Source organism: Geobacter metallireducens GS-15 (assembly GCF_000012925.1).
Taxonomy (GTDB): Bacteria; Desulfobacterota; Desulfuromonadia; order Geobacterales; family Geobacteraceae; genus Geobacter; species Geobacter metallireducens.
The window spans coordinates 856772-914115 of sequence record NC_007517.1 but is presented as its reverse complement, the minus strand read 5'-3'; the positions used below and the strand labels follow the sequence as shown (position 1 = coordinate 914115).

General features: G+C 60.9%; 52 protein-coding genes (2 of these 52 running past the window's edge). 22 read left to right on the top strand and 30 right to left on the bottom strand.

Going from position 1 to position 57344, the window contains the following annotated elements; translation table 11 throughout:
* From GMET_RS04150 to GMET_RS04130, 5 genes are all read right to left on the bottom strand, one after another.
* Positions 1–450 carry the 5' portion of a DUF4388 domain-containing protein gene (locus tag GMET_RS04150; protein WP_011365729.1) on the bottom strand. 264 nt of this gene lie to the left of the window's left edge, so only the first 450 of its 714 coding nucleotides appear in the window; the start codon lies at positions 448–450; its stop codon lies beyond the left edge, outside the window.
* A 62-nt stretch (positions 451–512) separates the two neighbouring features.
* Entirely contained in the window at positions 513–1268 is a 756-nt protein-coding gene (locus tag GMET_RS18125) for a hypothetical protein (protein ID WP_049756788.1), read from the bottom strand.
* 5 nt (positions 1269–1273) lie between these two features.
* Positions 1274–1744 (bottom strand): hypothetical protein, encoded by a 471-nt coding sequence (locus GMET_RS04140; protein ID WP_004514414.1) that lies wholly within the window; start codon positions 1742–1744, stop codon positions 1274–1276.
* A gap of 24 nt (positions 1745–1768) precedes the next feature.
* Positions 1769–3052 carry a hypothetical protein gene (locus GMET_RS04135; protein WP_004514413.1) on the bottom strand — a complete coding sequence of 428 codons (1284 nt, stop codon included), beginning with the start codon at positions 3050–3052 and terminating at the stop codon, positions 1769–1771.
* Positions 3053–3139: 87 nt separating this feature from the next.
* Positions 3140–4057 (bottom strand): cytochrome c3 family protein, encoded by a 918-nt coding sequence (locus GMET_RS04130; RefSeq protein ID WP_004514412.1) that lies wholly within the window; start codon positions 4055–4057, stop codon positions 3140–3142.
* A 278-nt stretch (positions 4058–4335) separates the two neighbouring features.
* Between GMET_RS04130 and GMET_RS04125 the strand changes: the two genes are divergently transcribed.
* Positions 4336–4659, top strand: coding sequence for a hypothetical protein (locus GMET_RS04125; RefSeq protein WP_004514411.1), 324 nt, complete (start codon positions 4336–4338; stop codon positions 4657–4659).
* Between the two features lie 24 nt (positions 4660–4683).
* Here GMET_RS04125 and GMET_RS04120 read toward each other — a convergent pair whose 3' ends face one another.
* Positions 4684–5556 (bottom strand): SDR family oxidoreductase, encoded by an 873-nt coding sequence (locus GMET_RS04120; protein WP_004514410.1) that lies wholly within the window; start codon positions 5554–5556, stop codon positions 4684–4686.
* Positions 5557–5688: 132 nt separating this feature from the next.
* Positions 5689–6237 carry a CDP-diacylglycerol--glycerol-3-phosphate 3-phosphatidyltransferase gene (gene pgsA, locus GMET_RS04115; protein WP_004514409.1) on the bottom strand — a complete coding sequence of 183 codons (549 nt, stop codon included), beginning with the start codon at positions 6235–6237 and terminating at the stop codon, positions 5689–5691.
* Positions 6238–6528: 291 nt separating this feature from the next.
* Between pgsA and GMET_RS04110 the strand changes: the two genes are divergently transcribed.
* The 3 genes from GMET_RS04110 to GMET_RS04100 all read left to right on the top strand — a co-directional run bounded on the left by GMET_RS04110 (position 6529) and on the right by GMET_RS04100 (position 9845).
* Positions 6529–8166: a HAMP domain-containing methyl-accepting chemotaxis protein gene (locus GMET_RS04110; protein WP_004514408.1), complete on the top strand. Its 1638-nt coding sequence runs from the start codon at positions 6529–6531 to the stop codon at positions 8164–8166.
* Between the two features lie 62 nt (positions 8167–8228).
* The gene (locus GMET_RS04105; protein WP_004514407.1) at positions 8229–8492 is read left to right on the top strand and encodes a hypothetical protein; all 264 of its coding nucleotides are present in this window, start codon (positions 8229–8231) and stop codon (positions 8490–8492) included.
* Between the two features lie 69 nt (positions 8493–8561).
* Positions 8562–9845, top strand: coding sequence for an O-acetylhomoserine aminocarboxypropyltransferase/cysteine synthase family protein (locus tag GMET_RS04100; protein ID WP_004514406.1), 1284 nt, complete (start codon positions 8562–8564; stop codon positions 9843–9845).
* A gap of 80 nt (positions 9846–9925) precedes the next feature.
* On the opposite strand, the gene GMET_RS04095 is transcribed toward GMET_RS04100, so the two are convergent.
* The 3 genes from GMET_RS04095 to GMET_RS04085 all read right to left on the bottom strand — a co-directional run bounded on the left by GMET_RS04095 (position 9926) and on the right by GMET_RS04085 (position 14854).
* A complete protein-coding gene (locus GMET_RS04095) occupies positions 9926–10774 on the bottom strand; it encodes a SagB/ThcOx family dehydrogenase (RefSeq protein WP_004514405.1) in 849 nt (282 codons plus the stop codon).
* Between the two features lie 89 nt (positions 10775–10863).
* On the bottom strand, positions 10864–11250 hold the full coding sequence (locus GMET_RS04090) for a hypothetical protein (RefSeq protein WP_004514404.1): 387 nt from the start codon (positions 11248–11250) through the stop codon (positions 10864–10866).
* A 157-nt stretch (positions 11251–11407) separates the two neighbouring features.
* Positions 11408–14854 (bottom strand): pyruvate carboxylase, encoded by a 3447-nt coding sequence (locus GMET_RS04085; protein ID WP_004514403.1) that lies wholly within the window; start codon positions 14852–14854, stop codon positions 11408–11410.
* Positions 14855–15124: 270 nt separating this feature from the next.
* Here GMET_RS04085 and GMET_RS04080 point away from each other — a divergent pair, with 270 nt between their 5' ends.
* On the top strand, positions 15125–16144 hold the full coding sequence (locus GMET_RS04080; RefSeq protein ID WP_004514402.1) for a peptidylprolyl isomerase: 1020 nt from the start codon (positions 15125–15127) through the stop codon (positions 16142–16144).
* A gap of 78 nt (positions 16145–16222) precedes the next feature.
* On the opposite strand, the gene GMET_RS04075 is transcribed toward GMET_RS04080, so the two are convergent.
* Positions 16223–16996, bottom strand: a complete 774-nt coding sequence (locus GMET_RS04075; RefSeq protein WP_004514401.1) for a slipin family protein — start codon at positions 16994–16996, stop codon at positions 16223–16225.
* Positions 16997–17069: 73 nt separating this feature from the next.
* Entirely contained in the window at positions 17070–18410 is a 1341-nt protein-coding gene (locus tag GMET_RS04070; RefSeq protein ID WP_004514400.1) for an NfeD family protein, read from the bottom strand.
* Positions 18411–18514: 104 nt separating this feature from the next.
* Here GMET_RS04070 and GMET_RS04065 point away from each other — a divergent pair, with 104 nt between their 5' ends.
* Positions 18515–19876: a sigma-54-dependent transcriptional regulator gene (locus GMET_RS04065; protein WP_004514399.1), complete on the top strand. Its 1362-nt coding sequence runs from the start codon at positions 18515–18517 to the stop codon at positions 19874–19876.
* Between the two features lie 171 nt (positions 19877–20047).
* On the opposite strand, the gene adeC is transcribed toward GMET_RS04065, so the two are convergent.
* The 11 genes from adeC to GMET_RS04010 form a co-directional block, all read right to left on the bottom strand.
* Complete coding sequence (gene adeC, locus GMET_RS04060) at positions 20048–21439, bottom strand: AdeC/AdeK/OprM family multidrug efflux complex outer membrane factor (protein WP_187148463.1); 1392 nt, start codon at positions 21437–21439, stop codon at positions 20048–20050.
* A 163-nt stretch (positions 21440–21602) separates the two neighbouring features.
* A complete protein-coding gene (locus GMET_RS04055; protein WP_004514397.1) occupies positions 21603–24764 on the bottom strand; it encodes an efflux RND transporter permease subunit in 3162 nt (1053 codons plus the stop codon).
* A 140-nt stretch (positions 24765–24904) separates the two neighbouring features.
* Entirely contained in the window at positions 24905–26092 is a 1188-nt protein-coding gene (locus tag GMET_RS04050; protein ID WP_004514396.1) for an efflux RND transporter periplasmic adaptor subunit, read from the bottom strand.
* 54 nt (positions 26093–26146) lie between these two features.
* Positions 26147–26722 carry a TetR/AcrR family transcriptional regulator gene (locus tag GMET_RS04045; RefSeq protein ID WP_004514395.1) on the bottom strand — a complete coding sequence of 192 codons (576 nt, stop codon included), beginning with the start codon at positions 26720–26722 and terminating at the stop codon, positions 26147–26149.
* A gap of 81 nt (positions 26723–26803) precedes the next feature.
* On the bottom strand, positions 26804–27616 hold the full coding sequence (locus tag GMET_RS04040; RefSeq protein WP_004514394.1) for an epoxyqueuosine reductase: 813 nt from the start codon (positions 27614–27616) through the stop codon (positions 26804–26806).
* Between the two features lie 11 nt (positions 27617–27627).
* A complete protein-coding gene (locus tag GMET_RS04035) occupies positions 27628–28818 on the bottom strand; it encodes an MFS transporter (RefSeq protein WP_004514393.1) in 1191 nt (396 codons plus the stop codon).
* A gap of 32 nt (positions 28819–28850) precedes the next feature.
* Positions 28851–29417, bottom strand: a complete 567-nt coding sequence (locus GMET_RS04030) for a flavin reductase family protein (protein ID WP_004514392.1) — start codon at positions 29415–29417, stop codon at positions 28851–28853.
* A gap of 27 nt (positions 29418–29444) precedes the next feature.
* The gene (locus tag GMET_RS04025) at positions 29445–30449 is read right to left on the bottom strand and encodes a YhdH/YhfP family quinone oxidoreductase (RefSeq protein WP_004514391.1); all 1005 of its coding nucleotides are present in this window, start codon (positions 30447–30449) and stop codon (positions 29445–29447) included.
* 53 nt (positions 30450–30502) lie between these two features.
* On the bottom strand, positions 30503–31093 hold the full coding sequence (locus GMET_RS04020; protein WP_011365726.1) for a TetR/AcrR family transcriptional regulator: 591 nt from the start codon (positions 31091–31093) through the stop codon (positions 30503–30505).
* Positions 31094–31215: 122 nt separating this feature from the next.
* Entirely contained in the window at positions 31216–31875 is a 660-nt protein-coding gene (locus tag GMET_RS04015) for an outer membrane protein (protein ID WP_004514389.1), read from the bottom strand.
* A gap of 98 nt (positions 31876–31973) precedes the next feature.
* Complete coding sequence (locus GMET_RS04010) at positions 31974–32315, bottom strand: zinc ribbon domain-containing protein YjdM (protein ID WP_004514388.1); 342 nt, start codon at positions 32313–32315, stop codon at positions 31974–31976.
* 300 nt (positions 32316–32615) lie between these two features.
* On the opposite strand from GMET_RS04010, the gene GMET_RS04005 reads away from it, so the two are divergent.
* From GMET_RS04005 to GMET_RS03995, 3 genes are all read left to right on the top strand, one after another.
* The gene (locus GMET_RS04005; RefSeq protein ID WP_011365668.1) at positions 32616–33839 is read left to right on the top strand and encodes an ISL3-like element ISGme5 family transposase; all 1224 of its coding nucleotides are present in this window, start codon (positions 32616–32618) and stop codon (positions 33837–33839) included.
* Positions 33840–33848: 9 nt separating this feature from the next.
* The gene (locus GMET_RS04000; protein ID WP_011365725.1) at positions 33849–35015 is read left to right on the top strand and encodes a methyl-accepting chemotaxis protein; all 1167 of its coding nucleotides are present in this window, start codon (positions 33849–33851) and stop codon (positions 35013–35015) included.
* 237 nt (positions 35016–35252) lie between these two features.
* Entirely contained in the window at positions 35253–35873 is a 621-nt protein-coding gene (locus GMET_RS03995; protein ID WP_004513543.1) for a LysE family translocator, read from the top strand.
* A gap of 41 nt (positions 35874–35914) precedes the next feature.
* On the opposite strand, the gene GMET_RS18730 is transcribed toward GMET_RS03995, so the two are convergent.
* The gene (locus GMET_RS18730) at positions 35915–36124 is read right to left on the bottom strand and encodes a hypothetical protein (protein WP_138983416.1); all 210 of its coding nucleotides are present in this window, start codon (positions 36122–36124) and stop codon (positions 35915–35917) included.
* A 46-nt stretch (positions 36125–36170) separates the two neighbouring features.
* On the opposite strand from GMET_RS18730, the gene GMET_RS03990 reads away from it, so the two are divergent.
* Genes GMET_RS03990 through GMET_RS03980 form a run of 3 tightly spaced genes read left to right on the top strand, consistent with a single transcriptional unit; the run spans position 36171 to position 38363 of the window.
* On the top strand, positions 36171–36968 hold the full coding sequence (locus GMET_RS03990; protein ID WP_138983415.1) for a PEP-CTERM sorting domain-containing protein: 798 nt from the start codon (positions 36171–36173) through the stop codon (positions 36966–36968).
* A complete protein-coding gene (locus GMET_RS03985) occupies positions 36965–37603 on the top strand; it encodes a CAP domain-containing protein (RefSeq protein WP_004513541.1) in 639 nt (212 codons plus the stop codon). Before GMET_RS03990 ends, GMET_RS03985 begins: the two co-directional genes overlap by 4 nt.
* A 7-nt stretch (positions 37604–37610) precedes the next feature.
* Positions 37611–38363: a class I SAM-dependent methyltransferase gene (locus tag GMET_RS03980; protein WP_004513540.1), complete on the top strand. Its 753-nt coding sequence runs from the start codon at positions 37611–37613 to the stop codon at positions 38361–38363.
* 7 nt (positions 38364–38370) lie between these two features.
* On the opposite strand, the gene rsgA is transcribed toward GMET_RS03980, so the two are convergent.
* Entirely contained in the window at positions 38371–39447 is a 1077-nt protein-coding gene (gene rsgA / locus GMET_RS03975) for a ribosome small subunit-dependent GTPase A (protein WP_004513539.1), read from the bottom strand.
* Positions 39448–39589: 142 nt separating this feature from the next.
* The gene (locus GMET_RS03970; RefSeq protein ID WP_004513538.1) at positions 39590–40345 is read right to left on the bottom strand and encodes a DUF5131 family protein; all 756 of its coding nucleotides are present in this window, start codon (positions 40343–40345) and stop codon (positions 39590–39592) included.
* Positions 40346–40616: 271 nt separating this feature from the next.
* Here GMET_RS03970 and GMET_RS03965 point away from each other — a divergent pair, with 271 nt between their 5' ends.
* Positions 40617–41120 carry a YqiA/YcfP family alpha/beta fold hydrolase gene (locus GMET_RS03965; protein WP_004513537.1) on the top strand — a complete coding sequence of 168 codons (504 nt, stop codon included), beginning with the start codon at positions 40617–40619 and terminating at the stop codon, positions 41118–41120.
* Here GMET_RS03965 and GMET_RS03960 read toward each other — a convergent pair.
* A complete protein-coding gene (locus GMET_RS03960) occupies positions 41117–41635 on the bottom strand; it encodes a protease complex subunit PrcB family protein (protein WP_004513536.1) in 519 nt (172 codons plus the stop codon). The genes GMET_RS03965 and GMET_RS03960 overlap by 4 nt on opposite strands.
* Positions 41636–41686: 51 nt before the next feature.
* Positions 41687–42496 carry a dienelactone hydrolase family protein gene (locus GMET_RS03955; protein ID WP_004513535.1) on the bottom strand — a complete coding sequence of 270 codons (810 nt, stop codon included), beginning with the start codon at positions 42494–42496 and terminating at the stop codon, positions 41687–41689.
* A gap of 168 nt (positions 42497–42664) precedes the next feature.
* Between GMET_RS03955 and GMET_RS03950 the strand changes: the two genes are divergently transcribed.
* The 7 genes from GMET_RS03950 to GMET_RS03920 all read left to right on the top strand — a co-directional run bounded on the left by GMET_RS03950 (position 42665) and on the right by GMET_RS03920 (position 49865).
* Positions 42665–44290 (top strand): NADP-dependent glyceraldehyde-3-phosphate dehydrogenase, encoded by a 1626-nt coding sequence (locus tag GMET_RS03950; protein ID WP_004513534.1) that lies wholly within the window; start codon positions 42665–42667, stop codon positions 44288–44290.
* 70 nt (positions 44291–44360) lie between these two features.
* Positions 44361–45134, top strand: coding sequence for an MlaE family ABC transporter permease (locus GMET_RS03945; protein WP_004513533.1), 774 nt, complete (start codon positions 44361–44363; stop codon positions 45132–45134).
* Between the two features lie 3 nt (positions 45135–45137).
* Entirely contained in the window at positions 45138–45884 is a 747-nt protein-coding gene (locus GMET_RS03940) for an ABC transporter ATP-binding protein (RefSeq protein ID WP_004513532.1), read from the top strand.
* A gap of 18 nt (positions 45885–45902) precedes the next feature.
* Positions 45903–46355, top strand: coding sequence for an outer membrane lipid asymmetry maintenance protein MlaD (gene mlaD, locus GMET_RS03935; RefSeq protein ID WP_004513531.1), 453 nt, complete (start codon positions 45903–45905; stop codon positions 46353–46355).
* Positions 46356–46382: 27 nt separating this feature from the next.
* The gene (locus GMET_RS03930; protein ID WP_004513530.1) at positions 46383–47744 is read left to right on the top strand and encodes a TolC family protein; all 1362 of its coding nucleotides are present in this window, start codon (positions 46383–46385) and stop codon (positions 47742–47744) included.
* Between the two features lie 18 nt (positions 47745–47762).
* Positions 47763–48365 (top strand): MlaC/ttg2D family ABC transporter substrate-binding protein, encoded by a 603-nt coding sequence (locus GMET_RS03925; RefSeq protein ID WP_004513529.1) that lies wholly within the window; start codon positions 47763–47765, stop codon positions 48363–48365.
* 624 nt (positions 48366–48989) lie between these two features.
* Positions 48990–49865, top strand: coding sequence for a PEP-CTERM sorting domain-containing protein (locus GMET_RS03920; RefSeq protein WP_238378972.1), 876 nt, complete (start codon positions 48990–48992; stop codon positions 49863–49865).
* A 123-nt stretch (positions 49866–49988) separates the two neighbouring features.
* On the opposite strand, the gene GMET_RS03915 is transcribed toward GMET_RS03920, so the two are convergent.
* Both GMET_RS03915 and GMET_RS03910 read right to left on the bottom strand, forming a co-directional pair.
* The gene (locus tag GMET_RS03915; protein WP_004513527.1) at positions 49989–52199 is read right to left on the bottom strand and encodes a putative bifunctional diguanylate cyclase/phosphodiesterase; all 2211 of its coding nucleotides are present in this window, start codon (positions 52197–52199) and stop codon (positions 49989–49991) included.
* Between the two features lie 9 nt (positions 52200–52208).
* On the bottom strand, positions 52209–53054 hold the full coding sequence (locus tag GMET_RS03910; RefSeq protein WP_004513526.1) for a PstS family phosphate ABC transporter substrate-binding protein: 846 nt from the start codon (positions 53052–53054) through the stop codon (positions 52209–52211).
* A 321-nt stretch (positions 53055–53375) separates the two neighbouring features.
* Between GMET_RS03910 and GMET_RS03905 the strand changes: the two genes are divergently transcribed.
* Both GMET_RS03905 and GMET_RS03900 read left to right on the top strand, forming a co-directional pair.
* Complete coding sequence (locus tag GMET_RS03905) at positions 53376–56039, top strand: chemotaxis protein CheB (protein WP_011365723.1); 2664 nt, start codon at positions 53376–53378, stop codon at positions 56037–56039.
* Positions 55999–57344, top strand: partial view of a PAS domain-containing sensor histidine kinase gene (locus GMET_RS03900; RefSeq protein WP_238378971.1) — the 5' portion only. The gene runs 58 nt beyond the window's last position; the window shows 1346 of its 1404 coding nt (coding positions 1–1346); its start codon is at positions 55999–56001; its stop codon lies off the right edge, out of view. Before GMET_RS03905 ends, GMET_RS03900 begins: the two co-directional genes overlap by 41 nt.

Sequence of the window (57344 nt, the reverse complement as noted above, 5' to 3'; positions counted from 1 at the left end):
GAAAAGCACCGCATACCCAACTCCGGCGATTTGGAGCAGCCGTTCCGCGATAACGCTCATCCTCCGCTGGGCAGCCCCTGCTCCCTCTCCCTTCGGCCGCAGCCCCGCATTTTCCTCATCAATAATGCGGTGGGCCTCAAGGAGAAGATACGCGATGCTCTGCTGGATGGATCGCCCCGTAGTGGTCACCTTCGGCTGAACGGCAAAGCGCCCGCCGGGCCAGCGGAGGATCTCGTACAGGGCCTGCTCGCCTACCACGCCCTCCTGCTCCGCGTGGATGATCTCGCCGTCGCGGAAAAAAATCATCCCCTGCCGCTGCCGGTACTCCACCGAAATGGCGCCGGTAAAGCGGTTATGGCCCTTGAGCTGGATGACGTCGGTCAGCGGAAGACCGGCGATCGATCCTTCAAAGCCGCTCTGTTTTTCCGGTCGTGATGATTCGGCCATCATGGCGCTATCCTCATCGGTGGAATATTACCACCTTTCGACAAGCACATTTTATGCCTCGACATTCAAATGGGCTGCACATGACATACCTTGCAGTCCCGTATGATTACAAACTGTAATTCGCCCCCAATAAATCTGAAATGACAGAAGCCACAGGAAAAGCGGTTCGTGATTGCCTCTGAGTGATGGATATTGGCGTTCGCTTCCTGATTATGGCAATATACACAGGTATCCTGCGGATTCGCGTCGGCAAAGACGTAGCCCAGGGCATTGTGATTCCGGGGAAGGGTGGGGCTCAACCGGTTATGGATCGAGCCGGACTTGACCCGGTCGATGAAAGCCTGGCGCGCCGCCGAGTACTGGGAAAACTGCGGTGTCGTTGAGTACCGGGCGTAGAATTTCTCATAGGGACCGGACGACACTTGATCTGGAAACCGGGAATCGACAATAACCCCCCCGTGGCATGAATAACATCCAGCAGGATATCTGACCGGGTCTGCTATGTGGCAGTCGAGGCACGCCGGCCCCGCAGCCCCCCCGCCGGCCCCGAGAAAGCTGCTTCCGTGGCAGACGCGGCACTGGATCAGTTCGTCTTCGCCGTAGGTGGCGTTGAAGGTGGCTTGCGTAGCCGACGAAATTACCCGAAAGGTTACCATCTCTATGATCTTCTTGGGGTGCGTCGTGACCCACGTGCATTCGTGGGCGTTGACCGACGACGGTGCGTCCGGGTTCGACGCATTGAGCCCGCCGCCACATCCCGCCAGTACCATGGCACAGAGGAAAATCCCGGCCGTTAGCTTCAGCTTGGCTTGCATACTCATACCCTCTAACCGTGGCATGGCCGACACGTCTGGGACGACTGGGGATTGCCGTGGCAACGGTAGCACGAGGTGGGGTCGAGACGACCGTCGATCCGGTGGCGGGAGAGGTACTCGCCCCGGTGCTGCATCCGCCGGTAGTTCTCCGTCTGGTTCTTGACCGACGGTTTCAGTTCCGTGTGGGTCACGTGACAGTCGTTGCAGAAGCTCTGCTCGTGGCAGAGGGCGCAGATTCGCTGGTCCTGGTAGGCCACAAGGCGATGGGACTCGGTGAAAAGCGGGGTATGGTTGTACCGTTCGAAATCCACCGGGGTCTTCTTGTAGCCGTGGCACTTGGTGCAGAACTCGCGGCGGTCGCCCAGCTCATAGATGTTGGGGTGTTTGGCCGGCAGCCGATAGGCCGGGGTCGAGGCGCACGCCGCCAGGAGCGCGAGTATCAGCCCTGTCGCCAAGAGGGTTAGAATCATTCCTTTTTTCATGGGTAGGTGCTCCATCTATGGCCGTCACTTGCCAAAGGCATAGGAGGCGGCCAGCGTGCCACGGTAATCCTTGTCGAAGTAGGGGTCCTGACTGTAGTCGAGGGAGAGCTTCACGGTAAGGGCCTTGCCGAGGAACTTGCTTCCCCCGCCGACCGAGGCGAAGAAGGCGCTGTCCTTGCGGTACATGCTCCAGACATTGCCGTCGTCGTAGTTCACATAGACCACGTCAGCCGTGACAAAGGCCGGCGCCACATCCCAGTAAACATAGGCCCGCCCGAGATAGTACCGGTTCTGGGCGATATCACCCTCCACCCGGCCGAATTCCACCCCCGCCTCGGAAAAGATCTTGCGCCGGACAGCGGCCAGAACCGTGTACATGTCGGCGGAACCATAACGCTTGCCATACTCGTAATGCTTGTAGCGGGCGCCGAACTCGATATTTTCCGCCGGGTACCAGAAGGCCTCGGTCCCCGCGATGTCCACCTGCTCCCCGAACTGGGATGTGTACAGGAAGGGAGTGGCACCACCCGATTTCCTGTTGAGGAAATCCTCGTACCGGTAGTGCTGGTAGAAGGGGCGAAGCTCGAAGGCCTTGAAGGGAAGCCTCAGCTCGTAGGACTGCTCTCCCAGGCCGCCGGTGACGAGATTCCAGGTGGTATGGCCGAGCAGGGTAATGTTAGCGGGAAGGAGGAGGGTGGCGTCGGCCCCTAGGAGTTGCTCATCGGTAGAGCCGTCATTTCCCGTGTGCTTGTAGGCCAAGGCAACGTCGTAGCGGCCGGGAATCCCCTGGGCGACCCGGGCGCCGTAGATCCAGTCGCCCCCCATCCCCTTGACATCCTGCAGATTTACGGGGAAGCCGGCGTAGGCCGAGGCGGTCACGGTCGGCACCAGGTCGGTCTTGACGTAGACGCCGTCGATGCTCTCCCTCATCACCCCCTCGAAGATGTACTGGCGCCCGAGGCGAACCTGGTAATCACGGTTCTTCGGATCCAGATAATCCAGATAGGCATAGAGGAGTTCACCGTCGGTAGTGCCGTCGGCATTGCCAAAGTCGTCCCGGAGGTTCGCCCGCCCCCACCCGTAGGCGTGGAGCGAGAGCCCCGGCGTTTTGGGAACGGTATAGTCGAAGCGGAGGAACTCGTAGACCGGCAGGAGGGACCGTTGCCGCCCCCCGCTCTCGTTCCGTTCGTAGAGGCGGACGATGGTGTCGGAGGTGATGCCGAGATCGGCGGCCGAACCCGGCGCCGACGCCGCAAGCAGCGCCGCCAGGATCGTCACCCCCAGGGTAAAGCCTTGGTGAAGCTTCACGCATCCCTCCTTAATAAGATCACGACATTAAAGGCAAATCGTTCGAGATCTCCTCCCCCAAGGGAGAGGAGATCTCGGCATCTGCTGTCAGCGCTGGCGCACCGGCGGGTTGTGCGCATCCTGGTGGCAGGTGAGGCACTTCGGGAACCGCTCGTGGAGCTGCTTGCTGTGGGGCAGTCCGTGGCAGTCGGTGCACTGCGGGATGAAGCCGTGCTTGGTGTGGCAGAGGGCGCAGCTGACCTTGCCGTGGCGGCTCGGAGTCTTGGTCCAGGTGGCATAGACACCCTCGTGGCAGGCTCCGCAGGTACGGGTTCCAACGTCCTTCTTGTAGGAAATTTCCTTCGGCTTGTGAACCGGATGGCATTCGCTCGCGCAGGTCTTGAAATCCTGCCCCTCGTAGTGGGGCTTGTGGCACATGTTGCAAGATGGTATGAGGCCGTGACGGGTGTGGCAGTCGGCGCAGGAAAGCTTGGTATGCTTGCTCGGGAACTGCTTCAGGTCCGCCGGCGGTCCGGCATGGCAGGTGGCACAGGAGGCCAGAAGTTTCTGGCTCATGGGCATGACCTTTATCGAGTGGGGATTTGAATGGCACTCGGCACACTGGGTGAAGACCTGCGCATGGGCCACCGTTGCCGGCGAGTGGCAATCGGAACATTTGGGCATGATCTGGTCCCAGTTGTTCTTCCGGGGACTATAGCTGTGGAAGCTCTTGTGGCAGTTCTGACAGGTGAAGGCGTGGCGCCCGCCGTCCTTCTTGATGTCCTGAAACACGCCGGGGTGGCATTGGCCGCACTGGGTAACGGTGAGTGGAGGGGGCTCGACGGCGTAAAGCTCGGGCTGCTTCTGGATCTGGACCGTTGCCACCGGCGACGACGACCGTTTTCCCATCTCAGTCGCGCCGGAGGTCTGCTCGGCGGCAAATGCGAAACCGGCACTGGCCGTGGCCCACCCCAACAACGCCACACTTACCAGCAATCTACCGAACCTGTTCACTCCCTGTTTCATCGGATACAGTCCCTTTCCGAGAGATCAAGAACCCCTCTTGCACCTTTTCAGCATACCAAACACTGTGAATTAGCGCGTATTAATACCCCTTAACTAGCCGTCATGTCAACCGAAAACCGGGAATTCCCCCCGTGGCAAACCGGAGAAAACGACGCAGTATCAACACGCTATCCTCTTTTATGCCCTAAAGAAAAATGACGGACTGCCGAAGAGTATATCAACTACGCATTTGCTCCATGTTTTGCGATTTCAGCCCATATCCTGCGATGGTATACACTATGGCGATCGACACCCTCCATACCCGCATTCTCGGCTATTTTGAAAGCGAGATAGAAGCTCTCCGCAACCATCTGGAAACGGGACAGTTCAAGAGCTTCAAGGATCAGGTCATCGCCGGCCTGAAAATCGCCGAGGCCTTGGATCTCCTTGCTCCCTACGCCCGGCGGAACCACAGGGCGCGTCGACTTGTCAGAAAGGGAAAAACCCTGATCAATGATCTGCTGTCGGTTCGGGAGGTTATCCGCAGGGGCAACAGTTCGCCCCACCTCAGGCAGTTACTCCTCATCTCCAAGGTGATGTCATCGGAACGCTATCTGCAATAACCCCTTTGCTGCCGCACTCCCCGACTATTTGGCAACGCTTGCCTTCAGACCATCCTGGAGGGTCGGGTACAGAAGTTTAACCTCTAGTTTACCCACCATTTTCGCGTTGTCCATCCGCCGCGACTCCGTAACATAGGAAAGCATGAGGGGTGTCATGACTTTCTTCGCCTCCTCCATGGTCACCTGCCGGGGGCGCGGAAAACCGAGGGCATCGGCGCAGGCGTTGAAGTACTCGGTCATGGTGCCCGGGTTGCCGTCACTCACATTGAATATGTCGCCGTCCTCGCCCTTCTCGGCAGCAGCCATGCAGACCCGGGCCAGGTCCTCGGAATGGATCCGATTGGTATAGGAGGCCTCACTCTCGAAGAGAACCGGCTGGCCGCTCGTCAGCTGCTGGAGCGGAAGCCGCCCCGGACCGTAGATGCCCGTGACCCGAAGCACGACGATCGGAACGCCTCGCTCCTTGCCCCAGGCGCGAAAGACCGTTTCGGCGTCGTAGCGGCGCTTGGCCCGTGCCGTCTGGGGATTGGCAGGCGTATCTTCGGTCACGATCATGTCGCCGCAGTCGCCATAGACGCCGCTGGTGCTGAGGTAAACCACCTGTGCCGGCTCGTCGCCCGGCCTGACGGCTGCGCAGAAGGCCCGAACCCTCGGCTCGGTTATCCCTCCACCCGGCGGAGGGGCAAAGTAGAACACGGTCGCCCCCCGGAGGGGGAGGCCCGCAAGGGATTCGGGGTCGTCAAGGTGCCCTTCCACCGTTTCGATGCCAAGTTCATGCAGTTTGGCGGCGCTTTCCTCCGAACGGACAAGGGCTGTCACCGCAACTCCCTTATCCATGGCAAGCCGTGCCACCCGTTTTCCGATATCGCCGCACCCGACGATGAACACCTGCGCCACGTTTGCTTCTCCCATCCCCGGTGTCACGACACCGGCACCCCATAACCGCCGCTCATTAGCGAATCAGCTCTAATACCACCTGAGGAGGAATCATGTCAATACTACTCACGGCTGGCTGTTCTCCCCAATCGCTCAGTTTTTCCTGAAAGCCCGGCGTCCCCACACCACCATGTAGTCTCCCCCCGAAACCAGTGTCATCGCGAGCGCAAGAACAAAGAGGGGCTTCAGCACAACTCCAAGGAATTCCATCCCCGCCCCATGGGCGAGCACCGTCAGGATCAGGGATATCTGCACAAAGGTATTGGCCTTGCTGGCAATGCTGGGATCCATCTCCAGGGTTCCCGTGCGGCCGTAATAGGCGATTGCACCGGCAACGATTACCAGGTCACGGCCGACAATGACCAGAGCGAGCCACCATGGCAGCCGCCCGATGGCCGCAAGAACAAGGGATGAGGTAACCACCAGGAGCTTGTCGGCCAGCGGATCGAGGAACGAACCGAGGCGGCTTTGCTGGTTGAAGCGCCGGGCGATGAAACCGTCGAGGGCATCGCTCACGCCTGCCACGAGGAAAACCGTCAGGGCCGCCCGGAAGTTTCCGTCCAGAAGAAACGTGATGAGAGCGGGAACCAGGACTATCCGGAGCGCCGTCAACGCGTTGGGTATGGTCACAATGCCGTTCACAGTGGCGGCGCCTCGGCCTTCGGATTCATTGACTGATACAGTGCCCATTGATGGTATTTTGTTACACTTTCAGACCTTAAAACGTTGTTCTTATGATACCCAAAGAAACATCATCCGTCTACTCTCGCCACTTCGCGCCCTTATTTATTCCTCTATAACCAGCATTAAATGACTGTAAAATTTTCTCAAGCCCCGCAAACTTTTACCGATAAATACTACTGAAAACTGAACTTTTTCCTCGTAATTCCAAGGAACTAACTGTGCGCAAGAACATCAGCCAAGGAGAATGACATGTTACATCGTATGAAGATCGGAACGCGGCTCGGTCTGGGGTTCGGACTTGTGGTGCTGCTGCTGGTGATTACCGGGGGCGCGGGATTTCTGGGAGTCGAAAAGATCGACAAGGCCAGCAACGAGATTCTCTCCCAGGAGGTCAAGATCGGTGAATACTTTTCCCGGGTGAGGGCCAATATCCTCTACATGAGGATGTATGAAAAGGACGCGTTCATCAACATAAACAATCCCGATAAGATCGCGGAATACGAAAAGAAATGGACCGAGAAAAAGGGGCGTCTCGATGAGTGGCTTGGCAAGTTGGGCAAACTGAAGCTGGACGACAAGGAAAAGGGTCAGTACGCCGCGATACAGGAAAACTACAAACAATACGTTGACGGTTTCGGGCAGCTCATGGGGCAGATCAAATCCGGCGCCATCACCAGCACCCAGCAGGCAAACGAGGCGATGAAACCGGTCAAGGAGGCGGCCCAAGCCATTGAAAAACTGTCCACGGAAGGAAACCGGGCGGCCTACGAGATGAGCGACAAGAAGACCAAGGAAGTCGACGCCATCGGGCAGAGATCGGTTACGACAATAGTCATCTGCCTGTTCGCTGCTCTAGTGCTCGCCGTGGTTATAACCGTGGTCATTACCCGCGGCATCACCAAACCGCTGCGGGCGATGAACGTCATGATGGACGACATTGCCCAGGGGGAAGGCGACCTGACCAGGCGGATCGAAGTCCGCTCCGACGATGAACTGGGGCACCTGGGGCGCTCCTTCAACCTCTTTGTCGAGAAGCTCCAGAAGACCATTGCCATGGTGGCGGATAACACGGCCCAGGTGGCTGCGGCAGCCGGCCAGGTCTATTCCTCTTCCGAGCAGATGGCCACCGGCGCCGAGGAAGTGGCGGCCCAGGCCGGAACGGTTGCCACCGCCAGCGAGGAGATGGCGGCGACATCCAACGAAATCGCCAACAACTGCATGCTGGCGGCGGAAGGATCGCGGGAGGCAAGCGGTTCGGCATCAGGCGGCAGCCAGGTGGTTGAGCAGACCGTAGCAGTGATGAACCGCATTGCCGAGCGGGTGAAAGAGGCAGCCCACACCGTTGAAGGGCTGGGAGCCCGCGGGGATCAGATCGGCGAAATCATCGGCACCATCCAGGACATTGCCGATCAGACCAACCTGCTGGCCCTGAACGCGGCCATCGAGGCAGCCAGGGCCGGGGAGCAGGGGCGAGGGTTTGCCGTGGTTGCCGACGAAGTGCGAGCCCTGGCCGAACGGACCACGAAGGCGACCCGGGAGATCGGCGAGATGATCAAGGGGATCCAGCAGGAAACCGGGCGGGCAGTCTCTTCCATGGAAGAAGGGGTCAAAGAGGTGGCCAGCGGCACCGCTGAAGCGGCCAAGTCGGGCGATGCCCTGCGGGAGATTCTCGACAGGATCACCGGCGTAACCGGCCAGGTGAGCCAAATCGCCACAGCAGCGGAAGAGCAGACCGCCACCACCGCCGAGATCACCAACAACATCCAGCAGATCACGACGGTGGTGGAAGCCACGGCTCGCGGCGCCCAGGAATCCGCCACGGCGGCAAGCAGGCTGACAGACCTGGCAACGGAACTGCAGGGGCTCGTGGGGCAGTTCAAGGTATAAACGACGTATTATGTCGCACCTCTCGGGTTTACTGTCATTATCACACAACCGGGAGGTGCGTCATGATCTATCTCACCACAGACCAGTTCGACCAGGCAGTCTACTTCGATCTCCGCAAAACGGAGCATCCCCGTCGGGCCGGCGGACAGGAGCATATCCTCCACGGCCTCCTGGGGAACGGGGTCAGCGAGGTGCCGGTCACCATTCGGAGCTGGCGCGACTGGACCGACGTGAATTTCGGCAAGGGGGACCTCTTCAGCTTCGTGGACGAGCGGACCATCCGGCGGATGCTGGGCCAGGTGGCGCGGGAGATGGAGCTGCATTAAATCCGGGTTTCCCGTACGGAAATTCTTTGGTATCATCGCGGTCCCATTACTCGTTGAAAGGAGACCGCCATGAGCAGTTCGTGGAAGATCGAGACCCAGGCCATCCAGGGGGGATACACCCCCAAGGCGGGCGACCCCCGCGTCGTCACCATCTGCCAGAGCACCACCTTCAAGTACGACAATGCCGACCACGTGACGAAGCTCTTCGACCTGGAAGAGCCCGGCTTTTTCTATACCCGCCTGGGCAACCCCACCACCGACGCCTTCGAGCAGAAGCTGGCCATGATGGAGGGGGGAGTCGGGGCCCTGGCCACCTCCGCCGGCCAGGCGGCCACAACCCTTTCCATCTTCAACATTTGCCAGGCGGGCCAGCACTTCGTGACCGCCAGCACCCTCTATGGCGGCACCTACAACCTCTTCGCCTGCACCCTCCCCAAGATGGGGATCGAAGTGTCCTTCGTGGACCCGGAGGCCCCGGCCGACGAGATCCTCGCCGCCTTCCGCCCCAACACCAAGGCCCTCTTCGCCGAGACCATCGGCAACCCCGGCCTGAACGTCCTGGACTTCGCCAAATTCAGCGCCATCGCCCAGGAGAAGGGGGTGCCACTCATCATCGACAGCACCTTCGCCACTCCCTACCTCTGCCGCCCCTTCGAGCACGGGGCCAACGTGGTGGTCCACTCGGCCACGAAATACATCGACGGTCTCGCCACCAGCGTCGGCGGCGTCATCGTGGACGGGGGGAACTTCGACTGGGGGAACGGCCGCTTCCCTGAGCTGACCGAGCCCGACTCCTCCTACCATGGCCTCCAGTACGTGAAGACCTTCGGGAACCTGGCTTACATCATCAAGGCCCGGGTCCAGCTCATGCGCGACATCGGCACCACGCCGAGCCCCTTCAACTCATTCCTCTTCACCAACGGCCTCCAGACCCTGCCGCTCCGGATGCAGCGCCACAGCGACAACGCCCTGGCCCTGGCCCAGTTCCTGGAAAGCCACCCATCGGTCAGTTGGGTCAAGTACCCCGGTCTCTCAAGCCACGCCAGCCACGACCGGGCGCAAAAGTACCTGCCGCAAGGATGCAGCGGCGTCCTCACCTTCGGCATCAAGGGGGGCACCGAGGCCGGCAAGAAGTTCATGGAGGCGTGCCGGCTCGTGGCCCTCGTGGTCCACGTGGGGGACGCCCGCAGCTGCGTCCTTCACCCGGCCAGTACCACCCACCGCCAGCTAACCGCCGAGCAGCAGACCGCCTCCGGTGTCACGCCGGACCTGATCCGCCTCTCCGTCGGCATCGAGCACATCGACGACATCATCGCCGACGTGGACCAGGCCCTGGCTGCAAGCCAGAAGTAGCCGACTATTTTCCAATCCAGACGCAGAAAAGCCTGCCAGTTATCCGGCAGGCTTTTTCTATTGATGCAAGCAACTGGAGATCAGTATTCCGTGGGCTTCTCGATCGTCAGCTTCGGCTGACCGAGGGGATTGCGCGGATGCTCGGACGACTTTTTCGGCAACGTCACCGCATCCTCAGGGGCTCCCGATGTGGGAGGGTCTGCGAGCCGGGCAGGAGTCGACCAGATCTGCTCCGGAGGGGTGAGATGCTTCGAGGGTTTCGTAACGCCGGCCTTCACCTTCGGCACCCCCACCGACTGCGCAAGGACGATCCGCTGCTCGTTGCGCAGCCCCATGGCCTTTGCCAGGGCCGGGGAATCAATGGATGCCCGCGCCACGGTGGCAAGCCCCTCGGAGGCGCAGAAGAGATAGACGTTCTGGCTGATGGCGCCGGCATCGGCGGCTGCATAAAAGGCCTTCTCCTCCAGGGAGGCCTCTCCCATCTGACCATAATCGGCCACGTAGATGAGATTTACCGGGGCTTCTGCCACAAAGGGCTGCCGGCCGGTCAGCGCCCTGATATCCCTGGTCCCCTCCTGGATCAGCCGGTGCCCCCGGGCGTCGTAGAGATAGAGGCCATCGGAGGTGGCCACGTAAACGTCGATCTCCTGCCGATTCATGGCAGAGGGGGCGGTGCGCCCACCCTTCTCAGGGCGATTGATACCGAAAGCGGCCCAGAGAAGGTCCGAAAGTTGGCGTGGAGAAAGAGCTTCTCCACTGAACTCCCGCACGCTCTTGCGCTCCCGCAGGGCATCCATGAGGGGCACACCTCCCTCCTTACGGGGGGGCTCCAACTGCGTCACCTTCGCTCCGTCGGCAAAGGTCGCCAGCGGAATCGCCAGGAATAGACAGAGGGCTCCTCCCGCCACCATCCGTGAAACGTTCGTCATCTCGGTTCTCCTTCCGGCAGAGTTTCCCGGCATGCCGGGACAAAAAAGGGGAGGCGGCACAATCACCCCTTCCCCTCATCATTCCAGACTTAGTGCTGCACGCCCTCACCGCCGGGCTGCTGGGCCGCGGCGCGCATGGCTGCCTTGTGCTGCTCCAGGGTCTCCAGCTCCCGGACCTTCTCGCCGAGCCAGTGGTGGAGTTCGCGGGCGGTCTGGTAGTTGAGGACCACGCCGGTGGGAACGAAGCGCACGAGGCTCTGGGCGAAATCCTCGGGCTCCACGCCGGTCTCGGCGCCGATGGTGCCGTTGGGGTTCACCTCGTGGGTGATCTCGTTGGGGAGCGGCGGTCGCTCCAGGTAGAAGTTCACGACCAGGTCGCCCCGGGGAGAGACGCCGCCATGGGCGCCGTTCACGTAGACCGGGTTGTAGTCGTAGGTGAAGATGTACTTGAAGGTCACTTCCGGTTTTTTGGACACGTTCTGTATCTCCTTCCTTGCATGGTAGTGGGATTTGTCCCCGTTATGGTCGTAGAACTAAATTCCCGTTATAGAAAAAGGGGAACCGCCTCATGGGCGGCCCCCCTTTAATACCACGTTACCGCGGCGGTTTCGAGTGTTTTCCGTTAGGAGCGGTTTACCCCATAACGATGAGAAGATCCTCCTTCTCCACCTTGTCGCCTTCCTTGAACTTCACCTCGGCGACGATGCCGTCCTCCTTGGCTTTGATGTTGGTCTCCATCTTCATGGCCTCGGTGACCATGAGGACATCGCCGGCCTTGACCTCGTCGCCCACCTTGACGTTGAGCTTCAGGACCTTCCCCGGCATCGGCGCCCCCACGTGCTTGGCGTTCCCCTTGTCGGCCTTCTCGCGCACCGACTCGTCGGTCTGAACCGACTGGTCGCGTACCACCACGCTCCGGGCATTGCCGTTCAGCTCGAAGAAGATGTGCCGGGTGCCGTCGGGGTGGACCTTGCCGATGGCGTTCAGCTTGATGATGAGGGTCTTGCCCGCCTCGATCTCGATGGAGGTCTCCTGCCCCGGCTCCAGGCCGTAGAAGAAGATGGGGGTCGGGATGACCGAGGTGTCGGAGTACTCATGGCGGTGCTTGTGGAACTCCGGGTAGACGTGGGGGTACATGATGTAGCTCATGAGCGCCTTGTCGTCCACGGCGTGGCCGACCTTCTCCTCCACCTTGTCCCGCTCCTCGTCGAAATTGGCCGGCTCCAGGAGTTCGCCGGGGCGGCAGGTGATGGGCTCATCTCCCTTCAGGATGATCTTCTGGAGTTCCCGGGGCCATCCCTGGTAAGGCTGGCCCAGCATCCCCTTGAACATCCCGATGACCGACTCGGGGAAGGCAAGCTCATCACCCTGTGTAAAGACATCCTGTACATCCAGGTTGTTCTTCACGAGGAACATGGCCATATCCCCCACCACCTTGGAGGACGGCGTGACCTTCACGATGTCGCCGAAGAGGAGGTTCACCTTGTGGTACATCTCCTTGCACTCCTCCCAGCGATCCAGGAGGCCGAGGCCGGCCACCTGGGGCTTGTAGTTGGAGTACTGGCCGCCGGGAATCTCGTGGTGGTAGACCTCGGCGGTGCCGTTCTTGAGCCCTGACTCGAAGGGGGCGTAGTAGTCGCGCACCGTCTCCCAGTAGTTGGCCAGTTTCTGGAGCCCGTCCTCATCCAGCCGGGTGTCCCACTCGGTCCCCTTCAGGGCCGCCACCAAGGCGTTCAGGTTCGGTTGGGCCGTGAGCCCCGACAGGGACGACAGGGCCGCGTCGACGATGTCGACCCCTGCCTGGCAGGCCATGAGGAGCGTGGCGCTCCCATTGGAGGAGGTGTCGTGAGTATGGAGGTGGACCGGGATGCCGATGTTCTCCTTGAGGGCCTTCACCAGTTTGTAGGCGGCGAAGGGCTTCAGGAGGCCAGCCATGTCCTTGATGGCGAGGATGTGGGCCCCCATCTGCTCCAGTTCCTTGGCCATGTTCACGTAGTATTCCAGGGGATACTTGTCCCGGGTCGGATCGGTGATGTCGCCGGTGTAGCAGATGGCCGCCTCGCAGATCTTGCCGCTCTTGCGGACCGCCTCCATGGCTACGGCCATGCCGCGGGTCCAGTTGAGGGAGTCGAAGACCCGGAAGATGTCTATGCCGGAGGAGGCCGCCTCCTCCACGAAGCGCTGCACCACGTTGTCCGGGTAGTTGGTGTACCCCACGGCGTTGGAGCCCCGCAGGAGCATCTGGAAGAGAACGTTGGGGATCGCTTCCGAGAGCTTGTGGAGCCGCTGCCACGGGTCTTCCTTCAGGAAGCGCATGGAGACGTCGAAGGTGGCGCCCCCCCAGCACTCGATGGAGAAAAGCCCGGCACCGAGATAGGAAGTGGGCTCGGCAATCTTCAGGAGATCATAGGTGCGGACCCGGGTGGCTAGGTTCGACTGGTGGGCGTCACGCATGGTGGTGTCGGTGATGAGAAGCTTCTTCTGCTCAAGGATCCACTTGGAGAGCCCTTCGGCCCCGAGCTTCATGAGGAGGTCGCGGCTCCCGGCGGGGCGGGGCTGGGTGAGATCCACCTCCGGCACATGGGCCTCCATGAGCTCCGCCGACTTGAGGGGCTTCGTGATTCCCGGCGAACCGTTGACGATGACGTCACCGAGGAAGCTGAGAACCTTCGTGGCCCGGTCCTTCTTCTCGATAATCTGCAGCAGTTCCGAGTGTTTCTCGATGAAGGAGGTATCACACTTGCCGTCGAGGAAGACCCGGTGGGTGATGACGTTCTCCAGGAAGCCGATGTTGGTCTTGACCCCCCGGACCCGGAATTCCTGGAGCGAGCGGTTCATGATGTGGGCTGCTTCGTCGAAGGTGAGCCCCCAGGAGGTGACCTTCACGAGGAGCGAGTCATAGTGGGGAGTGATCACCGAACCGGTAAAGGCGTTGCCGGCGTCGAGCCGCACTCCAAAACCCGCCGAGGAGCGATAGGTGGTGATGGTGCCGAAGTCCGGGGCGAAGTTGTTGTTCGGGTCCTCGGTGGTGATCCGGCACTGGATGGCGTACCCCCGCATGGCGATGGCTTCCTGGTTGGGGATGTTGATGGGGGCATCGGAGAGTTTTTTCCCCTCGGCCACGAGGATCTGGGCCTGGACCAGGTTGCGGCCGGTGATCATTTCGGTCACCGTGTGCTCCACCTGGATACGGGGGTTCATCTCGATGAAGAAGAAGTTCCCCTCCTGGTCCAGGAGGAACTCGACAGTACCGGCATTGCGGTATCCCACCTGGCCGGCGATCTTGAGGGCCGCGGCGCAGATCGCCTCGCGGGTCTCCTGGCTCAGGCAGAGGGCCGGGGCGAATTCCACCACCTTCTGGTGGCGGCGCTGGATGGAGCAGTCCCGCTCGAAGAAGTGGACCAGGTTGCCGTGCATGTCGCCCAGGACCTGCACCTCGATATGCTTCGGATTCTCAATGTAGCGCTCCAGGAAGACCGCTGGGTTGCCGAAGGCCGCCTTGGCCTCGCTGCGGGCCGCCACGAGCCCTTCGAGGAGCTCCTTCTTGGTCCGGGCCACCCGCATGCCGCGCCCGCCGCCACCGGCCGCCGCCTTGATGATGATGGGGTAGCCGTAGTTCTTGGCGAAGATGAGGGCCTCTTCCTCGTGCTCGATGGGGTCCTCGGTGCCGGGGACGGTGGTGACGCCGGCGGCCATGGCCACCTTGCGGGCCGACACCTTGTCCCCCAGGGCACGCTGCATCTCGGCCGTGGGGCCGATGAAGGCGATCCCCGACGCTTCGCACTTCTCGGCGAACTCGGCGTTCTCCGAGAGGAAGCCGTAGCCGGGATGGATGGCGTCCACGTCATACTTCTTGGCGATGGCGATGATCTCGTCGATACCAAGATAGGCGTCGATGGGATTCTTCCCCTTCCCCACCAGATATGCCTCGTCGGCCTTGTAACGGTGGAGCGACAGCTTATCCTCCTCCGAGTATATGGCAACGGTGCTGATCCCGAGCTCCGTGCAGGCCCGGAAAATACGAATCGCAATCTCGCCGCGGTTGGCGGCCATTACCTTCCTGAACTTTCTCTTCTCCATCCGGTCCTCCCCAGTGTTTTTACGTAAAATAAAACATCTACAAGCAAGATAAAACTTTATTCAAACTAAAATTATTTCGTTATTTTGAATAGTTATGCGCACATTTATAGTTTCTGCATAAAAACAAATCGAACAATTGTTGTCAAGAATAAACTTTTGTTTTACCTGATTGCAAAACCGCCTAAAGACAGTAAAATTTACCCTTAACAACCCCGTCAAGGGGTGGTACGATTTATCGTGCTTTCATTTCAGCCAAGGAGATAACACCGCATGAACGTATTCAAAACAGCCCGCAGACAGATCATCGCCCTCTCGGCGATCGCCCTTCTTGCCGGCACTGCCGGGGCGAACGCTGCCCCCACAGCCAAGGCGGACGCGAAGGCGGGTGAGGCCCCGTCTGCCACGACAGCGGTTGCCCGGGTGAACGGCGTCGACATCACCAGAGCCGAACTGGAGCGGGCGAAGAAGATCATCCTCTCCCGGAACCAGATGGCGAGTGCCGCCATGAACGACGAGATGTCGAAGAAGGTTGAGGAAGCGGCCCTCAACCAGCTCATCGCCAAGGAACTCCTCTTCCAGGCCGGCAAGAAGCAGGAGATCAAGGATCTGGACAAGAAGATCCAGGAAAAGGTGGCCGAGCACAAGGCCCGCTTCAAGTCCCAGGCCGACTACGAGAAGGCCCTGAAGGAGATGGACATGACCGAGAAGGAGGTCGAGACCTTCACCAGGGAAGACATGGTCATCGGCAACCTGATTGAGACGAAGATCGTCGCCAACACCAAGATCACGGACGACGAGGCGAAGAAATTCTACAACGACAACAAGGACAAGTTCCGCCGGGAGGAAGCGGTCCGCGCCAGCCACATCCTCGTGAGCGCGGATCAGAAGGCATCTCCGGAAGAGAAGAAAAAGGCCAAGGAGAAGGCCGAGGCCCTGCTCAAGCAACTGAAGGGTGGCGCCGATTTTGCCGAACTGGCCAAGAAGGAATCCTCCTGCCCCAGTTCCGCCCAGGGTGGTGATCTGGGCTTCTTCGGCAAGGGGCAGATGGTTCCCGAGTTTGAGAAGACCGCCTTCAACCTCAAGCCGGGTGAGGTGAGCGACGTGGTGGAGACCCAGTTCGGCTACCACATCATCAAGCTGGCCGAGAAGAAGGATGCTGAAACCGTCCCCTTCGAGGAGGCCAAGGAGCGGATCGTCCAGTTCCTCACCCAGCAGAAGGTGCAGGCCGGGATTGGCGAGTACGTGGATGAGCTGAGGAAGAAGGGGAAGGTCGAGATCCTCTCCAAGTAACCGCAACTCTTCCCAGAAAACAGAAAAGGCCGCGCCGGACGATCCGGACGCGGCCTTTTCCTTTCCGCCCTCGACAGCTTACCCGTTCCTGTCTCCCATCTTTTCCAGGAACATCTTGATGAGGTCGATCGGTATCGGGAAGATGGTGGTGGAATTCTTTTCCGCCGCGATCTCGGTCAGGGTCTGGAGGTAGCGCAGCTGCAGCGACGTGGGTTCGGCGGCCAGAACCTTCGCCGCTTGGGCCAGCTTCTCCGACGCCTGAAATTCGCCGTCGGCATGGATGACCTTGGCGCGCCGCTCCCGCTCCGCCTCGGCCTGCTTGGCAATGGCCCGGAGCATCTCCTGCGGAAGGTCGATGTTCTTCACCTCCACGGCGGTCACCTTCACCCCCCACGGCCCCGTGTGCCGGTCGAGGATCTCCTGGAGCTCCTTGTTGATCTTCTCCCGGTTGGCCAGCAGCTCGTCCAGCTCCACCTGCCCCAGGACGCTCCGCAGGGTGGTCTGGGCCAGCTGGCTCGTGGCGTAGAGGTAGTTCTCCACCTCCACGATGGCCTTCTGGGGCTCCATGACCCGAAAACAGATGACCGCCGACACCTTCACCGTCACGTTGTCATGGGTGATCACATCCTGGGGGGGGACATCCAGGGCCACGATCCGCAGTGACACCCGAATCAGTTTGTCGATTCCCGGGATGATGAAGAAGAGCCCCGGACCCCGAACGCCCGCCAGGCGCCCGAGCCGAAAGAGAACCCCCCGCTCGTACTCGGGAAGGACTCGGATGGCACTGGCCGCGAACATGATCAGCAGGATGAGGATGAACACCACCGGCACGTAGTTGAAGATGTCGAACATGGAAGCCTCCTGTTGAGGCCGGGACCCGGGACCGGGGACCGGCAAAAATCGAAATCAAGATCAAGGGACGGAATTACGCAATAATGACAGCATCACATGGCAGTCCTTGCCTAAAGGCCTTTCCCGGTCCCCGATCACCGGTCTTTCTGACCTTAACCCGCATCCCCTCAACCGCCACTACCGTCACCCTGTCCCCCTCGGCCAGGGGCTCGTCGCTCCAGGCGTCCCAGTACTCGCCGTGGATGAAGACCCTCCCCTCGGGAGAGATGGCGGAAAGGGCCTTGCCGCTCTCCCCCAGGAGCCCCTCGCCGCCGGTGGTGGGCTTGCGGCGGTGGACCCTGACCGCCATGGTGACGGCAAAGACGGAAAAGGCGGAGATGGCGATCACCGTTATGGCAATGACCTGCCACGACACCCGGAGATAGGGCTCTGGTGATTCGAACAGCAACAGCGACCCGAGTACCATGGCGATGACCCCTCCGACCGTCAGCATTCCGTGGGAAACGATCTTGATCTCGGCGATGAACAGGATGAGCGCGAGCAGGATCAGGAGCACGCCGGCGTAGTTCACCGGCAGGGTCTGAAAGGCAAAGAAGGCGAGGATGAGGGAGATGCCGCCGATCACCCCGGGAAGGATCACCCCAGGATTGGAGAGTTCGAAAAAGATCCCGAGGAACCCGAGCATCATCAGGATGTAGGCCACGTTGGGATTGCCGATGACATCGAGAATCCGCTCCCGCGCCGTCATCGGCTCCTCCCTGACAACGGCGCCGGCAAGCCCGAGGACCACGTCTCCGCCGGGGCGAGCCACCCGACGCCCCTCCAGTTGAGCCAGGAGCGAGGCACGGTCGGCGGCGATCAGATCTACCACCTTCTCTGCAAGAGCCTTCTCAGCGGAGAGCGACAGGCTCTCCCGCACCATCCGCCGCGCCACGGCGGCGTTTCTCCCCCGCCGGTTCGCGAGCCCCTCGGCGTAGGCCTCGGCATCGTTCACCACCTTCTCTTCCATGACCTTGTCCTGCTTCTCGCCGATGGAAACGGGATGGGCCGCGCCGATAGTGGTTCCGGGTGCCATGGCGCAGATGTCGGCCGCTAGGCAGATAATGGCGCCGGCCGATGCGGCCCGCGCCCCCGACGGGGCCACGTGGACCGCCACCGGCACCGGGCTCGCGAGGATATCCTTCACGATCTCCCGCATGGCAGTATCGAGGCCGCCCGGGGTATCCATGTCGATGAGGACGAGGCGATCTCCCCTGCGGGCGGCGTCGACAAGGTTCCGCTTGAGAAACGAAGCAGTGACGGGATTGATGGCCGAGCGAACGCCCAGCACCCGCACCGTCGCCGAATCGGCAGGGAGGGCGACGGCTGGCAGTAGACAGCACAAGAGGATACAGAGCGTAATTATCCGATGCATACGCTCACAGTATACCCGGCGCGGCGCGGCAGTCAACGTGACGGGAGGCTTGCCAAGGGCGACCCATTGGTGCTATGTATCAAACCTGCTCACGGGAGGCACCAATGAAAGAACGGACCCGCATCCTCCTCATCGATGACGAAGAATCGGGGCGCGAAGCTCTCACCCTCATCCTCAGGAATGCCGGCCACCACGTCACGGGGGCGGCATCGGGGCGGGAAGCGGCCCAGCACCTTGCTCGGGACAAGTTCGACATCATCATTACCGACCTCTTCCTTCCCGACACCAACGGCATTGACATCCTCAAGGACGTCAAGAACGATTCCCCCCTCACCGAGGTGATCCTCATCACCGGCCACGCCTCCGCCGAAACCGCCGTGCGGGCCATGAAAGAGGGGGCCTACGACTACATCACCAAGCCCCTCAACATCGACGAACTCAGGATCATCATCGCCAAGGCCGTGGAGAAGCACCAGCTCCTCTCCGAAAACGTCTACCTCAGGAAACAGCTCCGGGACAAATTCGAGTTCGCCAACATCATCGGCGCCTCGCCTGCCATGCAGCAGGTCTTCGCCCTCATGAAGCGGATCGTCAAGACCGACTCCACGGTCCTCATCGCCGGCGAGTCGGGGACCGGTAAGGAAATCGTGGCCAAGGCGATCCATTTCAACGGCTCACGGCGCGAGCGGCCGTTCATCGCCGTCCACTGCGGCGCCATACCGGAGAATCTCCTGGAGTCGGAACTGTTCGGCTACGTGAAGGGGGCTTTCACCGGCGCGGTGAGGGACAAGATCGGCAAGTTCGAGGCGGCCAACGGCGGTACCATCTTCCTGGACGAGATCGGGACCATGCCGCTGCAGCTCCAGACAAAGCTCCTGCGGGTCCTGCAGGAGCAGGAGGTGGAGCGGGTCGGTTCCACCCGTCCCATCAAGATCGACGTGCGGATCATCTCGGCCACCAACCTGGACCTGGCCGAGGAAGTGAAGAAGGGGACCTTCCGCGAAGACCTCTACTACCGGCTCAACGTCATCCCCCTGGGCCTGCCGCCGCTCCGGGACCGGGTCGAGGACATCCTCCCCCTGGCGAAGCACTTTCTCGCCAAGTACTGCAAAGAGATGCAGCGCCGCCGGATGACCCTCGCCACGGAAGCGGTGGAGGCCCTTGAAGGGTATCGATGGGGAGGGAACGTGAGGGAACTGGAGAACGTCATGGAGCGGGTCGTGGCCCTCACCGAGGCGGACACCATCACCCTCCACGACCTCCCCCCCAACATCCGCGAGGAATCCCTCACTCGGGTCACCGAACGGGGTGTCGACCTCGTGAAAGTGATCGCCGAAATCGAGCGGAGCATGATCACCGACGCCCTGGCCCTCACCGACGGTGTCAAGGCCCGGGCCGCGGCGCTCCTGAACCTGAACCGGACCACCCTCGTGGAAAAGATGCGCCGGCTCGGCATGCCGCTGTAACGTTTACGAATCTCCCTTCCCGTCAGAATAAATTCCCACGGTTTTCATCAATCTCTTTCCGCATTCACTGCTCCGCTGGAAACCGTCCGAAACCGAAAAGCCGTGCTGCCGCCCCCGAAGATTCGGAAGCGACAGCACGGCCCTGGCTAACCATACCTTTGAAGCGGAAACTTACTCTTGCCCGGGAGCGCCGCCCCCCAACACTTTGTAGAGGGTCGCCACGTTAAGGAGGCGGACCAGGCGGACGCCGATCAGGTTCTGCTGGGCTCCGTAGAGGGCCCGCTGGGAATCGAGCACCTGGAGGTAGCTGTCGACTCCTTTTTCGTACCGTGCCTGGGAGAGGCGGTAGCTTTCGGAGGTGGCGTCGGTGAGGGACTGCTGGGCCGAGAGTTGATCGTCGATGGTTCCCCGCTGGGCCAGGGCGTCGGCCACTTCCCGGAAGGCGGTCTGGATCGCCTTCTCGTACTGGGCCACGGCGATATCACGGTCCACCTCCGCCACCTTGAGGGTGGCCTGGTTCGCTCCGGCGGTGAAGATCGGCAGTGTTATCCGCGGCGCAAAGTTCCAGGTGAAGGAATTCCCGGAGAAGAGCCCCGTCAACTCGTCGCTCCCGAAACCGACGCTTGAAAGCAGGGTAATGCGGGGGAAGAAGTTGGCCCGGGCCGCGCCGATGTTGGCGTTGGCCCCCTTCAGGAGGTTCTCTGCCTGGAGGATGTCGGGACGGCGCAGTAGCACGTCGGACGGCAGCCCCGGCGCCACATCCTTCATGGCGGAAAGGTTCTCGGTGAGGGCAGCGGGGAGGAGCGCCGTCGACACCGGCGATCCCACCACGAGATTGAGGGCATTTACGTCTTGGGCTATCAGCGTCGTGTAGCGGGCTATGTCCACCCGGGCCGACTCCACGCTGGTCCGCGCCTGGTTGAGATCGAGGAACGAGGAGACACCGGCCTCGAAGCGACTCTTGGTGAGGTTGTAGGAGGACTGCTGGCTCGCCAGCGTATCCTGAGCCAGCTTCAGCCGTTCCCGGTCGGCGGCCAGGGTCAGGTAGTTGGAGGCCACCTCGGCCACCAGGCTGATCTGCACACTGCGGCGGGCCTGTTCCGTGGCCAGGTACTGCTCCAGCGCTTGGTCCTTGAGGCTCCGCACCCGACCGAAGAGATCCAGCTCATAGGAACTGACCCCAAGACCGACGCTGTACTGGTCGACGGTGCGGGCCTGGCCGGTAGCAGAGAGATCCTGGGGGATTCTCTGGACGCTGCCATCGGCGGTGGCGTCCACCTTCGGAAAGAGATCGGAGCGTTGAATCCGATACTGGGCCCGGGAGCGCTCTATGTTGAGGGCGGCCACCCGCAGGTCCCGGTTGTTCTCCAGGGCCAGGGCAATCAGCTTCCGCAGCTTTTCGTCCTCGAAGAACTCCTGCCACGGGATGTCGGCCACCGGCTTTCCGGACCTGACGCCAGTCTCCTTATACGCCGGGCCTTCCGGCCATGCAGCCGAAACGGGTGCGGCGGGACGCTCGTATTTGGGGGCCATGGTGGTGCAGCCGGCCAGGGTCAAAGTCATAATTGAAACACAGAGCAACTGAGCAACAGAGAAAGGCTTCGACGTGGAACCGCTAGGACTCGGCGACCGCTGTTGGGTATTGAGGTAAAATTGTGCCGCGAAATCCGATTTCCCCTCTGTTGCTCTGTTGCTCTGTGTTATTTCGAATTTTTCCATAGTCATATCAATTCACCTCCGACGCTGCTTCAGCGGCCGGCTGAACGGAAGGCTGCTTTTTCTTGGCAAACACCTTCGACACCATCACGAAGAAGAACGGGATGAAGATCAAGTCGATGAAGGTAGCCGAAAGCAGCCCCCCGGTCACGGCGGTGCCGATGGCGTTCTGGGCCGCGGCCCCGGCCCCCTTGGTGAGTGCCAGCGGCAGGGTGCCGAAGAAGAAGGCCAGTGAGGTCATGATGACCGGCCGCAATCGGATCTTCACCGCCGTCAGGGTCGCCTCCACCAGTTCATGCCCCTGGTGCATCTGGTCCTTGATGAACTGGATGATCAGGATGGCGTTCTTCGTCGACAGGCCCACGGTGGTGAGAAGCCCTATCTGGAGATAGACGTCGTTGGGAAGCATCCGCAGCTTCACCGCCGTGACCGCCCCCACCAGGCCGAGGGGAAGCATCAGCAGGTTGACGAAGGGGATGGTCCAGCTTTCGTAGAGGGCCGCCACGGAGAGGAACACCACCAGGAGCGAGATGGCGTAGAGGGCGGGCGCCTGCTTGCCGGCCTGTTTTTCCTCGTAGGAGAGTCCGGTCCACTCGTAACCGATGCCCGGCGGAAGCTGGGCCGCCATCTTCTCCATCTCGACCATGGCCTCGCCGGTGCTCACCCCGGGCGCCGCCTGTCCCATGATCTCCACGGACGGAATGCCGTTGTAACGCTCAAGCCGGGGCGAGCCGTACTTCCAGTGGGCGGTGGCGAAGGCCGAGAAGGGGACCATCTCGCCGTTTCTGTTGTTCACGTACCAGCTGTTGATGTCCTCCGGCAGCATGCGGGACCTGGGTTCAGCCTGGAGATAGACCTTCTTCACCCGACCGTTCTCGATGAAGTCGTTGACGTAGGAGCTTCCCCAGGCCGTGGCCAGTACGCTGTTGACATCGGCCAGGTTGACCCCCAGGGCCCCGGCCCGCACGTCGTCAATGTCGAGCTTGAACTGGGGCGAATCATCCTGCCCGTTGGGGCGCACCGCGATCAGCTTGGGGTTCTTCATGGCCATGCCGAGGAGCTGGTTGCGGGCCTCCATCAGCTTCTCATGGCCAAGGCCGGCACGGTCCTGCAGCTGGAAGTCGAAGCCGTTGGCCTGCCCCAGCTCCACCACCGCCGGCGGTGAAAAGGCAAAGGCGAGGCCGTCGCGGATCTGCGAGAAAGCCTTCATGGCCCGTCCGGCAACGGCCGGCGCCTTCATGTCGGGGGTCGGGCGCAGCTTCCAGTCCTTGAGCCTGACAAAGGCAAGCCCCATGTTCTGGCCCCGGCCGGCAAAGCTGAAGCCGGCAATGGTAATGATCGTCTCCACCGACTTCTTCTCCTTCTCCAGGAAGTGGTGTTCAAGCTGCTCGAGCACTGTGATAGTCCGCTCCTGGGCAGCCCCTGCAGGGAGCTGGACCTGGCAGACGATGAACCCCTGGTCCTCGTCGGGGAGGAATGCGGTGGGAAGGCGCAGGAAGAAGAACGCCATGGCCGCCACGATGACCCCGTAAATCACCAGGTAGCGCACCGGCTTGCCGAATGAACGGCCGACGATCCCTTCGTATCTGCCCCGGCACCAGTTGAAGCATTTGTTGAACCAGCGGAAGAAACCGCAGAACCAGCCAGTCTCGCACGCCTCATGCCCCTTCTCCACCGGCTTGAGCAGGGTGGAGCAGAGGGCCGGCGTCAGAATCTGGGCCGTCATCACCGAGAGAATCATGGCGGAGATGATGGTGATGGAGAACTGGCGGTAGATGACGCCGGTGGAGCCGCCGAAGAAGGCCATGGGGAGGAAGACCGCCGAGAGGACGGTGGCGATCCCCCAGAGGGCACTGGTGATCTGCCCCATGGATTTGACGGTGGCGTCGTGGGGCGAGAGCCCCTCCTCGGACATGATCCGTTCCACGTTCTCCACCACGACGATGGCGTCGTCCACCAGGAGGCCGATGACGATGACCAGGGCGAACATGGTCAGGGTGTTGATGGAGAAGCCGGCGGCCGACAACGCCCCCATGGTGCCGAGCAGGACGACCGGAACGGCGATGGTGGGGATCAGGGTGGCCCGGATATTCTGCAGGAAGAGGAACATGATGATGAAGACGAGGAAGACCGCCTCGATCAGGGTCTGGACCACCTCTTCAATGGAGACCTTGACGAAGGGGGTGGTGTCGTAGGGGTAGACCACCTCCATGCCGGCGGGGAAGTATTTCGACAGTTCCGCCATCTTCGCCTTGACCCGGTCGGCGGTGTCCAGGGCGTTGGCGCCCGCGGCCAGGCGCAGCGCCATCCCCCCCATCGGTTTTCCCTTGTACCGTGCTTCGATATCGTAATTCTCGGTGCCGATCTTACATTCGGCCACATCCTTCAGCCTGACCGTGGAACCGTCGGGGTTGGTCCTCAGGATGATGGCGTTGAACTGCTCCGGTGTCTGGAGGAGGGTGCGGGCCGTGATGGTGGCGTTCAACTGCTGTCCCGGGGGCGCCGGATTCCCGCCGAACTGGCCGGCTGACACCTGGGCGTTCTGGGCCTGCACCGCCGCGATGACGTCGTTGGTGGTGAGGTGGTAGTTGTTGAGCTTGGCCGGGTTGAGCCAGATCCGCATGGCGTTCTGGGAGCCGAAGACCGTTACCTCGCCGACCCCTTCCGTCCTGCTGATGACGTCCTGGACGTTGGCAACCAGATAGTCGGTCAGGGCCGGGCGGTCCATGGAGCCGTCCTCCGACACGACCCCGACGATCAGGAGGAAGTTCTTGGTGGACTTGACCACCTGAATCCCCTGTTTCTGGACGATCTGGGGGAGGAGCGGCGTGGCGAGCTGCAGCTTGTTCTGCACCTGCACCTGGGCGATGTTCGGGTCGGTGCCGGCCTTGAAGGTGAGGTTGATGGCCACGGCGCCGGCCGAATCGCTGGTGGAGGACATGTAGATCAGGTTGTCGATCCCGTTCAGCTTCTGCTCGATCACCTGGGTTACCGTATCCTGCACCGTCTGGGCCGAGGCGCCGGGATACATGGCGTTGATGGTGATCTGGGGTGGTGCGATGGGAGGGTATTGGGAGACCGGCAGGGTCTTGATCGCCAGGAGGCCGGCCAGCATGACCATGATGGCGATTACCCAGGCAAAGATGGGTCTGTTTATGAAAAAGCGGGACATGGAAGAGCTCCTTGGAGTCTAGTGAAAAAAGAAAAACTACTAACGGCGACACGGAGACACAGAGAAAGGCAAAAAACAAACTTCTAATTGCTCAAAAACTGAATTCTCCGTGCTCCGTGCCACCGTGGTGAACTTTCAGGTTATTTTTTCACGACGGCTGGGGCCGGAGCCGTCTCCGGCTTTGCTCCGAACGGCACCGCCTTGACCGGCGTGCCCGGCTTTGCCTTCTGAATCCCTTCCAGGATGACCCGATCACCGGCCTTGAGCCCGTCGCTCACCAGCCAGTTGTCCCCAACGGTCCGGGCGACCTTGATGACCCGTGACTCCACCTTGTTCTCGGCCCCCACCACCAGAGCCGTGGCATCGCCCTTCGGGTTACGGGTGACGCCCCGCTGGGGGACCAGGATCGCTTGTTCGCTGACACCATCCTCAACGATGGCCCGCACGAACATCCCCGGCAGGAGGGTTTGCTTCGGGTTCGGGAAGACCGCCCGCAGGGTGATGGAACCGGTGCTCTGGTCAACGGTGACTTCCGAGAATTTCAGGGTTCCCGACAGCGGATAAGGGCTGCCGTCCTCCAGCAGAAGCTTGACCCGCGCCTGGGCGGCACCGTCGTGTTTCATCAGTCCGCTGGCCAGGTTCTGCTTCAGCTTCAACAGATCGGCGTTGGACTGGGTGACATCCACATACATGGAACTGAGCTGCTGGATGGTGGCCAGGGCCGTGGGCTGGTTGGCCGTCACCAGAGCCCCGTCGGTCACGGTGGAACGGCCGATCCGGCCGGAGATGGGGGCGGTCACCTTCGTGTAGCCCAAGTTGATGCGGGCCGTCTCAACCGCTGCCTTGGCAGAGGCGACGTCGGCCTCGGCCTGCTTGAGGGCGGCGTTGGCGTCGTCGTAGTCCTGCTGGCTCACGGCCTTGATCTTCACCAGATCACGGAAGCGCTCTTCCTTGAGGCGCGCCGGGATGAGATTGGCTTCCGTCCGGGCAAGGGTGGCCTTGGCGCTGGCAAAGGCCGCCTGATAAGTGGAGGGGTCAATCTGGTACAGGACCTGACCCGCCTTCACGTCGGATCCCTCGGTGAACAGGCGCTTCTGGATGATGCCGCTGACCTGGGGACGGACCTCGGCGATCAGGTGAGGCGAGGTGCGGCCCGGCAACTCAGTCGTCAGCTCCACCCGTTGGGGCTGAATCGTAACCACTCCCACTTCGGGAGGACCGCTGGGAGGAGGGGCGCCGTTGGATTTCTTGCCGCACCCTGCCACCATCATCCCGATGGCAAGAAGCCCCGTAACGGTAATCAGTCGTGTTCTGTACATGGCTTGCATAGACACCTCTTCACGGTAATTTGAATGAATGTTCATTCCTAAACTTGATTCAGCCTATCGCCTGACCGCATCCCAGCAGGCCTCGATGGTCCGGACGATAAGGGCGTCATCCAGCACAATGAACCCGAGGATATGGTCCCGGGCCACGGCGAGGAGGGGACCGAAGGTCAGGGCGAAGAATATTGGCAGGGGGACATTTTTCAGGACCTGCTGGGCAATCCCCGTTTCAAACAACTCCCGATAGACGTCGCACCCTTCACGTTCCCCCAGAAGCCGTTCCCGGCGGTATTCCAGGCCGTACGGAGAATTATGGAACTGCTCCAGGTACCGGAAATCGAGGGGGTTTTCGATGAAGTACCGCAGGAGTGCCGAACCGAGATGAATAAACCGTTCCCGAAATGCCTTGACCTCCACGTACCCCTCGGTGATGAACGGATAGATCCTTCCTTCCATATCCCGATAGAGTTCCCTGATCAAGACATCCTTGTTCTCGAAGTAGCGGTAGATCGTCCCGGCCCCAACCCCGGCACGGTCGGCGATCAGCGCCATGGGGGCGCCATGGAAACCGTGCTCGGCGATGACCTCAAGGGCCGCGCGGACTATCTCGTCGCGCTTTTCAACTTTCGACATGGCAGACCTCTTTGTCCACAATAGCGGAATGAACGTTCATTCCATTTTTAAACAATCCACCAAGTCGTGTCCAGCTATATTTTATTTTTTCCCGCGGGGTATCGCCGACTCGCACGGTACGCGGGTCTGGCAGAGCCCGCAACCGGTATGGGTGACACCGTAGCGCTCGCCCACCGCCTCGGGAACGGCGCCGTAGACGTAATCCCGGCACCGGGACTTGTCGTGGCCGTTGAAGGTGATGGCCCCCACGGGGCAGCGGCCGATGCAGACGCCGCAGGTCTCCTCGCGGTACCAGAGGCAGTTGTGGCGATGGTCCGGGGTGGTGCGGGGAGAGGGAGGAAGCACCAGGTCGGTGATGACGCTCCCCACCCGGTGGGCAATTCCGCGAGCAGTGATGAGGCCGTCGGAGAGGCTGAAGGTACCGAGTCCGGCTGCGTAGGCGGCGTGGCGCTCGGACCAGGTGGAGGCAATGCCCACGGGGGTATCGGCGAATTCCTTCCAGGCGGGGGCGTACTGGGGCACCACGGCCCGGTGGCCGATCCCCTCCAGGTGCGCCACCAGATGCCGGCGAAGGGCGCCGTTCAGGGTCTCGCCGTGACTCCGGGTGAAGGCCCACTTGCGGGAGGGCCATTCTGTCTCCAGCCGGTTGCTCATCCGCGTCCCCTCCACAATCGGGAGGATCCAGACAATAACCGTTGCCGCCCCGTCCAGCAGCTCGGCCGGCGTCAGGTGGAAATCGCCGATGATGTGCTTGTAGTCAGTGAAAAGCGGGTCGTCAGCCGCGGCGAAGCCCACGAGGGGGTCGTCGAAGTAGGGTCCGCTGCCATCAGGGAAGCGGTTTTCCGGGCTCTCCGCCACAAAACGTCCGATCTCGGCACGTAGTGCTTCCTCCATCTCGACCTCCTTTATGCTGCTGCCGGCTCGGGCCGACGGTAGAGAGTGACGAAAAGCAGTAACGTCGCCACCCCGACCACGCCATTCAGGAAAAAACCGATCCTGAAGCCTTCCTCCCGGATGAACGCCCCCATGCCGGCCGCGCAGAGCATCATCCCGACATAAACGCAGGTATTGTAGCAGCCCATGGCGAGCCCCCGCTGCTCCCGGGGCACCACATCGGCGATCAGCGCACAGACGGCGGTGAAGGCTACCCCCATGCTTATCCCCATGACCGCCGCGGCCCCCATGAGCGGGACCACGGACCGGCAGAGGCCGAAGGAGGCGAGCGCCAGGGCGAAAATGGCAAGCCCTCCAGTTACCAGGATACTCCGGTCAGCCACCCGGTCGCTCAGTTTCCCCGAGGGGAGGCGTGAAATGGCGTTAGCCAGGGCCTGGGCCGCGAAGACAAACCCCACGTGCCCCGAGTGCATCCCCTGGCTCCGGATATAGAGGGGCATGAAGGTGACGAACATGCCGAAACCGAAGCAGGTGCCGAGGGTTGCCACGAGGCAGGCGACGAGCCGGCGGTTGTGCATGAGCCCTGCCAGGGTCGGCAGGATGGCGGGACGGACTGCGCTGCGGTGCTGGGCCGAGGAAGGCGCGGGGAGAAAGATGAGCGCCACGACGAACATGGCGAGGATCAGCCCCCCCGCCACGAGAAAGACCGGCCGAAGCCCCAGCGCCGTGCCGAGGAAACCGCCGGCAGCGGGGCCGAGGGTCATGCCGCCGTACAGAGCCATGGTGTACCAGCCGTAGGCCTGGCCCAGGACCTCCGGCGGGGTAACGTCGGCCACGTACGACATGAGGGTCGGCGAGAAGGCCGACAGCCCGATGCCGAAGAGGAGATAGACCCCCCCCATTTGCAGGGGAGTGTTGCTCCAGTAGAGGAGAAACGACGAGCCGGCCAGGAGGATCAGCCCTCCCAGGAGCGGTATCCGCCGCCCCAGTCGATCCGAGACGAGTCCCGAGGGGATGGAGAGCGCTCCCGCCATCAGCATGAACGCGCTGTTGATGAGTCCCACCTGCGCCGTGTCGGCCCCCAGCGACGTGGCAAAGAGGGGGACGATCGGTATCCTCATGTAGGAGCCGAAGAAGCAGACAAAGCTGATGACGCAGGCGAGCAGCAGGAGTTTTCCCGCCCGGTGTTCCCGTGATTCCATGGGCACCTACCCCTTCAGCCTCTTGGGCGAATTCATAGCTTTTTCCCCACGGCAAGCGCCTTGCCCAGCAGCGGACCAACACCGTGGTAACCCCGATGGCTGGTGTCGAAAACGAGGGGCTTGAGCTTCAGGATGTCGGGGAGGCCGTCGTCGCCGAGCACTTCGGCGTCTGCCTTAACGTCCACGATTTCGCCGACGAACAGGGTGTGAAGGCCGATTTCCAGGGTGTGAAGCAGCCGGCACTCAAGGGCGAAGGGGAACTCCGCCGCGTAGGGGGCGTCCACAAGTTCACTTTTTACCGGCGTAAGTCCAGTAGCGGCAAACTTATCCGTGTCGCGCCCCGAGACAATGCCGACGTAATCGGCCGCCTTCATGGCGGCTTCCGACGGAGTTCCAATAGTGAAGGCCTTGCGCTCCACGATCGAGGCGTAGGAATAGGTCGCCTTGCGCAAGGATACCGCAACGCACGGGGGCTGGGAACAACAGATTCCGCCCCAAGCGGCATTCATCAGATTTGGCTTCCCCTCGTGGTCATAGGTGCCGACCATCAGGACAGGAGCCGGAAAAAGGAGGGTCTTGGCCCCCAGGGATTGTTTCATGGTATTCTCCTCTCGTGAATCAGATTTTCAGCTCTCCTGCAGGTTAACCACGACACGCCCCGTGATCCCCCCATGGAGAATCGCCTGGGTCATCACCTCCAGCCCCGCCAGGGTGCACTCCGTCACCATCTCGCCAAGCCGGGAGGGCTTCCAAGCGGTCGCAAGCCGCTGCCAGACCTCCTCGCGAAGCCCCCGGGGGCACTGGACCGAATCGATCCCCAGAAGGCTCACCCCCCGCAGGATGAACGGGTAGACGTTCATCGGCAGTTCCGGCGACCCCACGAGACCGCAGCAGGTGACCGTACCGCCGTACTTCGTGCTCTTCAGGACCGCAGCCAGGGTCTGGCCGCCGACCACATCGACCGCGCCGGCCCAGCGCTCGGCCAGGAGTGCCTTCTCCGCGCCGGCCGTCACGTCGTCACGGCCGATCACGGCTGTCGCGCCGAGCCCCTTGAGAAAATCCTCGTCGAACTCCTTGCCGGTGGCTGCCGTCACCCGGTAGCCCGCCCGGGAGAGGATGGAAACCGCGATGCTCCCCACCCCGCCGGTGGCGCCGGTCACGAGGATATCGCCGTCATCGGGCCTCACCCCGGCCCGCTCCAGCTTCAGCACCGACAGGGCCGCCGTGAAACCGGCGGTGCCGAGGGCCATGGCTTCGCGCAGCGTCAACCCCTCGGGCAACCGCACCGCCCACTCCGACGGGATGCGGATGTATTGCCCCCAGCCGCCGTCGGTTTCCATCCCCAGGTCGTGGCCGGTGACAACAACCTTGTCGCCCGGGGCGAAGGCACCGCTTTCGCAGGAGACCACCTCACCCGCCGCGTCGATGCCGGGAGTGTGAGGGAACTGCCGCGTCACCCCGGGGTGCCCCGTGGCCGAGAGGGCATCCTTGTAGTTGAGGGAGGAGTAGTGGACCCGCACCACCAGGTCGCCGGCCGGCAGGTCGTCGATGCTCCGCTCGCGGATCTCCCGCACGAACTGCTTCTCGGGGGTCTTCTCCACCACCAGCGCCTTGAATACCGAGTTTCCCATGCTCCCCTCCCCTTCTCAAATTAGACCAGTCGTCTAGTTGCCGAAAAAAATTTTCACACCTGCTCGCGCAGCACCGTTGCAAAAAGCGTGGCGATGAAATCCCGCAGGGGCTGGGGCGACTTCATCACCTTGGCCCGGAGGACAGCCCCTTCCCAGCCGGAGAGAATGAATCCCGCCACCACGGACGGGTCAAGCTCCGGTGCCAGTTCCCCTGCACGCTGGGCCTCCCGCAGGCAGGCGGCGTAGCGCTTCTTCCACGAGGTAAACACCTCTTCGAGCCTCGCCCGGAAGCGTTCGTTCTGGTCGGCCAGCTCCTGCCCCAGGTTGCCGATGAGGCATCCCTTGGCGCACTGGTTCTGCTCCAGGCGCGCCAGGCCGCTCTCCAGCAGATTACGGAGCCGATTCAGCGGTGTCACCTCATCGTCGTTCAGGAAGGTGTCGAGCCGCTGGTCGTAGCGCTCGGCAAAGTGGTCAATCACCGCCAGGCCGAACTCCTCCTTGCTCCTGAAATAGTAGTAGAATGAGCCCTTGGGTACACCAGCCTCCCTCAGCACCGCATCAATGCCGGTGGCGTTGAACCCCTGACGGCCGATGAGGTCGGTGCCGATGCGGATGATGGTTGCTCTCGTTTCGTTCTTATCCATGGGGATCATTATTAGACCGGTCGTCTACAAAGTCAAGGAGGGAATTTAGAGTGAATGGTTGTTCCTATCACAAACGGAAAAGCCCGCACATGGCGGGCTTTTCCGGGCGCTACCGAATAAATCTAGAACTTGACCCTGAGCCCCATCAGCGCATTGTGGCTCTCGAACCTGAACTTGGTCGCCGTCACCACACCTTCGTCGAAGGTGGCCTTTGAAGTGCCGAAATAGCGATATCCCAGGTCAAGGGACATGATCGGGTTGAGGGCTATCTCCACCCCGGCTCCCGCCTGGTAGGCGAAAACGGTGTCATCCCCCTTCTCATAGAGGGGGTCCAATTCAGTACTGGTGGTATTACCCAGATTGAGCACGGCGAAGCCGACGCCTCCTCCCACGTAGGGGGTAATGGGGCTCTGGTTGTGCATATCGACAAAGGCGTTGGCCATGACCGCCAGGGCACCGAGATCACCATCCACGCCGTGGAAGCGGTACCCGTCCGAAGCAGTGACGGACTTGATCTCAGAATGCCGGTAGGAAAGCTCCCCCTCCAGGCGGAGAAAGCCGTAATCATACCCAGCGGTGCCACCCACGACAATACCGGGATCGAACTCCACCCGGTCGTTGAAGGATGTACCGGAATCGGTGCCGGCAACGTCGGCGTCCCGGGGGATGCTCACCCCGAGGAAACCGGAAAAATACCCCCCGGGCCGGGCAGGCGTTGCCTGGCTCATGGCGGGCATCCCCCAGATGGCGATGGCTGCAGCGGCAATGAGAATTCTTTTCATGGTTATCCTCCTTGAATGGTATGCCAAATGTAATCAGTATAACGCAAAAGGAGGGGTGCAGTTTACATCCCGGGCCTGAATGGAGGCGAACCAGTCATTTACGCCTTCTTTACGAACTCCGATTTCAACTGCATTGCACCGATCCCGTCGATCTTGCAGTCGATGTCATGGTCTCCTTCGACGAGACGGATATTCCTGGCCTTGGTTCCGACCTTGATCACCGACGACGAGCCCTTGATCTTCAAGTCCTTGATCACCGTAACCGTGTCACCGTCACTGAGAACATTGCCATGGGCGTCACGCACCACGCGACTCCCGTCCCCGCTCTCCGCTGCCGTTTCCTTCCCCCATTCATGGGCGCATTCCGGACAGACATACATGGTTCCGTCTTCGTACGTGTATTCTGAACTGCATTGTGGACATTTTGGCATATCGCTCATGGCGCATCCTTTCTGATTTATTATGGGGGCCATATTGGGATCAGCCCACCATAGATGTCAAGCTGCTTCCGCCGCGCCATTCCCACTCAATGCCGCCCCAACCAACACTTTTTACTACAGCGGCGAAGCAACCTGCCGATAAGTACCAATGACAACCATATTGATCAAGAACTATCAGGAGAAAGTCATGGGCTTTTTTTTGGTTCTTCAGGGAATTCCGGGGAAGATTAATAAACAACAACGGCAGCACTGCGGTATCTTGATGGTTCCCCAACCAAAAAAGATCGCAGGAGGCTGCCGTTGTCGTATTCCGATGTTATCGCAATTGCGGGAGGGTGGGAAGGATATCGTGTTGCTGGGACACGCACTATCGTCACAGGTGATGCCAAACGGATCGAGGTAGAACTGATTGCCCTGTCCCAGGATGAGATGGTGTGTGGCTCGTGCGGCGGGCGTTGCACAAGCGTCCATGAAACGACCAAGCGCGTAATTCGAGATTTGCCGATTCTCGATGCTCAGACTTATCTGATCGTTCACCGCCGCAGGCTGCTGTGCCCTCAGTGTGGGCCAACGCTGGAGCGTCTGTCATGGCTGGCGAAATACGCCCGCGTGACGCGCAGGCTTGCAGAGAGCGTAGCGCGACTGTGTGGTGTCGTGTCTGTGAAGCACGTGGCGCAGTATCTGGGGCTTTCTTGGGACCAGGTGAAGGAAATCGACAAGCGCTCACTCACAGAGCGGGTCGGCACCGTCGACCTCTCAAACATCGAAGTTCTCGGGATGGATGAGTTCGCCCTTCACAAGGGGCACCGCTATGCGACGGTTATCATCGAGCCATACCGTAAGGAAGTCTTATGGATCGGCAAAGGCAGGAGTCGCGAGAGTATCCGTCCTTTCTTCACGCAGCTTGGCCCACATGGCTGTAAACGGCTCAAAGCGGTCGTGATGGATATGAACGCATCATATGAGGAGGAAATCAAGCAGCACTCGCCCCAGGCAGACATAGTCTACGACCTGTTCCATGTGGTGGCGAAGTATGGCAGGGAAGTGATCGACAGGGTGCGAGTCGATGAGGCAAACCGCCTGAAGGAAGACAAGAAGGCACGGAAGGTAGTCAAAACATCGCGGTGGTTGCTGCTACGAAACAGCGAGAACGTCAAGGGCGACGACATGCTTCGCCTCCAGGAACTGTTGGAGGCAAACCGCAGCCTCCTTACGGTCTACCTGCTCAAAGACGATCTGAAGCAACTGTGGAAGTTTACCTGCATTGAAGAGGCGGGACTATTCTGGGAGCAGTGGCACCAAAGGGCGATGGAGAGTGGAATACCGCCACTCATCCTGTTTGCCCGCCGGCTAAAGGGCTATCTCCAAGGAATCCTCAACCACTGCCTCTGGCCCCTTCACACCGGAATCCTCGAAGGCATCAATAACAAGATCAAGGTGATCAAAAGAATGGCCTACGGCTTCCGGGATCACGAATACTTCTTTCTCAAGATCAGAGCCGCTTTCCCCGGAATTCCCGGATGAACCTTTTTTTTGAACCTTTATCTTCACCTGAATATCCGAACACGGATCGTGCTGCTTTGCATCTGCTACAGCACCTGCATCATCCTTGCAGTCATAGCTGGGCGCTCGTTATCGACGGCAGAGGCAATCGCATCCACAACCGTTTTTGTGCTGCTCGGGGCCTTATTCAGCTCCCTCCTTTTCCGTACGGTCAACGATGCGCTCAAGCGCATCCAGGGCTACCTGGCCACATTGACCGGGGGAGACCTGATGCAAACTATTGCGCCCAAGCGCAACAACGAGATCAGCAGTATCATCCGTTCCATCGCCAGCCTTCAGGCAACCATCCGCGAAATCGTCTCCCAGATATCGCAGACGTCGGAAGAGGTTGCCATGGCCTCGCGGCAACTCCAGTCCAACGCCGACCAGATTGCCGCCGGGACGGACAATGCCGCCTCCCAGACCAACACAGTGGCCGTAGCTAGTGAAGAGATGGCAGCCACTTCAGGCGACATCGCTAACAATTGCATGAGAGCAGCGGAAAACTCCACCCGCGCTGTCAACACCGCCCGATCGGGAGCCGAAGTTGTCCGCCAGGCCACGGATTGCATGGAGCGCATCGCCAGCCGGGTTAGAGACGCGGCAAAGACCGTCGAAGAGTTGGGCTCCCGGTCCGATCAGATCGGACAGATCATTGGGACAATCCAGGACATCGCCGATCAGACAAACCTGCTGGCGCTCAACGCGGCCATCGAAGCCGCCCGAGCGGGGGAGCAGGGCCGAGGGTTCGCTGTTGTGGCAGACGAAGTCCGTGCCCTCGCGGAGCGCACCACTCGCGCCACCCGCGAAATTGGTGAAATGATTAAGACCATTCAGAATGAAACAAAGGGAGCTGTTTCAGCAATCGACGAAGGAGTGGCAGAGGTCGAGAGGGGGGCCGAATACTCGGATAAGTCCGGCCAGTCTCTGGAACAGATACTCCAACAGATCAACGACGTCACCATGCAGATCAACCAGATCGCCACCGCCGCAGAGCAACAGACCGCCACGACCGGGGAAATATCATCCAACATCCAGCAGATCACCGCGGTGGTCCAGCAGACCGCCCGGGGTGCCACGGAAACAGCCACCGCGGCGGCCACGCTTTCAAGACAGGCTGACGAACTTCAGGGCCTGGTGGGGCATTTCAGACTGTGAGATTCCGTTTAAGAGTTATGCACATCCCCTTGTGATGGCATGGAAAAATTGGTGAATACTATTGGGGCTCTGGTTTATGCGACCAGGGCTTTTTTTCTAATCTTGCACAGAAGGGTACGGTCGGCTATAACAGCCAGACAAGGAGGGGGAACCCTCAATAGCTTTGTGCCGCGACACGATTCGGAAACAAGCACTTTAACAGCGCGCTCCGACTGTCTTCCGCGGAAGGGCCCCCCCATGACCCTCTATACCCTGCTCTGTTTCCTCGGCGCCTCCATCGCCCTGACCGTGGCCCCCGGCCCTGACAACATCTTCGTCATGACCCAGGGGGTCGCCCGGGGGAGGAAGCCGGCCATCGTCACGGCCCTCGGCATGTGCAGCGGCGTCACCGTCCACACCACGGCCGCGGCCTTCGGGATCTCGGCGGTGTTCTATTCCTCGGCCATTGCCTTCACGGTGGTGAAGTCCGCCGGCGCGGCATACCTCCTCTACCTGGCCTTCAAAACCCTGAAGGAACGGTCCGCCATCAGGCTCTCGGCGGCCGACGACCTCCCCGCGGCGGCCCTGTTCCGGCGGGGATTCATCATGAACGTGCTCAACCCCAAGGTGGCCATGTTCTTCCTGGCGTTCCTCCCCCAGTTCGTGGCCCCCGCCGCCGGCCGCGTCCCCCTCCAGATGCTGCTCTTGGGACTCATATTCATGGTGCAGTCCGTGGTAATCTTCTGCCTGCTCGGCTACTTCGCCGGGAGCATCGGCAGCTTCATCCTAGCCCGCCCCCGGATCGCACGGTATTTTGACTGGTTGACCGCGGGGGTTTTCCTGTCCCTGGGGGTAAGGCTGGCCCTGGCGGAACGGTAATTTTCCCCTGTTCCGGAAATGAATCCTCCCCCTCCAGGGATTTAAATAATAATATTTTCATAAAAAATGGTTTCATGATACAGAAAGACGCCTTGCGATTTACCATCAAGGACACATAACGTGGCATACCATGCAGAGGAGGGCATACTGTTGAAAAAAGGGATTTTTTCATTTTTGGTCACGACTTGGCTGTTGACCGGCACGACCGTGCCGGCATCGGCGACAACCTTCCAGTCCCATACGCTGAACACGCTCAGCTTCAGTTATGTGGAGAACCTTTTCGATTCGAACGGAACCATGAAGAATGGACTGGAACTGGCGCCGGGAGATCACTTGGTGGGAATCATATCCGTCAACCGGATCGTAGCGGGAGGGGAAACGATTTTCACGGCAGGCCCAACGTCGCAACTGACCGGGATTTACGCCCATAAGGTGCTGAGCATCCCACCGTATCTGGTGAACGGGCAGTATGCATACGATCCCCTCAACCCTTCGTCATTCCAAGTGCACACGGAATACGGCAACCCTGACCTGGGGGCATTTACTGTCGGTTCAAGCACTGTCAACCTTGCCAGCATCCTGGACCCGGGTGCGGTTCTGGCCCTCTGGCTCGACCAGGGGAACAGCGCCACCAGCTTCACGACGGAGGGAACCCTTGCCGACAGCGTGGCCCGGGCAACCGACGGACTCCCCTTTCTCTCCGCGGGGATTGGGAATTCGGGATATTTTTACAGTCATACCAACCAGTCCGTCACCATGGCCGAGTTGCTGAACGGAGCCTTCATAGGCCAGGCCTTCGCCGGCCTGGAAGTATTGACCAATGCCACGGGGCACGGACTCTCCCCCATCTTCAACCCCGGCGACCTGGAAAAAGGTACTGCAACGCCGTTGGTCCTTTCCTGCGACCTCGGGATCAATCCGGCCTTTTTTTCACCGGAGCCGGCCTCGCCCTGGGTTCTCGCCGGCACAGGCTCGGTGCAAGTCTATCCGGCTCCAGAGCCATCCACCCTGGCCCTCTTTGGCGTTGCCGGGAGCGTAATGGCCCTGTGCAGACTGAGGAAACGCACCCTCAATGACCGGGAAGATACTCCATGATTTTCACCACACTGCGCGCAACCCTGGCAATGCTCGCCGCCATGGCCATCGCCTGCGCCCTGCCGGTGCGGGCCTCGGCCGGGGACAATCTGGCGCGGGGGGTACTCGCCGAACTGAACGCGGCCCGAGCCAACCCCAAGGCCTACGCCGAACACCTGCGCGTCTACCGGTCCCAGTTCACGGGAACGTACCATATCCCGCCGGGCAGCAGGATTCGATACATCACCAGGGAAGGGACCCGGGCCGTGGACGAGGCGGTGCGGTTTCTGGAGGCGCAACGCCCCCTTTCCCCGCTGACGTGGTCGGAAGGGCTTTCCCGTGTTGCCGCAGAGCTGAACCGGGAGCAGGCACGGACGGGCGCCCTGGGCCACGCCTCGGGCAGGATGGAGATGCGGGCCCGGGCCGAACGGATCGGCCGGTGGCAGAGCACCATTGGCGAGAACATCAGCTACGGCCCCGACGATGCCCGTCGCGTGGTGATGCAGCTCATCGTCGACGACGGAGTGCCTGACCGGGGTCACCGGAAGAACATTTTCGCCCCCGATTTCAGGGTGGCCGGTATCGCCTGCGGTCCCCACCCGGTTTTCGAGACGAGTTGCGTCATCGACTTTGCCGGTTGGTTCACTGAGAGGTAAAACCACCATGGCACAGCAATTCAAGGACTATTTTTCCGAGAAATCGGACGTCTATCGTTCCTACCGCCCCGGCTACCCCACCGAGCTCTTCGCCTGGCTGGCGGGACTGCCGGCGCGGCGCGACGCGGCCCTGGACTGCGGCTGCGGCACCGGCCAGGCATCGGTAGCCCTGGCGGAACACTTCGCCCGGGTCTACGCCGTCGACCCCAGTGCCGGGCAGATCAAGAGCGCCACCCCCCACAAGCGGGTGGAGTACCGGGTGGCACCGGCGGAAGAAACCGGCCTCCCCGACGCCAGCGTCGACCTGGTGATCGCTGCCCAGGCCCTCCACTGGTTCGACTTCAGCCGCTTCTACGCCGAGGTGCGCCGGGTAGCCCGGGGAGGTGCTGTCTTTGCCGCCTTCACCTATGGGCTCCTTGCCATCGATGATGAGATCGACCGGATCATAGGCCGCTTCTACCGCGACGTCATAGGCCCCTACTGGCCCCCCGAGCGGGCCCACGTGGACGCCGGCTACCGGACCCTCCCCTTCCCTTTTGCCGAGATCGAGACCCCAACCTTTGCCATGAAGGCGGAATGGGACCTGGGGCACCTGATGGGCTACTTCGAGACATGGTCTGCGGTGAAGGAATACCGGCGGCTGAGGGGGGATGATCCGTTGGAGCTCGTGGCAGGGGACCTGGCAACAGCCTGGGGGGACCCGGCGCTTGTCAGGCAGGTCTCGTGGCCCCTGGTTCTCCGGGCGGGGAGGATAGAATAAAAAAGTTTTAGTTCTCCCCCTTCTTCCGGAGAACCACCCGGCGCCCCTTGGCAATGCGCCGCTCCTTCCCCTTCCGTTCCTGCCGGGCAGCCACGTCGTCGCGTGCTGCGGCCGCCTCATCCTCTTTCCTGAGCTTCAGATAACTGGCGTAGCGCCCCTGGTCGATCTCTCCGCCGGCCAGGGCATCGCGCACCGCGCACCCGGGCTCGTGGGCGTGGCTGCAGTCGTGGAACCGGCACTGCTTGGCCAGTTCGGCGATCTCGGGAAAGGAGGCGTCGAGCCCCTCCCCCGCCTGCCAGAGGCCGAATTCGCGCATGCCGGGGGTGTCGATGACGATGGCGCCGCAGGGGAGGAGGATCATCTGCCGGTGGGTGGTGGTGTGGCGCCCCTTGGCGTCCCGCTCCCGCACCGCGCCGGTGGCCATGACCTCTTCCCCGGCGAGGCGGTTGACGAGGGTCGACTTCCCCACCCCGGACGAACCGACGAAGCAGGCAGTCACCCCCGACGCCAGGACTTCCCTCACCGCTGATACCCCTTCTCCGGCCAGAGAGCTGACAGGCACCACCCGCACGCCAGGGCCAAGGGCCGCCGCCTCCGCAACCCGCTCCGCCGCGTCGGGACAGAGATCGGCCTTGCTGAGAATGACCACCGGCTCCGCGCCGCTCTCCCGGGCCGCCACCAGATACCGTTCGAGACGCCTCGGGTTGTAGTTGCCGTCGAGCCCCATGACGATGAAGACCAGATCCACGTTGGCGGCAATGGGCTGCACCTCGCCCCCGCCACCCGCGCCCCGGCGGGCAAGGAGGGTCCGGCGCGGCAGGATGTCGTGGATCGTCACTTCCGACCCGCCGTTCACCGGTTCAATGACGACCCAATCGCCGACCATGGGGCGGTCAAGGCGGTCCGCAGCCCCCTTGCGGAGTCGGGGGGCAAGCTGCGCCGGGAACTCCCCCGCGGCGGCCCTCAGCCGATACTCCCCCCGAAGCTCGGCCGTCACCCGCGCCACGGTGCCGGGATCCGCCCCCCCCTCGGGGCCCGTTTCCGCAAACCAGTCGCTCCATCCCAACACTTTCAACTCATCCATGAAAAACCTCGCCCTCCGAATAGTCGCACGACGGCATTGTACGCAATGTGGAGGGAAACGCAACCGACGGATGGTGCTCCAGGAAGAGAACCAAAGGGAAAAATCGCTGGCAGGGTGTGCCGGAATGGCAGGGCGTGGGGTATCAGGCGGCTACGCTCCGGATGGAGCCATCCTGGCGGTTGGCGCGACAGTGGTCAAAGACATGGAGGTGGTTGGGTTCTCCCCTGAAGGGGGGAATCTCGTCCCAGGTCCGTCCGTCCAGAAGCCCTCCGCTCCCGGTGTAGAGGAAGGGTATGCCGCGTTCCTCTGCCTGATCGCGGAGATCCCGCGCCCAGTCGGCATGGTGTGGAACGTCGCCATCCCCGGCCCCCCCGCAGACCACCCAGTCGATGGCGCCGAACCCGGCAAGGCAGAGGCTGTTCACCTGCCGCAGGTTCAGTCCTCCCCGAAGGGGCTCGGCAAGGATGCCGACCATGGGCCACCGGACCCCGTCGGCCACCCAGCAGTTCTTGAGGGCAATAGTGGCGGGGACGCGGAGATCCGCCTCCTCCTGGTCCCGTATCCGGACCAGGAACCAGAGGTTGTTGAGGGTATCGTCCTCCTCCAGGAGGCGATAGGGGGAATCTGGCGAGGTGGCGTAGAGCCTCTGGAAAGAATGCTCGGGGTAATCGGTGACGGTGATGAAGAGATGCTGGGGAGACGAGGCCACGACCGAAAGCATGGCGTCCAGTTGCTCCACCGGAAGGGAAGGATGGAAGGGGTCGCCACCCACGCTCCAGACCTTTCCCTCCTTCTCGCCAAAGGGACGCCAGAGAATCTCGCGGTCCACCGTATCCCGCCGGACGAGCACCTCCCAGGCGTCATCCCAGAAAATCCCTTGCCTCAGCCGATTGAACATCTCAACCCTGCCTGACTCTTACCCCATTGATAGTTGAGGCGCACGATGCGATCCGGCCCATAGTTCATGTATCGGCGTGCTGGAGCGAGACTTGAGAATTACCGTAAATGTTTCACGCGGATCCGTTGATTTTTCGTCGAGGTGATTTAAAATACTGTAGCGCTGTCCCGCAGATGGTTCGAGATACTCAGACACAGCACAAGGAGAGGCGTTGGAAGACATAAGGTGCCATGGGCAGAAAAGTCCGGACGAACCTGCGCGGAGCGGTGCAATGAGCCGAGGACGCGTCATTTTCTCCCACGGCAAAGAGAGCGGCCCCTGGGGAACCAAGATCTCGGCCCTGGCCACCGTGGCACGGACGCAGGGTTTTGCCGTCGAGAGCATCGACTACACCGACCTCGCCGATCCCGATGCCCGGGTCGGCAGGCTCGTGGAGCGGTGCGCCGGCGAAACGGGCACCCTTGTCCTCGTCGGTTCCAGCATGGGGGGCTATGTGGCAACGGTGGCCTCACAGACCGTCAATCCGACGGGGCTCTTTCTCATGGCTCCGGCCGTCTACCTTCCCGACTACGCCGAACCGGACCCCACCCCATCGGGGAAAACCTACGTCGTTCATGGCATGCACGATGAGGTCATCCCCATGGAGAATGCCGTCCGCTTCGCCCGGCGCCACCGCGCACGGCTCTTTCTGGTGGATGGCGACCACGCCCTTGTCGAACAACTCCCCTTCATCGAAGAGCTCTTCGGTTTGTTTCTGGAAAACGTGAACTCCTAGGGACAGGAATAGGTCACATCGACATAGTTGGGTATACAGCGCTTGCCACTTTTCCTGATGGCCACCAGATGATAGGGCTGGCTCAGTGACTGGGCCGTGAAGCACCCCCTGCCCGGCGTTCTCCGGATGATGGTAAGCCAGATGGCATCCATACCCTCCTGCGCCTCCTTGACCTCGATGCCGTACCCCCCGGTCGGCCGGACCATGTCCACCACGGCAATCACGTCATTACGCGAAAAATCGACGGAAGGAAGCGGCGGCGGGGGTGTCACGTTCCGGTGGAGCGAGTTCCAGAACGCTGTAAATCCCCCCTGGTCGGAAATGACACGGATCTGGGGCCAGACGAGCTGGGTATCGGTTCCGGGCTCGGAGTAAGCGCCGCCGACCCCCTTGGCGACCGTCTCGACGGGCACCTTGATGGCGGCGGGAGGCGGCTGTACCGGGATGGCGGTGGCGCAACCGGCAAGGGAGATGACGGTGAGAACCAGGAGCAGAGACGTGCGAATGGAGTTCATAGGTGGACCATCCTGTTCGTGTGAATTTCAATCCGGTTGTCGCAAGGGACTCTATCGTCCGAACACTTCCCGGAAGAAGCGCTTCATCTCCTCCCACGAATCCCTGTCGGCGGCGGCGTCATAGGCGAGAGGGAGGCCGAATTTCCGGGCATAGACATCGGCGTCGGGGTTCGTGAAGGCGTGTTTCGCGCCCGGGTAGGAGAAGAACCGGAAGGCGGCGCCTGCCCTGGTCATTTCAGCGGTAAAGGCCCCCACCTGTTCGGGGGGCACAAGGGTGTCGGCCCCGCCATTGAAAACCGTCACCTTTGCCTTGACGGTTCCCGGCCCGGCCGGTTTTGCCGTGGCGAGGTTCCCGTGGAAGCTGGCCACCCCCTTGAGGTCAAGGCCCTGGCGGGCCATGTTCAGCACCACGGCCCCGCCGAAGCAGTAACCGATGGCGCCGATGCGGACGGCATCGACGGTGGGCTGTTTCTTGAGAAACTCCATCGCCGCCCGGAAGCGGGCAGCCATGAGGTCCATGTTCTTCATTACCGCAGAGGAAAACGCGCCGGCATCGTCGGGATGGGTGGCTTCTTTCCCCCCGCCGTACATATCGACCGCCAGGGCCGTATACCCCAGCTCCGCCAGCATCCGCGCCCGCTTGCGGGCGTAGTCGTTGAGCCCCCACCACTCGTGCACCACAAGGACACCCGGACGTTTTCCCTTCACCGTATCGTTCCAGGCGAGATACCCCTTCATGGTCACCTCGCCGTCGCGGTACTCGACCACCTTCCCCTGCACCGCGGCATCCGCCGTCGACACGCCCAGGAAGCCGCCGGCCAGTGCGACCGCCACCCAGACAAATTTTCTGATTCCGCCCATGCCGCACCTCCTCTCCCGCCGCCCGAAGGCGGTTCCAACGTCTGCGGTAACTTTACCAGATTACGGAGAAATTTCCCGCATGGCGTCGTATGCGCCTCCGGCTCCTTGATTATCGGGGAGTCTGCATTACCCTTTTCCTTGTTGCCTTGAGTCCAGGAGGAGGTTCCCATGACCATCAGTGAAAAAATCGCAACCCTCTTTCCCGCATCGGAGGATATCCCGCCCCAACACCGGCTCCCGGCCCCGGTGGAACTGCGGACCTACCTCGTGGCAGGGGAACTTCGCCACTGGGAGGGTGCATCCCAGGAAGTCTTCTCCCCGGTCTGCGTCAGGACCCCGGACGGACCCGAGCGGGTCAGGATCGGGAGCTTTCCCCTCATGGGGGGGGACGACGCCATGGCGGCCCTGGACACGGCAGTGGCCACCTATGACAACGGCAGGGGTGAATGGCCCACCATGACCGTTGCCGACCGCATCGGCCACGTGCAACGGTTCGCGGCCAGGATGAAGGAACGGCGGAGCGAGGTGGTCCGGCTCCTCATGTGGGAGATCGGCAAGACCGAAAAGGACGCCGCCAAGGAGTTCGACCGGACCATCACCTACATCGACGACACCATCGATGCCCTCAAGGACTTGGACCGGGTCTCCTCCCGCTTCGTGATCCACGAGGGGATCATCGGGCAGATCCGCCGGGCACCCCTCGGCGTGGCCCTCTGCATGGGGCCCTACAACTACCCCCTCAACGAAACCTTCACCACCCTCATTCCGGCCCTCATCATGGGGAATACGGTGCTCCTGAAGCCACCGCGCCACGGGGTCCTCCTCTTCGCACCGCTGCTCGAAGCCTTCCGGGACTCCTTCCCCCCCGGCGTGGTGAATACCCTCTTCGGGGCCGGCCGCACCGTCACCCCGCCGCTCATGGCGTCGGGAAAGGTGGACGTCCTCGCCTTCATCGGCACGAGCCCCGCGGCCAACGCGCTCCACAAGGAGCACCCCAAGCCCCACCGGCTCCGGACGGTCCTGGGGCTCGAGGCCAAGAACCCGGCCATCGTCCTCCCCGACGCCGACCTGAACCTGGCGGTGGAGGAGTGCATCGCCGGAAGCCTCTCCTTCAACGGCCAGCGCTGCACCGCCCTCAAGATCATCTTCGTCCACGAATCGGTGGCCGACCACTTCCTGAATCTCTTCTCCCGAGCCCTCGCCGCCCTCGGCTGCGGGATGCCGTGGGAGCCGGGCGTGATGATCACCCCCCTTCCCGAACCGGGAAAGGCGGTCTATCTCTCAGAGCTGCTGGAAGACGCCCGGAGCCACGGCGCCCGGATCGTCAATGACGGGGGAGGCTCCGTGAACTGCTCCTTCTTCTCCCCGGCCGTGGTCTATCCGGTGACCCCGGCCATGCGCCTCTACGCCGAGGAGCAGTTCGGCCCCATCGTGCCGGTGGTTCCCTTCACCGACGTCAGCACCCCCATCCGCGCCATCGAGGAGTCGGACTACGGCCAGCAGGTGAGCATCTTCGGCCGCGATCCCCAGACCCTGGCGAACCTCGTGGACCACCTGGTGAACCAGGTCTCCCGCGTGAACATCAACAGCCAATGCCAGCGGGGCCCCGACATCTTCCCCTTCACCGGGCGGAAGGACTCGGCTGTGGGGACCCTGTCGGTCTCGGACGCTCTGCGCTCCTTCTCCATCCGGACCCTGGTGGCGGCCAAGGAAATAGATCTGAACAAGGAGATCATTGCCGATATCGTCCGGGAGCACCGCTCCAACTTCCTCTCCACGGACTTCATCCTCTGAGTGTGGCTTTACTTCGGCGACTCTTCGTCATATACTCTGTCGCACCTATCAATTTTATCGGGAGAGAACCGTGCTCCGCACCTTCCTCGAAAAACTGGGCGCCGTCACCATCTTCATCTTCCGGGAAATGGGCCGGATGCTGATCTTTCTCGTCATGGCCCTCGTGAACATCATCATCCGGCCCGGCAGGCCCTTCCATATTTTCAAACAGATCCACTTCATCGGCACCAAATCCCTCTTCGTCATAACCCTCACCGCCTCGTTCACCGGTATGGTCCTGGGGCTCCAGGGGTACTACACCCTGGCCAAGTTCGGCTCCGAGGGGATGCTCGGCTCGGCGGTGGCCCTCTCCCTCATCCGCGAGTTGGGGCCGGTCCTCACGGCCCTCATGGTGGTGGGGCGTGCCGGCAGCGCCATAACCGCCGAAATCGGGATCATGAAGATAACCGAACAGATCGACGCGATGAAGACCATGGCGCTGGAACCGTTCAAGTACCTGATCTCGCCGAAGATCGTCGGGGCGCTGGTGGCCGTGCCGCTTCTGTGCGCCATCTTCGACGTGGTCGGCATCTACGGCGGGTACCTGGTGGGGGTCAAACTCCTGGGGGTTAACCCCGGCGCCTATTTCCACGAGATGGAGCGGAGCGTGGAGTGGAAGGACGTCTGGTCCGGGTTCGTCAAATCCATCTCCTTCGGCGGCATCCTCGCCTGGGTCTGCTGCTACAAGGGATACCACGCCAGCCACGGCGCCGAGGGGGTGTCGCGGGCCACCACCGAGGCGGTGGTCATGTCGTCGGTCTTGGTGCTGGTGTGGGACTACTTCCTCACGTCGGTGATGCTGTAATTTATGATCAAACTCGTTGACATCCACAAGTCATTCGACTCCCAGACAGTGCTGGACGGCCTTTCCCTGGAAATACCCGAGGGGAAGATCACGGCGGTGATCGGCCCCAGCGGCGAAGGGAAGAGCGTGCTCCTGAAGCACATGATTGGCCTCATGAAGCCCGACCGGGGCCAAGTCCACGTGGACGGGGAAAACATCACCGCCATGCGCCGGTTCGAGATGAACCGGGTCTGGGAGAAGTTCGGGATGCTCTTCCAGAACGCGGCCCTCTTCGACTCCATGACAGTCTTCGAGAACGTGGCGTTCCCCCTGGAGGAGAAGACCCGGTTCTCCCGGGCCGAGATTCGCGACCGGGTCCACAACGCCTTGGAGAACGTGGGGCTCAGGGGGATCGACAAAAAGTACCCCGACGAGCTGTCAGGGGGGATGAAGAAACGGGTGGGGCTTGCCCGGGCGCTGTTGCTGAACCCGCGGATCATCCTCTTCGACGAGCCGACCACGGGGCTTGACCCGATCATCTGCCGGGCCATCCACCAGCTCATCAGGGATACCCACGAACGGTACGGCTACACGGCGGTGATCGTCTCCCACGAGATTCCCGAGATCTTCGACATCTCGGACCAGGTGGCCATGCTCTACCGGGGACGGATCACCGAGATGGGGACGCCGGAGGAGATCCGGCGCTCGGAGCACCCGGTGGTGCGGCAGTTCATCAGCGGCAGTCTCGAAGGACCCATCAAGTTCATCTGACACAGGCAGGGGATTGTTATGAAGAAAGTCACTCTCGAACTCATTGTCGGCATTTTCGTGGCCATCGGCATCCTCTGCCTCGGGTGGCTCTCGGTGAAGCTGGGCAAGATGGAGCTGGTCGGCGGGGACCACTACGAGGTCTACGCCGAATTCGACTCCGTGTCGGGACTCAAGGAGGGGGCAGCGGTGGAGATTGCCGGGGTGGAGGTCGGCCGGGTCGACAGGATCGCTCTCGATCCGAAGTTCAATGACCGGGCACGGGTCTCCATGCGGATCGCCAACGGGGTAAAGCTCCAGGACGATGTCATCGCCTCGGTACGCACCAGCGGCATCATCGGCGACAAATTCATCCTGCTGAAGCCCGGCGGCTCCGATAACTTTCTGGCCGACAACGGCAGGATCAGGGAGACCGAATCGGCAGTTGATCTGGAGGAACTGCTGAGCAAGTACATCCACGGCAAGGTGGAGTGACTGAGCCGCATTCCAGGAGGGAAGGAAATGAGAACACTTCGCGCAGTGGCACTGGCATGTCTGACGGCACTCCCGCTATCCGGGGCGCTGGCCGCCGAACCGGCAACGGCACCGAAAACCCTCAGCCTTGACGAATGCATCCGGGGCGCCATAGCCACGGCGCCGGAGCTGGGCGAATCCCAGGCAGACATCGAGCTGGCCCAGTCCAGGCTTGAGGAGGCCAAGGGGTACCGATTCCCGCAGATCGAAATGAAGGCCCTCTTCGGGCCGGTCCCCGAAGCCCGGGGTAACCAGGTCTGGTCGCCGGACGGGTCCAACGACACCGATTCCATCACCTGGTTCGCCCGGGCCGACGCCACCCTGGTCCAGCCCCTCTACACCTTCGGCAAGATCAGCGAAAACATGAAGGCGGCCACCCACGGCATCGAGGTGGACCGGGCCAAGAAGGACCAGCGACGCAACGAGGTGGCGCTCCAGACCAAGGAGTACTACTACGGCGTTCTCCTGGCCCGGGAAATGAGGGAAGTGGTCCTGGAGGTGCGGGAGAACCTGGACAAGGCCCGCAAGAAGGCCCAGGAGCTTCTGGAAAAGTCTTCCCCCAACGTGGAGGAGCTGGACATCTACAAGCTCGACGCCTTTAACGGCGAGGTGGGGAAATACCTGGCCGAGGCCGACAAGGGGGAAACCCTGGCCCTCTCGGCGCTCCGGAGCCGCGTCGGCCTCCCCCCGGAGGCCCGGATCGACATTGCCACCGAGCGACTCGTGCCCGACGAGGGAACCGCCGGCGATCTTCCGGCTTACATCGACGAGGCCCGGGCAAAGCGCCCCGAGTTCAAGCAGCTCAAGGAAGGGCTCCAGGCCCGGGAAGCACTCGTGGAGGCGGCCAAGGCGGCCTACTACCCCGACATCTTCCTGGCGGGGCTCCTGTCCGGCGCCTATTCCCCCGAGCGGAGCCGCATCGACAACCCCTTCATTACCGACGAGTTCAACCACTTCTGGACGGGAATCGCCCTCGGGGCCAGGTGGAAGCTCGATTTCGGCATCACCGGCTCCAAGGTGGCCGGCGAGCGGGCCCAGTACAACCGGCTCCTCTCCACTAAGGTTTACGCCGACACCAACATCCCCCTCCAGGTGAAAAAGGCGTGGCTGGAGCTGAAGGAGGCGGAGAAGAGCATCGACGCCACCCGGGACGCATACAGCAATGCCAAGAAGTGGATCGTCTCCGCCATGGCCAACTTCGACTTCGGCGTCGGCCCGGCCAAGGAACTCTTCGACGGGCTCCAGAACTACGCCCGGATGCGGGCCGGCTACTTCCAGTCCATTTACAACCAGAAGATGTCCCGGGCCAACCTGGACTACGCCGTCGGCGCCATGCCGCTGGAGAAATAACCCCGGAGGAACATTGTCATGAAATGGTTTGCCCTGCCGATTCTCTTCATCACCCTCGCCCTTGGCGGGCCGGTCTTCGCCCAAGGAAGCCCCACCCAGACCGTCAAGAAGACCGTGGATGAGGTGGTTCGGATCGTCTCCGACAAGGAGATGAAGAAACCCCAGAACGAGAAGAAGCGCCGCCAGGAGCTGAAAAAGGCCATCGGTGCCGTCTTTGACTACGGCGAGATGGCCCAGCGTGCCATGGCGCGCAACTGGCGGGACCGAAGCGCCGCCGAGAAGAAGGAATTCGTCTCCCTCTTCGAGACGCTCCTGGAAAACTCCTACGCTGACAAGATCGAATCCTACAACCAGGAGAAGATCGTCTACCTCAACGAAAGGATCGAGGGGGAGTACGCCGAGGTGAGGTCCAAGGTGGTCACCGCCAAGCGCGACGAATACTCCCTCGACTACCGCCTCATGAACAAGGGTGGACGGTGGATGGCTTACGACGTGGTCATCGAGGGAGTGAGCCTCGTATCCAACTACCGGGGCCAGTTCAACAAGATCATCACCAACGAGGGGTACCCCGCCCTCCTGAAAAAGCTCAGGTCCAAGCGTGCGGAGATCAAGGCGCCGTAGCCGACCGCCATCGATCGATCACAAGAAAAGGGCTGCTTCCCGCGGGGAGCAGCCTTTTTTGTGCGCATTTCCCGCATGGGAATCTGTTAAACAATTCGACAATTACTGTAAACTTTTTTGAATGGGATAAAGTCGCCCCACGGACTGCTTGCGTCATGGGGCACGTGCTGCCTATTCTATAGCTATCTGCTGTAGGACAGTGTCCATACCATCAGAACAAGCACACCACCCTCCTCGCAACGTGGCCACTTCAGGTTGAACCCTTCCCCACCCATTGTCCGTACCTGTCGAAAAACATTACATCTGCCAATTCCAATTTAATTAAGTTCAAACATAACAATAAGTTATAAAACGACACAGTTATTGCAACTACTGAGTCAGATCGGCCAACAAAACGTTCAGATTCATTCGGGAGGGAATGAGATGGCAAAGAGGATTCGCTCGGGGTTCGGGGCTGGCGCGGCTGCTTTGCTTATCCTGCTGTGCCAGAGCGCTCAGGTTTTCGGATACGCTGAATACTACACGTATGGAGATTATAATCCTACGTCCTCGTCGAATCCGGGTTACTACAGGGAATACAACGATTCTGCCGCGCGCGTCTCTTTCAGCCGGCCGGTGGGAGACATGCTTTCAATTGGAGACAATAAATCGTATGCCACATCCTCCGGGTATGCCGATGCCGGAAAGCTTCGCATGGGGATTTCGGCTTCGGCGGTTTCAAGGCCCCAGAATAATTATTTTACGTCCTCATACATAGCTACCACCGCGACAAACAGAGCCACAATCCTGCCGGGGACCTCAGGGCTTTCGGCGGGGGACACTACCCGCCTCCAGTTAACAATGAAGCTGGACGGGACGCTGGGAGCTGATGCGCGATCCTATCCGGGCAAAGGATGGGCCCATGCCGAGTTCGACGCCGGGTTTGCCATCAGTGACTCCAGCGTCACCATATGCGGACCGGGTGAAGTAGGATGCTGGTCGCCCCAACTGGCCTTTTTCGGCGCCTCCGGGGAGGCCGAAGCCTATGATGTCTATGGGCCCGGTTGGGGCTATAATTACTCCAACCACTGGAGCGAGTCCTGGAGTTACGGAAGCAACATCACCCCGGAAACCTCCCATGATCTTGCCGGGGGAACCAAGGAACAGGGCGTAGGCATGTACTACGACTGGGGACGCAGTTTCGACACCGGCTACCTGACGCTCGTCTTCGAGGCCATCGTAGGGCACACGCTGGATATCGAGTCGTACCTGGAGGCCTATGTCGACGCCAACAACGATGCGGAATCATTTGCCGATTTCGACAAAACCTTGGCTTTCGGCCTGACGCCCACGAATGGAGTGGTATTGGGGTGGGAGATCGGAAATCCGGTACCCCCAGCAGAAAATGCGGTACCCCCCGGTCCTGAAGCAGTTCCCGAGCCAAGCTCGATGCTTCTGGTGGGTGCCGGGCTCGTTTCCCTGCTCGGGCTGCATCGGGTGAGGGCACGAAAGGAACAATAACAACGAGGAATTGCCCTCGGATTCTTAACAGGAGAACATTCCGGGGACGCTGCCGGCCAGTTTACCGGCCCGCCTTTCTTCTGGGCCGACAGCGTCCCGTAATGCCGCCCAAGAGCGCAAGAATCAAAGCGCCGCAGGAAGAGTGCAAAGCCTCACGTCCCGCAGCAGTTCAACGAACTTTTCTTCGGGCAGCGGGCGGTGGAAGAGGAACCCCTGCATCTCGTGGCAGCCGAGATCCAGAAGCAAGTCCCGCTGTTCGCGGGTTTCAACACCTTCCGCCACAACATCGAGGTTGAGTTTGTTTGCCATGGCGACAATGGCTTCCACGATGGACCGGTCGTCGGGATCGTCGCAGATATCCATGACGAACGAGCGGTCGATCTTGATGTGATCGATGGGAAAGTTCTTGAGATACGCCAGGGAAGAATACCCCGTACCGAAGTCGTCGACCACGATCCTCAGATCCAGTTCCTTGAGTTTGTAGAGGGCGCTCACCGTGGCTCCGGCATCTTTCATGAGGCTGGTTTCCGTAAGCTCGAACTGAAGCGCGCGGGCATCGACGCCGGTTTCCTTCAGAACTTCATCGACCAACGCAGTGAAGTTGCGCTGCTCAAACTGCCGCCCCGAGATGTTGACCGACAGCTTGACGGGCGGGAGTCCGGCATCGCGCCACTCCTTCATCTTCTCGCAGGCTTTCCGCAACACCCACTCGCCCAGGGGAATGATCAGGCCCGAGCTTTCCGCAAGGGGGATAAAGGTTCCCGGCATGACCCTCCCCTGTGCAGGATGCTGCCAGCGGACAAGGGCTTCGGCCCCCACCAGGCAGTCTCCGCCAACATTGATGATGGGCTGGAACTCCAGGAAAAACTCATCCCGCTCCAGGGCCTGCCGGAGACTCATCTCCAGTTCCATCCGTTCATGGGCCTTGCGGTTCATTTCCGGCGAATGGAAATGGTAGCCGTTGCGCCCCGCTTCCTTGGCTGCGTACATGGCCATGTCGGCGCATCGCAGGAGCGTCTCTGCGTCGCGCCCGTCATCGGGAAAGATGGAAATACCGATGCTTGCGGAAGTGTAAACGACACGGCTGCCGATCTCGTAGGGAGGCGAAATCCTCTCCAGAAGGTGCTGGGCGAGGTGTGCGGCATTGCGTTCTTCGCCAGCGTAGGAAATCAGCACCATGAACTCATCGCCCCCCAGCCGGGCAAGGGTGTCCTTGCGGCGGATGCCTTCCCTCAGCCGTTGCGAAACCATGGTGAGGAGCAGGTCCCCCTGGGCGTGTCCCAGGTTGTCATTGATGACCTTGAAGCCGTCGAGATCGATGAAGAAAAGGGCAAACTTGCCGTTATCGCGGATGGCCCCGGCAAGGGCCTGTTCCAACCGGTCGAGGAAGAGGGTTCGATTCGGTAACGCCGTCAGGGTGTCGTAGTAGGCAAGTCTCTGGATCTGTTCGTCCGACTTCTTCCGCTCCGTGGTATCCTCGAACAAGGTCGCAAACAGACCGCTATCCGGATAAAACACCGACACATCAAAAAAGAGGTTTTTCTCCGGCAGGGGCAATTCGAACATCAGCGCCTCGCCGCTCTCTGCTCCGCGAACTATCTCGGCAAAACGGGCCATAAGCGCACCGCTGAAAAACTCTTCGCCCCCCATGCCGATAATCGCCGATTTCTCCATGCCGAGGATCGACGCGAACGAAGGGTTTACGTCGACCACCTCGAAGCCGACGGAATTGCCCTCCATGTCGGAGATGATCCGGTGCAGCGCCATCCCCTCCTTCATCGAATCGTAGAGGGAACGATATTTCGCTTCGCTCTCCGCCAGGGACTGGTGAGCCTGGTTGACGGCCCGCAAGGGGATTGTGCGGAGCATGACGAAACCGAGCCCTCCCACCAGCAGCGCGCAGGCGGCCACCAGGGCCGTTTCGAGCAGCAGGGGGCCGAGGGAACGGGAAATTTCCAGCTGAGCTACCGCGTGACCGGCGTCATAGATGGCATAGCGCCGCGACACCACCGGCGGACGCAAATGGTCCGCACTCGCCACGATGGTTTTCCCCTGGAGATCCAGAACCCGCCGCACCTCGGGGATATCCCGCCGGCTGCGGCGCTCCAACAGCTCCATGAGCCGGACCTCTTCATACCGCCACATCTCGGGATTTGCCGTTACCAGGCGGGTGACGGCCCGAGAGTTGACTTCGGCCTGGGTATCGAGGCTGCCAAGCAGATACTGGTAGGAAACCAGAAAATAGCCGGCAGGGACCAGAACCGCCACGGTAATGGTTATGGCCCCCGCAAAGAGAGTGGTGAGACGGGCTATGGATCTGTAGAGTGTTGTCACAGGCCCTTTTTACCGCCCCACGGGAACGAGAACCCCTGCCTTACCGGCGATGGCCCGGCCCTGAGGCGAGTAGATGAAATCGATGAATTTGAGGGTGGCGGGCGGAGTATGCTTCGTGGTGATGAAGCGGATATCCTTGGCAAGGGGATACGTCCCGTTGGCCAGGGTCTTCACGGAGGGCTTGATTCCGTTCAGGGCGAGAACATTCAGAGGGGCCTTCTCCACCAGGATCGACGACAGGGCGGCGGTACCCAGGGAGCCGGGAGTCTTTGCGACCGCTTCATCGGATTCGGGATCCGTCACCGCGACAATCATGCCGGGATGGGAGTGGGCCGCCTTCATCGCCTTGCCCATGGCAGGGGAGAGCCCCGCAAGGATCGTGGTGTCGATATCGGCATCGGGCCGCAGCACCAGCCGGATCGGCTCGCCATTGGGCCAGGTTCTCACCTTTCCGGAATAGATATCCTCCAGTTCCTTCGTGGTGATATCCCTTTTGGATACCTGCTTCCCTGTCACGACGACCAGAGGCATTTTGCCGTATTCCCGGGAAATGCCTCCCTGCGCCGCCTCTTCCGACTTGAGCACCTTGCTGCTGACAACCATATCCAGCCCCCCTGCAAGAAGGGCCTTTACGGCCCCGGAACTCCCCAGGGGCTTTTCCATTTCGATGCGGACTCCGGGGTGGGCCTTGAGATACGCCTTGATCAGCGGCCTCATTACGTACAGGGCACTGCCGGAACCATTCACCCGGATGGTTTCGGCCCCGGCGGCTTCCACTCGGCACGGCCCCGTCAGCAGCGCAAAAAACATCAATGCGGCAACCAGTGACAACGCTGGACCAATCGAATGCCTCATCAAAGACCCTCCTCAGGCTGATTGCGGTATAGCCACTCTGTCGGTCATGACGATTACAGCGTATCCATGGCAATGCCATGGCCAAAGCGACAAAACATGCTGTTTAATAACATTTTTCTATTCGCTTTTCAGCGTAAAAGTGAGGAACTGCTCTGCCACTATTCATTTTTTTGATTTCATGGGGTCTCCCCCTTTCTGAGGACTTGAACGACGAGGCTAACCGACAGGGATTTGCTATCGCTATCCACACCTGTTATCTTGCCAATCACCACTGCTGCGGATATTATTTTTAACTCTAACGAAACGTTACGGAGACCATAGATGACAAAAAAGTCCACCAAGACCTCCGTTGCGGGGAAAAAGCCCCCCACCCCCGCCCCTTCAGCTCCCGAACCTGAGCGGAAAAGTGATGAAACGCATTTCCCCATCGTCGCCATCGGGGCGTCCGCCGGGGGGCTGGAGGCCCTGACACAGTTCCTTGAGCACGTCCCCCAGAACAGCGGCCTGGCCTTTGTGGTGATCCAGCATCTCGACCCGGACCATATCGCGCTCCTGCCCGAACTGCTGCAGCGGGTCACCAGCATGAAGGTAACGGCGGTCAAGGACCGGAGTCGAGTCAGGCCTGACTCCGTCTACGTCATCCCCCCCAATCGCGACATGTCGATCCTCCACGGGGTGCTGCACCTGTTCGAGGCCTCCGAACCCCGGGGCCAGCGCCTCCCCATCGACCACTTCTTCCGCTCCCTTGCCGAAGACTGCAAGGAGCGGAGCATCGGCGTAATCCTTTCCGGCATGGGATCGGACGGCACCTTAGGGCTGAGGGCCATCAAGGAGAAGGGGGGGCTCACCCTGGTGCAGGACCCCGACTCGGCCAAGTTCAGCGGCATGCCCAACAGCGCCATCAGTTTCGGTCTTGCTGACATAGTTGCCCGGGCCGAGAATATCCCCGGGAAAATCATGGACTTTCTCCAGCACACCCCCGCACCTTCGCAGCAGAAGACGAAACTGGAGGACAAGGAGCTGAGTGCCCTCGACAAGATCGTCATCCTGCTCCGGAGCGAGACGGGGAACGATTTCTCCCTTTACAAGAAGAGTACCCTCTACCGCCGGATAGAGCGGCGAATGGGGATTCACCAGATAGATTCCATCGCCGGCTACGTGCGCTACATCCAGGCGAATCACCAGGAACTGGAACTGCTCTTCAAGGAGTTCCTCATTGGCGTGACCAGTTTTTTCAGGGACCCTGCCGCGTGGGAAAACCTAAAAAACGAGGTAATTCCGGATTTGCTGGCCAGCCACCCGGAGGGGGGGGTACTGCGGGCATGGTCGGCCGGGTGCTCCACCGGCGAAGAGGCCTATTCCCTGGCCATCATCTTCAGGGAAGTCCTGGAGCAGGTCAAACCCAAGGCCCATTTCAGCCTGCAAGTCTTTGCCACCGATCTCGACCGGGACGCCATAGACAAGGCCCGGCTGGGGCTCTTTCTCCCCAACATTGCCAGTGATGTTTCCGCCGAGCGGCTGAACCGTTATTTCGTCAAGGATGAAGACGGGTACCGGATCAAGAAGGAAATCCGTGAAATGGTCACGTTCGCCACCCAGAACGTTATCACCGATCCCCCCTTCACCAAGCTCGACATTCTCATCTGCCGCAATCTGCTGATCTATCTGGACGTTGAAATGCAAAAGAAACTCCTCCCCCTCTTCCACTACGTTCTCAACCCGGGAGGGGTGCTGTTTCTCGGCAGTGCCGAGACCCTCGGCGCCAGTGCCGAGCTTTTCACGGCCGTCAATGCCAAATTGAGGCTTTTCAGACGGGACAACGGCGTCAGCCGGGCGAGTCTGGCGTCGTTCCCCTCAACGTTCCCCCTTGCGACAGCCTCCCACAAGGAGCTCTCGCCCGTGAAACCCGAGATCAACTTCCAGGTCCTGGCCGACCGAATCCTGCTGCAAAAGCACTCCCCCCCCGCTGTTCTCGTGAACGAGGAAGGGGACATCGTCTACATCAGCGCCCGGATCGGTAAATATCTCGAGCCGCCGGTGGGGAAAGCGAACATTAACGTTTTCGCCATGGCCCGGGAGGGGTTACGCCCCGAACTGCTCGCCGCATTCCACAAGGCAATGCGGCAGAATGCGCCGGTTATCACGCGGAACATCCGGATCAGCGGCAACGGGCATCCCCAAACCCTCGACCTTATTGTCCAGAAGATGGAAGAGCCGGAACTGCAGGGGATGGCCATGATCATTTTCAAGGATCTGGAGCCCTGTCAGGAATCTCCGGTCAAGAAACGCGGCGTCAAGTCATCGGATGCCGTAACCGCCCGGATTGGCGAACTGGAACTGGAACTGCAGCAGACCCAGGAGAAGCTCCGGATTACCCTTGAGGAATTGCAGACCACGCGGGAGGAGATGCAAACCTCACAGGAAGAGTTGAAAGCCTCGAATGAGGAGTTACAATCTATAAACGAGGAGTTGCAGTCCACCAACGAAGAGCTGACCACCTCCAAGGAGGAGATGCAGTCCATGAACGAGGAACTGCAGACGGTGAACTCCGAGCAGCAGGCCAAGGTGGATGAACTGTCGCACCTGAACGACGACATGCGGAACTTCCTCAACAGCACCGAGGTGGCCACCATCTTCCTGGACAGCAAGCTGAACATCCGCCGCTTCGCCAACGCCTCCAGCAAGCTGTTCAAGCTGATCCCAAGCGATGTGGGGCGCCCCCTCACCGACATCGTCAACGATCTCAGCTACCCTGAACTGACCGACGATGCCGAGGCAGTGCTCCGGACGCTGGTCTATTCGGAAAAGCAGGTGACCACCAACGACGGACGTTGGTTCTCGGTTCGGATCATGCCGTACCGCACGGTGAGTGATGTGATCGACGGGGTGGTAATCACCATGACCGACATCACGCCATTCAAGAAGCTGGAAGAGGAACTCAGGGATGAGGTCAAAAAACTGCTGCAGGGGCGGAAAGAAGAATGATGCCCCACCTGGCGCGCCGCAGGACGTAACGCTCCGCCGCGGCGCGGAGAGACGCCTCATGGAGCTTCCCCTTCAAAGCGTTGTCCCCAGGACGGAGGGGGACGCTTTAACACTCCTCCATGAGTTGCAGGTCCACCAGATCGAACTGGAAATGCAGAATGAGGAGCTGCACCGGTCACAGGATGAGTTGCGAAGTTCCCGGGACCGTTATTCGCTCCTCTATGATTTTGCCCCGGTGGGCTATTTCACCCTCTCCCGCAACGGAACGATCCTCTCCGCCAACCTGGCCGGGGCGACCCTGCTGAATACGGAACGCTCCCGGCTTATCAGGCAGAATTTTGGCCGTTTTCTCGACAAAATCAATTCCGCGCGCTTCAAGGAATTGCTGGACAAGGTGTTTTCCGGCAATAACACGCACACGTTCGAGCTGCTCATGTCGAAGGGGCTGCAACAGCCGCTCTTCGTGCAGATAGAGGGGACCACTGTCGTCCCTGGTGACGAGTGCCTTATGGCGGTGATCGATATCACCCCCAGGAAACAGGCGGAGGATAACCTCCTCCGGGCCAGGGAGGAGTTGGAGCAGCGCGTTTTGGAACGGACCGTGGAACTGGCCCGATCCATTGACCGGGAAAAGGAGGAAATGACCGGGCGGCTGCAGGCGGTGGAAGAGCTCCGGAACAAGGAACTGCTGCTGGTTCACCAGGGGAGGATGGCCGCCATGGGGGAGATGCTCGCCAATATCGCCCACCAATGGCGGCAATCGTTGAATGTCATGGGGCTATTGATTCAGCAACTAGGGTTGTTCAGCGAATCCGACTGCCTTGACAAGCAGTTGGTCAGCGTTAACGTTGCGAAGGCGATGGAAATCCTCAAACACCTGTCCCAAACCATCGATGATTTCCGGGCCTTTTCCGAACCGGACCGGGAAAAGATCCCGTTCAGGATAAACCAGGTCATCAAAAAAACACTGGAACTCGTTGGCGAACTCTTCACGCAGCAAGGCATTTCAATCCAGTCCGATTTTGTCCAGGATTCGCAGGTGGCGGGATTCCCCAATGAATTCAGCCAGGCGCTGCTCAATCTCCTGTTAAACGCACGGGATGCGCTCGTTGCCGATAAATGGATAAAAGTGAGTTCCCGGCCGGAGAACGGCAGGGCTGTTGTCACGATCACCGACAACGGCGGCGGGATCGATGAGAACATTATCGACAAGGTTTTCGATCCCTATTTCACCACCAAGAAACTCGGCAAGGGAAGCGGCATCGGACTTTTCATGTCAAAAAACATCATTGAACGAAACATGGG

Excerpts from the sequence above, each read along its gene's own strand:
- rsgA (WP_004513539.1), bottom strand. The coding sequence starts at position 39,447 with ATGGATGAGTTGAAAGTGTTGGGATGGAGCGACTGGTTTGCGGAAACG.
- GMET_RS04025 (WP_004514391.1), bottom strand. The coding sequence starts at position 30,449 with ATGGGAAACTCGGTATTCAAGGCGCTGGTGGTGGAGAAGACCCCCGAG.
- GMET_RS03925 (WP_004513529.1), top strand. The coding sequence starts at position 47,763 with ATGAAATGGTTTGCCCTGCCGATTCTCTTCATCACCCTCGCCCTTGGC.
- GMET_RS03950 (WP_004513534.1), top strand. The coding sequence starts at position 42,665 with ATGACCATCAGTGAAAAAATCGCAACCCTCTTTCCCGCATCGGAGGAT.
- GMET_RS04030 (WP_004514392.1), bottom strand. The coding sequence starts at position 29,417 with ATGAAACAATCCCTGGGGGCCAAGACCCTCCTTTTTCCGGCTCCTGTC.
- GMET_RS04105 (WP_004514407.1), top strand. The coding sequence starts at position 8,229 with ATGATCTATCTCACCACAGACCAGTTCGACCAGGCAGTCTACTTCGAT.
- GMET_RS04130 (WP_004514412.1), bottom strand. The coding sequence starts at position 4,057 with ATGAAACAGGGAGTGAACAGGTTCGGTAGATTGCTGGTAAGTGTGGCG.
- GMET_RS03985 (WP_004513541.1), top strand. The coding sequence starts at position 36,965 with ATGATTTTCACCACACTGCGCGCAACCCTGGCAATGCTCGCCGCCATG.
- GMET_RS18125 (WP_049756788.1), bottom strand. The coding sequence starts at position 1,268 with ATGAGTATGCAAGCCAAGCTGAAGCTAACGGCCGGGATTTTCCTCTGT.
- GMET_RS03930 (WP_004513530.1), top strand. The coding sequence starts at position 46,383 with ATGAGAACACTTCGCGCAGTGGCACTGGCATGTCTGACGGCACTCCCG.
- GMET_RS03955 (WP_004513535.1), bottom strand. The coding sequence starts at position 42,496 with ATGGGCGGAATCAGAAAATTTGTCTGGGTGGCGGTCGCACTGGCCGGC.
- GMET_RS04020 (WP_011365726.1), bottom strand. The coding sequence starts at position 31,093 with ATGGATAAGAACGAAACGAGAGCAACCATCATCCGCATCGGCACCGAC.
- GMET_RS04015 (WP_004514389.1), bottom strand. The coding sequence starts at position 31,875 with ATGAAAAGAATTCTCATTGCCGCTGCAGCCATCGCCATCTGGGGGATG.
- GMET_RS04085 (WP_004514403.1), bottom strand. The coding sequence starts at position 14,854 with ATGGAGAAGAGAAAGTTCAGGAAGGTAATGGCCGCCAACCGCGGCGAG.
- GMET_RS03920 (WP_238378972.1), top strand. The coding sequence starts at position 48,990 with ATGCTTTCAATTGGAGACAATAAATCGTATGCCACATCCTCCGGGTAT.
- GMET_RS04035 (WP_004514393.1), bottom strand. The coding sequence starts at position 28,818 with ATGGAATCACGGGAACACCGGGCGGGAAAACTCCTGCTGCTCGCCTGC.
- GMET_RS03905 (WP_011365723.1), top strand. The coding sequence starts at position 53,376 with ATGACAAAAAAGTCCACCAAGACCTCCGTTGCGGGGAAAAAGCCCCCC.
- GMET_RS04110 (WP_004514408.1), top strand. The coding sequence starts at position 6,529 with ATGTTACATCGTATGAAGATCGGAACGCGGCTCGGTCTGGGGTTCGGA.
- GMET_RS03970 (WP_004513538.1), bottom strand. The coding sequence starts at position 40,345 with ATGTTCAATCGGCTGAGGCAAGGGATTTTCTGGGATGACGCCTGGGAG.
- GMET_RS03995 (WP_004513543.1), top strand. The coding sequence starts at position 35,253 with ATGACCCTCTATACCCTGCTCTGTTTCCTCGGCGCCTCCATCGCCCTG.
- mlaD (WP_004513531.1), top strand. The coding sequence starts at position 45,903 with ATGAAGAAAGTCACTCTCGAACTCATTGTCGGCATTTTCGTGGCCATC.
- GMET_RS04010 (WP_004514388.1), bottom strand. The coding sequence starts at position 32,315 with ATGAGCGATATGCCAAAATGTCCACAATGCAGTTCAGAATACACGTAC.
- GMET_RS04100 (WP_004514406.1), top strand. The coding sequence starts at position 8,562 with ATGAGCAGTTCGTGGAAGATCGAGACCCAGGCCATCCAGGGGGGATAC.
- GMET_RS04055 (WP_004514397.1), bottom strand. The coding sequence starts at position 24,764 with ATGTCCCGCTTTTTCATAAACAGACCCATCTTTGCCTGGGTAATCGCC.
- GMET_RS04040 (WP_004514394.1), bottom strand. The coding sequence starts at position 27,616 with ATGGAGGAAGCACTACGTGCCGAGATCGGACGTTTTGTGGCGGAGAGC.
- GMET_RS04045 (WP_004514395.1), bottom strand. The coding sequence starts at position 26,722 with ATGTCGAAAGTTGAAAAGCGCGACGAGATAGTCCGCGCGGCCCTTGAG.
- GMET_RS04080 (WP_004514402.1), top strand. The coding sequence starts at position 15,125 with ATGAACGTATTCAAAACAGCCCGCAGACAGATCATCGCCCTCTCGGCG.
- GMET_RS04070 (WP_004514400.1), bottom strand. The coding sequence starts at position 18,410 with ATGCATCGGATAATTACGCTCTGTATCCTCTTGTGCTGTCTACTGCCA.
- GMET_RS03980 (WP_004513540.1), top strand. The coding sequence starts at position 37,611 with ATGGCACAGCAATTCAAGGACTATTTTTCCGAGAAATCGGACGTCTAT.
- GMET_RS03990 (WP_138983415.1), top strand. The coding sequence starts at position 36,171 with ATGAAGAATGGACTGGAACTGGCGCCGGGAGATCACTTGGTGGGAATC.
- GMET_RS04095 (WP_004514405.1), bottom strand. The coding sequence starts at position 10,774 with ATGACGAACGTTTCACGGATGGTGGCGGGAGGAGCCCTCTGTCTATTC.
- GMET_RS03965 (WP_004513537.1), top strand. The coding sequence starts at position 40,617 with ATGAGCCGAGGACGCGTCATTTTCTCCCACGGCAAAGAGAGCGGCCCC.
- GMET_RS04065 (WP_004514399.1), top strand. The coding sequence starts at position 18,515 with ATGAAAGAACGGACCCGCATCCTCCTCATCGATGACGAAGAATCGGGG.
- GMET_RS04075 (WP_004514401.1), bottom strand. The coding sequence starts at position 16,996 with ATGTTCGACATCTTCAACTACGTGCCGGTGGTGTTCATCCTCATCCTG.
- GMET_RS03960 (WP_004513536.1), bottom strand. The coding sequence starts at position 41,635 with ATGAACTCCATTCGCACGTCTCTGCTCCTGGTTCTCACCGTCATCTCC.
- GMET_RS04140 (WP_004514414.1), bottom strand. The coding sequence starts at position 1,744 with ATGAAAAAAGGAATGATTCTAACCCTCTTGGCGACAGGGCTGATACTC.
- GMET_RS03940 (WP_004513532.1), top strand. The coding sequence starts at position 45,138 with ATGATCAAACTCGTTGACATCCACAAGTCATTCGACTCCCAGACAGTG.
- GMET_RS04050 (WP_004514396.1), bottom strand. The coding sequence starts at position 26,092 with ATGCAAGCCATGTACAGAACACGACTGATTACCGTTACGGGGCTTCTT.
- GMET_RS04125 (WP_004514411.1), top strand. The coding sequence starts at position 4,336 with ATGGCGATCGACACCCTCCATACCCGCATTCTCGGCTATTTTGAAAGC.
- GMET_RS03910 (WP_004513526.1), bottom strand. The coding sequence starts at position 53,054 with ATGAGGCATTCGATTGGTCCAGCGTTGTCACTGGTTGCCGCATTGATG.
- adeC (WP_187148463.1), bottom strand. The coding sequence starts at position 21,439 with ATGACTTTGACCCTGGCCGGCTGCACCACCATGGCCCCCAAATACGAG.